The 57671-nt window shown below is 70.1% G+C and carries 47 protein-coding genes and 2 pseudogenes (2 of these 49 running past the window's edge); 18 read left to right on the top strand and 31 right to left on the bottom strand.

Annotated elements, in window-relative coordinates:
• A protein-coding gene (locus OG453_RS35850) for a LacI family DNA-binding transcriptional regulator (protein ID WP_266872718.1) crosses the window boundary here: on the top strand, nt 1–92 show its 3' portion. 925 nt of this gene lie to the left of the window's left edge; only the last 92 of its 1017 coding nucleotides appear in the window; its start codon lies beyond the left edge, outside the window; its stop codon occupies nt 90–92.
• A gap of 311 nt (nt 93–403) precedes the next feature.
• Here the strand turns inward: OG453_RS35850 and OG453_RS35845 are convergent, their stop codons facing one another.
• The gene (locus OG453_RS35845) at nt 404–2032 is read right to left on the bottom strand and encodes an alpha-L-fucosidase (RefSeq protein WP_266872717.1); all 1629 of its coding nucleotides are present in this window, start codon (nt 2030–2032) and stop codon (nt 404–406) included.
• A gap of 53 nt (nt 2033–2085) precedes the next feature.
• Nucleotides 2086–3990: a family 20 glycosylhydrolase gene (locus OG453_RS35840; RefSeq protein ID WP_266872716.1), complete on the bottom strand. Its 1905-nt coding sequence runs from the start codon at nt 3988–3990 to the stop codon at nt 2086–2088.
• 239 nt (nt 3991–4229) lie between these two features.
• Here OG453_RS35840 and OG453_RS35835 point away from each other — a divergent pair, with 239 nt between their 5' ends.
• On the top strand, nt 4230–5246 hold the full coding sequence (locus tag OG453_RS35835) for a matrixin family metalloprotease (RefSeq protein ID WP_266872715.1): 1017 nt from the start codon (nt 4230–4232) through the stop codon (nt 5244–5246).
• 121 nt (nt 5247–5367) lie between these two features.
• Here the strand turns inward: OG453_RS35835 and OG453_RS35830 are convergent, their stop codons facing one another.
• Nucleotides 5368–5820 carry a DUF6368 family protein gene (locus OG453_RS35830; protein WP_266872714.1) on the bottom strand — a complete coding sequence of 151 codons (453 nt, stop codon included), beginning with the start codon at nt 5818–5820 and terminating at the stop codon, nt 5368–5370.
• Nucleotides 5821–5871: 51 nt separating this feature from the next.
• Here OG453_RS35830 and OG453_RS45415 point away from each other — a divergent pair.
• Nucleotides 5872–6144 (top strand): annotated as a pseudogene (locus OG453_RS45415) (2-oxoglutarate and iron-dependent oxygenase domain-containing protein); the annotation flags it as partial.
• 217 nt (nt 6145–6361) lie between these two features.
• Here the strand turns inward: OG453_RS45415 and OG453_RS35825 are convergent.
• A complete protein-coding gene (locus OG453_RS35825) occupies nt 6362–6535 on the bottom strand; it encodes a hypothetical protein (RefSeq protein WP_167828876.1) in 174 nt (57 codons plus the stop codon).
• A gap of 329 nt (nt 6536–6864) precedes the next feature.
• Between OG453_RS35825 and OG453_RS35820 the strand changes: the two genes are divergently transcribed.
• Nucleotides 6865–7704, top strand: a complete 840-nt coding sequence (locus tag OG453_RS35820; protein WP_266872713.1) for an SDR family oxidoreductase — start codon at nt 6865–6867, stop codon at nt 7702–7704.
• 132 nt (nt 7705–7836) lie between these two features.
• Nucleotides 7837–8169, top strand: coding sequence for a hypothetical protein (locus OG453_RS45230; RefSeq protein WP_323178702.1), 333 nt, complete (start codon nt 7837–7839; stop codon nt 8167–8169).
• A gap of 38 nt (nt 8170–8207) precedes the next feature.
• Here the strand turns inward: OG453_RS45230 and OG453_RS35810 are convergent, their stop codons facing one another.
• From OG453_RS35810 to OG453_RS35790, 5 genes are all read right to left on the bottom strand, one after another.
• On the bottom strand, nt 8208–9713 hold the full coding sequence (locus OG453_RS35810) for an SDR family NAD(P)-dependent oxidoreductase (RefSeq protein WP_266872712.1): 1506 nt from the start codon (nt 9711–9713) through the stop codon (nt 8208–8210).
• Nucleotides 9714–9796: 83 nt separating this feature from the next.
• Entirely contained in the window at nt 9797–11173 is a 1377-nt protein-coding gene (locus tag OG453_RS35805) for a wax ester/triacylglycerol synthase family O-acyltransferase (protein ID WP_266872711.1), read from the bottom strand.
• 232 nt (nt 11174–11405) lie between these two features.
• Nucleotides 11406–13748, bottom strand: a complete 2343-nt coding sequence (locus OG453_RS35800; RefSeq protein WP_266872710.1) for a GH92 family glycosyl hydrolase — start codon at nt 13746–13748, stop codon at nt 11406–11408.
• A gap of 103 nt (nt 13749–13851) precedes the next feature.
• Nucleotides 13852–14580: a hypothetical protein gene (locus tag OG453_RS35795; RefSeq protein ID WP_266873253.1), complete on the bottom strand. Its 729-nt coding sequence runs from the start codon at nt 14578–14580 to the stop codon at nt 13852–13854.
• A gap of 129 nt (nt 14581–14709) precedes the next feature.
• The gene (locus OG453_RS35790) at nt 14710–17352 is read right to left on the bottom strand and encodes a PA14 domain-containing protein (RefSeq protein WP_266873252.1); all 2643 of its coding nucleotides are present in this window, start codon (nt 17350–17352) and stop codon (nt 14710–14712) included.
• A gap of 200 nt (nt 17353–17552) precedes the next feature.
• On the opposite strand from OG453_RS35790, the gene OG453_RS35785 reads away from it, so the two are divergent.
• From OG453_RS35785 to OG453_RS35765, 5 genes are all read left to right on the top strand, one after another.
• Nucleotides 17553–18566 (top strand): LacI family DNA-binding transcriptional regulator, encoded by a 1014-nt coding sequence (locus OG453_RS35785; RefSeq protein WP_266872709.1) that lies wholly within the window; start codon nt 17553–17555, stop codon nt 18564–18566.
• A gap of 156 nt (nt 18567–18722) precedes the next feature.
• On the top strand, nt 18723–19826 hold the full coding sequence (locus OG453_RS35780; RefSeq protein ID WP_266872708.1) for an ABC transporter substrate-binding protein: 1104 nt from the start codon (nt 18723–18725) through the stop codon (nt 19824–19826).
• A 1-nt stretch (nt 19827) separates the two neighbouring features.
• Nucleotides 19828–21372, top strand: coding sequence for a sugar ABC transporter ATP-binding protein (locus OG453_RS35775; protein WP_266872707.1), 1545 nt, complete (start codon nt 19828–19830; stop codon nt 21370–21372).
• Nucleotides 21373–21558: 186 nt separating this feature from the next.
• Complete coding sequence (locus OG453_RS35770; protein ID WP_266872706.1) at nt 21559–22524, top strand: ABC transporter permease; 966 nt, start codon at nt 21559–21561, stop codon at nt 22522–22524.
• 11 nt (nt 22525–22535) lie between these two features.
• Nucleotides 22536–23543 carry an ABC transporter permease gene (locus OG453_RS35765; RefSeq protein WP_266873251.1) on the top strand — a complete coding sequence of 336 codons (1008 nt, stop codon included), beginning with the start codon at nt 22536–22538 and terminating at the stop codon, nt 23541–23543.
• Between the two features lie 42 nt (nt 23544–23585).
• Here the strand turns inward: OG453_RS35765 and glgC are convergent, their stop codons facing one another.
• From glgC to OG453_RS35745, 4 genes and pseudogenes are all read right to left on the bottom strand, one after another.
• Nucleotides 23586–24806 (bottom strand): glucose-1-phosphate adenylyltransferase, encoded by a 1221-nt coding sequence (gene glgC, locus OG453_RS35760; protein WP_266872705.1) that lies wholly within the window; start codon nt 24804–24806, stop codon nt 23586–23588.
• Between the two features lie 22 nt (nt 24807–24828).
• Entirely contained in the window at nt 24829–26001 is a 1173-nt protein-coding gene (glgA, locus tag OG453_RS35755; RefSeq protein ID WP_266872704.1) for a glycogen synthase, read from the bottom strand.
• 52 nt (nt 26002–26053) lie between these two features.
• Complete coding sequence (locus OG453_RS35750) at nt 26054–26809, bottom strand: IucA/IucC family C-terminal-domain containing protein (RefSeq protein WP_266872703.1); 756 nt, start codon at nt 26807–26809, stop codon at nt 26054–26056.
• 11 nt (nt 26810–26820) lie between these two features.
• A pseudogene (locus OG453_RS35745) lies at nt 26821–27425 on the bottom strand (class I SAM-dependent methyltransferase).
• Nucleotides 27426–27844: 419 nt separating this feature from the next.
• Here OG453_RS35745 and OG453_RS35740 point away from each other — a divergent pair.
• Nucleotides 27845–28867: a DMT family transporter gene (locus OG453_RS35740; protein WP_266872702.1), complete on the top strand. Its 1023-nt coding sequence runs from the start codon at nt 27845–27847 to the stop codon at nt 28865–28867.
• 86 nt (nt 28868–28953) lie between these two features.
• Here the strand turns inward: OG453_RS35740 and OG453_RS35735 are convergent, their stop codons facing one another.
• Together OG453_RS35735 and OG453_RS35730 are read right to left on the bottom strand one after the other, a co-directional pair.
• On the bottom strand, nt 28954–30192 hold the full coding sequence (locus tag OG453_RS35735) for a transglycosylase family protein (protein WP_266872701.1): 1239 nt from the start codon (nt 30190–30192) through the stop codon (nt 28954–28956).
• Between the two features lie 141 nt (nt 30193–30333).
• Complete coding sequence (locus tag OG453_RS35730) at nt 30334–31305, bottom strand: acetylxylan esterase (RefSeq protein WP_266872700.1); 972 nt, start codon at nt 31303–31305, stop codon at nt 30334–30336.
• Between the two features lie 158 nt (nt 31306–31463).
• Between OG453_RS35730 and gndA the strand changes: the two genes are divergently transcribed.
• Nucleotides 31464–32906: an NADP-dependent phosphogluconate dehydrogenase gene (gene gndA, locus OG453_RS35725; protein WP_266872699.1), complete on the top strand. Its 1443-nt coding sequence runs from the start codon at nt 31464–31466 to the stop codon at nt 32904–32906.
• Nucleotides 32907–32922: 16 nt separating this feature from the next.
• On the opposite strand, the gene OG453_RS35720 is transcribed toward gndA, so the two are convergent.
• The 12 genes from OG453_RS35720 to OG453_RS35665 form a co-directional block, all read right to left on the bottom strand.
• Nucleotides 32923–33120, bottom strand: a complete 198-nt coding sequence (locus OG453_RS35720) for a hypothetical protein (protein WP_266872698.1) — start codon at nt 33118–33120, stop codon at nt 32923–32925.
• Between the two features lie 119 nt (nt 33121–33239).
• Nucleotides 33240–33686 carry a nitroreductase family deazaflavin-dependent oxidoreductase gene (locus tag OG453_RS35715; RefSeq protein ID WP_266872697.1) on the bottom strand — a complete coding sequence of 149 codons (447 nt, stop codon included), beginning with the start codon at nt 33684–33686 and terminating at the stop codon, nt 33240–33242.
• Nucleotides 33687–33773: 87 nt separating this feature from the next.
• A complete protein-coding gene (locus OG453_RS35710) occupies nt 33774–34436 on the bottom strand; it encodes an aspartate/glutamate racemase family protein (RefSeq protein ID WP_266872696.1) in 663 nt (220 codons plus the stop codon).
• Nucleotides 34430–34777, bottom strand: a complete 348-nt coding sequence (locus OG453_RS35705; protein WP_266872695.1) for a GNAT family N-acetyltransferase — start codon at nt 34775–34777, stop codon at nt 34430–34432. Before OG453_RS35705 ends, OG453_RS35710 begins: the two co-directional genes overlap by 7 nt.
• A 17-nt stretch (nt 34778–34794) precedes the next feature.
• Entirely contained in the window at nt 34795–35214 is a 420-nt protein-coding gene (gene panD / locus OG453_RS35700) for an aspartate 1-decarboxylase (RefSeq protein WP_266872694.1), read from the bottom strand.
• A 172-nt stretch (nt 35215–35386) separates the two neighbouring features.
• On the bottom strand, nt 35387–35806 hold the full coding sequence (locus OG453_RS35695) for a hypothetical protein (RefSeq protein WP_266872693.1): 420 nt from the start codon (nt 35804–35806) through the stop codon (nt 35387–35389).
• 31 nt (nt 35807–35837) lie between these two features.
• The gene (locus tag OG453_RS35690; RefSeq protein WP_266872692.1) at nt 35838–37091 is read right to left on the bottom strand and encodes an Hsp70 family protein; all 1254 of its coding nucleotides are present in this window, start codon (nt 37089–37091) and stop codon (nt 35838–35840) included.
• On the bottom strand, nt 37088–39250 hold the full coding sequence (locus OG453_RS35685; RefSeq protein ID WP_266872691.1) for a dynamin family protein: 2163 nt from the start codon (nt 39248–39250) through the stop codon (nt 37088–37090). Before OG453_RS35685 ends, OG453_RS35690 begins: the two co-directional genes overlap by 4 nt.
• A 6-nt stretch (nt 39251–39256) precedes the next feature.
• Entirely contained in the window at nt 39257–39826 is a 570-nt protein-coding gene (locus tag OG453_RS35680; protein WP_266872690.1) for a hypothetical protein, read from the bottom strand.
• The gene (locus tag OG453_RS35675) at nt 39807–40220 is read right to left on the bottom strand and encodes a hypothetical protein (protein WP_266872689.1); all 414 of its coding nucleotides are present in this window, start codon (nt 40218–40220) and stop codon (nt 39807–39809) included. The genes OG453_RS35680 and OG453_RS35675 overlap by 20 nt, the downstream gene beginning before the upstream one ends.
• Nucleotides 40217–40984: a C39 family peptidase gene (locus OG453_RS35670; RefSeq protein WP_266872688.1), complete on the bottom strand. Its 768-nt coding sequence runs from the start codon at nt 40982–40984 to the stop codon at nt 40217–40219. The genes OG453_RS35675 and OG453_RS35670 overlap by 4 nt, the downstream gene beginning before the upstream one ends.
• Complete coding sequence (locus OG453_RS35665) at nt 40981–42693, bottom strand: dynamin family protein (protein ID WP_266872687.1); 1713 nt, start codon at nt 42691–42693, stop codon at nt 40981–40983. Before OG453_RS35665 ends, OG453_RS35670 begins: the two co-directional genes overlap by 4 nt.
• 384 nt (nt 42694–43077) lie before the next feature.
• On the opposite strand from OG453_RS35665, the gene OG453_RS35660 reads away from it, so the two are divergent.
• The 6 genes from OG453_RS35660 (at nt 43078) to OG453_RS35635 (ending at nt 54143) form a co-directional block, all read left to right on the top strand.
• Nucleotides 43078–45741, top strand: a complete 2664-nt coding sequence (locus OG453_RS35660) for a CHAT domain-containing protein (protein WP_266872686.1) — start codon at nt 43078–43080, stop codon at nt 45739–45741.
• A 19-nt stretch (nt 45742–45760) separates the two neighbouring features.
• Nucleotides 45761–45964, top strand: a complete 204-nt coding sequence (locus OG453_RS35655) for a hypothetical protein (RefSeq protein WP_266872685.1) — start codon at nt 45761–45763, stop codon at nt 45962–45964.
• 7 nt (nt 45965–45971) lie between these two features.
• Nucleotides 45972–46616 (top strand): DUF6338 family protein, encoded by a 645-nt coding sequence (locus OG453_RS35650; protein WP_266872684.1) that lies wholly within the window; start codon nt 45972–45974, stop codon nt 46614–46616.
• A 193-nt stretch (nt 46617–46809) separates the two neighbouring features.
• On the top strand, nt 46810–49410 hold the full coding sequence (locus OG453_RS35645) for a dynamin family protein (protein WP_266872683.1): 2601 nt from the start codon (nt 46810–46812) through the stop codon (nt 49408–49410).
• Between the two features lie 15 nt (nt 49411–49425).
• On the top strand, nt 49426–52956 hold the full coding sequence (locus OG453_RS35640; RefSeq protein ID WP_266872682.1) for an Hsp70 family protein: 3531 nt from the start codon (nt 49426–49428) through the stop codon (nt 52954–52956).
• A 5-nt stretch (nt 52957–52961) separates the two neighbouring features.
• Nucleotides 52962–54143 (top strand): hypothetical protein, encoded by a 1182-nt coding sequence (locus OG453_RS35635; protein ID WP_266872681.1) that lies wholly within the window; start codon nt 52962–52964, stop codon nt 54141–54143.
• Between the two features lie 329 nt (nt 54144–54472).
• On the opposite strand, the gene OG453_RS35630 is transcribed toward OG453_RS35635, so the two are convergent.
• The 4 genes from OG453_RS35630 to OG453_RS35615 all read right to left on the bottom strand — a co-directional run.
• On the bottom strand, nt 54473–55306 hold the full coding sequence (locus OG453_RS35630) for an amino acid ABC transporter ATP-binding protein (RefSeq protein WP_266872680.1): 834 nt from the start codon (nt 55304–55306) through the stop codon (nt 54473–54475).
• Nucleotides 55307–55311: 5 nt separating this feature from the next.
• Nucleotides 55312–56097, bottom strand: coding sequence for an amino acid ABC transporter permease (locus OG453_RS35625; RefSeq protein WP_266872679.1), 786 nt, complete (start codon nt 56095–56097; stop codon nt 55312–55314).
• A gap of 41 nt (nt 56098–56138) precedes the next feature.
• On the bottom strand, nt 56139–56894 hold the full coding sequence (locus OG453_RS35620) for an ABC transporter substrate-binding protein (RefSeq protein WP_266873250.1): 756 nt from the start codon (nt 56892–56894) through the stop codon (nt 56139–56141).
• 370 nt (nt 56895–57264) lie between these two features.
• Nucleotides 57265–57671, bottom strand: partial view of a helix-turn-helix domain-containing protein gene (locus tag OG453_RS35615; protein WP_266872678.1) — the 3' portion only. It continues 412 nt past the right edge of the window; 407 of the gene's 819 nt are visible here — the last part of the coding sequence; its start codon lies beyond the right edge, outside the window; the stop codon is at nt 57265–57267.

Below are 57671 nucleotides of genomic sequence, written 5' to 3'. Positions count from 1 at the left end.
CGCTGATCGACGGTGAGCCTGCGGCCACTGTGCAGGTGCCGTTGCCTCGGCTGATCGAGCGGGAGAGTACGGGGGGTGTGGGCGGGGGCTGAGCGTCCACCGGGGTTCCGCTCAAGACCGCCGCTTCGCGGCGGATCTTTTCCCGCCCACCCACCCGATTGCCCCGCAGCGCATCCCGTCCGGGCGCCTTCGCCATCGTTGGCCGCGCGCCCGAACCACGCCGCCGCTTCGCGGCGGATTCTTTCCCGCCCACCCACCCGAATCTCCGCAGTTGCCCGCCCACCCCTCCAGCCTGTCCGGCGTTTGAGGACGAACTCGGCGGAGCCGGTGATCTACGGCCACCTCGCGGCCGGCGAAGCCGGAATTTTCGGGAAGGGGCGGGGTTGGGGAAAGAGAAGCCGCCCTACACCCGCGCCCCGTACAACCCGAACTCCGCCAACCGCACCGCCCCTCGCGACGCAGTCACCCGCAGCCGCCACTCCCGGGCCCTCACCGGTGAGGCCAGCGCGAGCACGCGACTCGCGCCCACCGTCGCAACCTCCGTCACGACAGACCACTCCCCACCGGACGACGCCCGTGCCTCGATCACCGCCCCCTCCAACTGCTGCCCCCGGCGAATGTCCTCCCCGAGCCGGATCCGGTCGACGCCCCGCTCCTGCCCGAGGTCGACGGTCAGCGTCCCCCGCGAAGGGGCCGGGCACTTCCACGCCGAGTCCGGGTCACCGTCCACCGCGTGCCCCGCACACGCCCCGTCCCCCCGAACCCGCGCGCCCCGCGCGAAGTCCTCCGGCAGCTCGCGCCCGAGTCGCTCGCGGAACTCCCGCAGTCGCGCCACATCGGCGTCCGGCAGCAGTCCCCGCTTGTCCGGCGGGATGTTCAGGAGCAGCACCGAGTTGCGGCCCACCGAGCGGAACCAGATGTCCGTCAACTGCTCTACGGACTTGGGCTGTTGGTCCTCGTGGTAGAACCATCCCGGCCGGATCGAGACATCGCACTCCGCCGGCCACCACTGCACGTACTGGGCGACCGCCCGCGCCTCGGCCAGCGCCTCCCTGCTGCCCTGGTCGGGCGCGTCGTACTTGAGCGCATAGTCGATGCTGCCGTTGCCGGAGTCCTTGACCGGCACGACGCTCCACTCGTTCTCCCGCGCGAGCCCGCCCTCGTTGCCGACCCACCGGACATCCGGCCCGCGCACGGCGACCGTCGCGTTCGGCGCCAGGGCGCGGACGACCGCGTACCAGCTGTCCCAGTCGTACGTTTCCACCTTCTCCGGCGGGATGCGGCCCTGCGCCCCGTCGAACCACACCTCGTCGACCGGGCCGTACTCGGTGAGCACTTCGTAGAGCTGGTTGAGCATGTGGGCGCCGTAGTCGGTGGCGTCGAGGGTGAAGGAGCGCAGGTCGTCGCCCGTCCGGTCGTCGTCGGCCGTGAGCGTGGGGATGGTGCGGGGCGAGCGCTTGCTTCCGTTGGCGTAGACGCCGTCGAGGTACTGGTTCTCGTCGGCGGGCGAGATGTAGACGCCCACCTTGATGTCGTGGCGCCGCAGCGAGTCGGCGAAGGAGCGCAGAACGTCGCCCTTGCCGCCCTGCCAACTGCTGCTCACCACACTGTGCTTGGTGTAGCGCGAGGGGTAGAGCACGAAGCCGTCGTGGTGTTTGACGGTGAGGATGGCGAGCTTGAACCCGCCGTCGCGCAGGGCCCTGGCCCACTGGTCGGTGTCGAGCCCGGACGGCTGGAAGACGTCGGGGTCCTCGTCGCCCGTGCCCCATTCGAGGCCGGTGAATGTGTTGACGCCGAAGTGCAGAAACGCGGTCTGCTCCAGGCGCTGCCAGGCGATCTGCCGTTCCGTGGGCCGCACTTGGGCGGCCTTGGCGATGACTTCGTCCGGGGTGTCCTCGGGGCTGATCGGGATGCGGTACGGCGGTTCGGCGCCACCGGGGCGGGTCGCGGCGGCCGACGCGAGCGAGGTGCTCGACGCGGTGACGGCCGTGGTGACGGCGGCGGCCATGAAGATGCGTCTGCTGACGGTCATGGGGGTGCGGGTCTCCCTCGGGGGTCGGATTGAGATCACGCGGGCCGGGTCGGTCAGCGGGTGGTCAATGTCCATGCGGCGGGCGGCTGTTGGTCGTCCGGGTACTGGAGGATCCGTCCGTCGTCGGTGACGTGCGCGCTCATGCGTGTGATGGCGTTGGTGAGCCGGTAACCACCGGCCCTCTCCGTGAGCTGCCAGCGCTGCAGGGTGTTCGCCGGGTCGCAGGTCTCCTCGGTAACGGCCGTGCCGGGCTGCAACGGCACGTTGAGCGTGAGCTTGCCGCTGCGGGTCTCCAGGCACGCGCCGCTCGACGCGGACTTGAGGGTCACATAGCCGTCGGCGGTGCGCTTGATCTCGTAACGGGCAGGCTTCGCATGGCCCTTGGTGTCCCGGAGGGTGTATGTCCCGTCGGCGACCGGGGTCCGTGTGAGGTCCCGCCAGCCGGGCGCGTGGCCCACCGTGTCGGCACGGGCGGTGAAGTCCGCGTACGTCGGGTCGGGGTGCGCCGCGCCCCACGTCACCTGGGCGATGTGGCTGAGCGGCATCGCCATGGCGGCCGCGACCTGGTTCTCGGTCTCACCGCGCCCGTTGTCGGGCCACAGGCTGATCTTCGCCCCGGTGATGCCGTCCCGTGAGGCCAGCTTCTCGCCCTCGAAGCTGCGCGGATCCCAGGCCTGGTCGTAGAGCGCCTTGGTGTTCGTGTGGAAGCCGCCGCGTACGAGATAGAGGGCGTACGCGGCGTTCTGCAACGGGTGGCCCTGCGCGATGAGTTGGCTCGGCTTGGTCTGCACGTCCAGCCAGTGCTCGACGCTCGTCCCGGCGGCGACGGGCACGGTGTTGGCACCGGTCAGGCCGTCGTTCCAGATGCGCAGTTGCTTGCCCTGCCGCGTCGCGTAGGCGTGCACGCGGTTGATGAAGTCGACGAATGCGTCCTGCGGGGTCGCGTTCGCGCCGTACTTCTTGCGCGCGTACTCCAGGATGTGCGGGTACTTGGCGAAGTCAGAGCCGAGCATGTATTCGTCGGCGCCCATGTGCCAGGACTTGGCGGGGAACACCTCGGCGTACTCGTCGATGAGGCTCGTGTAGTAGGCGAAGGCCTCGTCCTTGGTGATGTCGAGGCGGGACGGCTGCGGCTTTCCGTCGGAGTCGGTGAGCTGCAGGTCGGTGCGGTTTTCCAGCCAAGGGTCCATGTGGCCCGGCGAGTTGATCTCGGGAACGATCGTGACGTGGTACTTCTCGCCGAGCGCGACGAGGCGGCGGATCTCGCTCTTGGTGTAGTAGCCCCAGCTGTTGGCCTCGGGGTGCTTGTCGCTCTTCACCTTCAGTTCGAGCAGCAGTTGGTTCTGTTTGTTGTACGCCATGTCGCGTACGAGGTTCTCCAGCCAGGGCGTGGAGACGTGGATGTAGCAGGCGCAGACGCCGACGCCCCGCTCCTTGTACTGGGGCACGTCGACGGTGCGGCCGGCGGGCACGCGGTCGCCCTGGGCGAGGAGTTGGAGGAGCGTGCGGGTGCCGTAGAAGGCACCGGCCTCGGTCGCCCCGGTGATCTCAAGGCGTTCGCCGGCGCGGAGTTCGTACCCCTCGCGGCCGAGCCGCTCGCGCGCCGGGTCGACGTCGATCACGATGTCGCCGTCGCGCGGGGTGACGTCGGCGACCGGCACGCGGCCCTCGCCCGCCGCGCGCAGATCGTCGGCGAGGGTGCGGGCGACCTGGCGCGCCGCCTTCCCGCGGGCGACGAGGCGGGTGTCCGGGCCGTAGGAGTAACTCCCCTCCCCCGGCGTCCAGTCGGTGAGCGCGGGGACGGTGCGGGGCGGCTCCGCGGCTGCCGACGGGGTCGCCTGGGCGGTGGCCGGGACCGGGGCGGCGAGCAGCAGCAGGGCGGCCACGGTGCCCCGCAGCCGTCTCCGGTGCGGGCGGGAGCGGGGGCGGGGCGCGAAGATCGAGCGCAGGACGGTCATGACGTCCGATGATTCAAGCGCCTCATGAGGGTGTCAATGCATAGCGCGCAGCGCGGACTTGGACATTTGCGCGGACCCATCGGATGAATCAGGCGAGCCCGTTGCCGTCATGCACCCGGATCCAGACATTCCGCGTCATGACCTGCTTTATGGCTCGACGACCGATCACGGGGAATGCTTTCCTGACATGACCACGTCATGACTACGTCAAGTACGTGACCGACACACCAGGGGGATACATGCGCAGCAAAGCCAGGCATCTGGCCGTTACCACGGTCGCGCTCGCCGGGCTGTTCGGTGGCCTGTCCACCGGATCATCACAGGCCGCACAGAACCCGTCGGATACGGAGAAGTCGCCACTGGCGGCGTACTGCGACAGCGACCGCGCCGTCCCGGCAGACGTCATCGGCAGAACGGTCTCGCTCGCGGACTGCGATCTGCGCGGCCGGCTCATCAAGGTGGGGGACCTCGGCGTCCGCGTGCCGACGCAGGAGAACAAGGGCGTCACGTACTCGGTACAGCTGAGCGAGGACGCCGCGCCGGACCAGCCGTTGAGCATCAACGTCCGGCGTCACGACGGCAAGGTGACGACCACGGTGCGCCGAGCCGGCGACCCGGCGGTCGGCACCAAGTCGGCACCGGCCAAGTGCGACGACGGCGAGTACGCCTTCAGCAAGGACGGCGACAGCTGGGACGACGACCCCATGGAGTGGCGCTTCAACCAAGGCTCCGTGCCCGGCTATCTCGACGGCGAGACCATCAAGAACGAGGTCACGGAGTCGGCCGACAACATCGACTTCGGCCGCAACAACTGCGGTCTCGCCGAAGATCTCGACTCCGACGACGCGACGTACGAAGGCACCACGGACAGCGGGACCAACATCGGCCTCGAGTCCTGCGACGACGAAGACGGCGACAGCGTCGTCGCCTTCGGGGACCGGCGCGCCGGAGTCCTGGCGACCACCTGCGCGTACGAGTCCTGGTGGTTCGGCTGGTACATCGACGAGGCCGACATCGAGATCAACGACAACCAGAGCGAGGCACCGTTCCTGCGCGCCGGGAACACCTGCTTCAGCGAGTTCTACCTCGAGTCCACGATGACCCACGAGTTCGGCCACGCCTTCGGCCTCGGCCACGTGCCGAGCGGCCACGAGAACCTCACGATGACACCGTCCGCGGACCGCTGCAGCAACGACAAGAGCTACCTGGGCAAGGGCGACTACAACGGCCTGCACGAGCTCGAAGTGACGGACTGAGGTCCGGTCACAACGGTCCGGTTCATCCGCGTGTCCCCGTCATTCACATGGCGGGGACACACCTGAGAGGTGCCTTCGGCCGTGACCGAGCCCGCCGCGGCGCTCGTAGGATGAGTTCCGGCTACTTCAGGAGACGGAAGCCGGGCTGTCGGGCCCAGGCTCTGAGGAATTCCGCTGAGCCGTATGCGGCGGGCCACGGATCGGTCGGCGCAGCGACGATGCCCGGAAGGCCGGCCACGATGGGCTGGCTGTTGCAGAACGCGATGACGTCGACGGCGTGGGTCGGTGCGAAGCCGATGAGAGATTCCTGGTCGACCTCGTCGGCGTGTTCGGCCTCGAAGACAGCCTCGTTGCCGATGCCTGGTCCCATCAGAGAGACCAGGACGGGCCGACGCCCGTCAACGTCCCCGGTGTCCATGATGCCGAGGCTCTCCGCGTGAATGCTCACGTCATACTCGCCGACCCGCTTCTCCTCAAACCGCGCCGCGGAGCGAACCAGAAACTCGCGGACTCGCTGGATCGACGCGCGGGGGACGACCTCCGCCAACTCGATCACCAATACAGGTCCGCTCATGGCTCGGAGCGTAGCCAGCCGGGATCGTCATCTACCGGAGGTGACACGGGCGTGGAATCGACACACGGCACGGAAGCAGCCATCCCCTCGGTGGACTTGGACCCGGGCGAAGGCGTCGCCGTGCTCGGTGAGGCGTGCCGTCGCCCGGGGTTCTTCTTCGCCCGCCGTCACGGAGTACCAGAAGCGTTGACGGGCCCCGCGTTCGACGAGACACGGCGCTTCTACGCCCGGCCCGACCACGAGAAGCAGACATACGCCGCCAGTGCCCGCTCGCGGTTCCTGGGCCACCGAGGGGTGGGGCAGGAGAAAGGACCACCCACGCCCTTGCCGTGGAGCCGTCGTCCGGCTTCTTCCGTGCACCAGCGCGGGCACAACGGCCCGCTACGCGCCGTTCGACACGGGCACCCAGTACGCGTCGCTGCTGCAGTCCCTTCTGGACCGGTAGGAGCCCGGCCTGCCGCTCCAGGTGGCCGATACCCCGAGCTCCACAACGCCGTGCGCCCCCGCCGGGTCGGCGGGGGCACGCGGCGAAGCGGTCGGATCAGTCGATACCGGGGAGGATGTGCGGCTCCGCGAGGTCGTCCTCGTATCCGGCGAGCCGGATCGGGGCGGCCTTGGCCCACGAGTCGAGATTGCTCAGCTTGCGAGGCCGTCCGGCCCGCTCGCCGCCGCGCTCCGCCGGTCGCTTTTCCTGCTTCGTCAGATCTGGTGTCACCGCGCACTCCTTTGTGTCGCGTAACGGAAGGACAAGGGCAGTTCGGTCGCGGTGGCGCCGGTTGTCGGGCGGGACCGCGGCCATGGTTGCGAGCCTGTCCCGGGGCGGCTTGGGGGAGCTTGTAGATCCCTTGCGGCCGTCCGTTCGCCCCAGGTTAACCAAATGAGCGCGCCCGCGCTCGATGGGGGCAGGCGAAGGAGTGGATTTCAGACACTTGGTGACGGTGTGGGGGTCAACACGGGGTGGACCCGGGGTCGGCATCGGACCCCGAACTCCCCATCGGGACCGCGCCCATGGGCCTTTCGGGGACTTCGTGGGACCGTACGCGGATGACTTCTCGGCCGGCACAGGAGACCCCGGTGGCTCTGACGACCGGTGCCTCGCGGGGAATCGGGCTCGCGGTCGCGCACGCCCTCGCGGAGTCCGGGCACCGCCTCGTCGTCACCGCCCGCGACGCGGACGCGCTGCGGACCGCGGTCTCTGAGCTCCGGGCCCGGGGCGCCGATGCGGTCGGCCTCGCCGGTGACGTGGCCGACCCCGGCCACGCCGAGGCCTGTGTGGCCCTGGCGGCAAGGGAGTTCGGGCGGCTCGACGTGCTGGTGAACAACGCCGCGACGAACGCCCCCTACGGCGCGCTGATGGACGTCGACCTCACCCGGTGGCGCGACGCCTTCGCCCTGAACGTCGAGGCCGCGCTGCGCCTGACCCAACTGGCCTGGCGGGCCTGGATGGGCGAGCACGGCGGCCGCGTGGTGAACGTCTGCTCGGAGGGCGCCACCCACGTGGGACCCAACGTGGGCGCGTACGGCACGAGCAAGGCCGCGCTCCTGCACCTGACCGCCCAACTCGCGGGCGAGCTGGCCCCGTTGGTGCGGGTCAACTCGGTCTCCCCCGGCCTGGTCCGCACCGAACTCGCCCGCTTCGTCTGGGAGGGCGCGCAGGAGCGGCTCGCCGCGGGCCTGCCGCTCGGCCGCATCGGGGAACCGCAGGACGTCGCGGGGGCCGTGGCATGGCTCGTGTCCGACGCGGCCGAATGGGTGACGGGGGCGGATCTCCTGGTCGACGGCGGGACGAGGGTGCGTGCCGCCTCCGGCGCGGCCGCGTCGTACGCCGTGCATGAGCGGCTGCGTGCGGCGTCAAGCGAGGGCGACGGCGACGGCAAGGTCTGAGGCGACGGCCGGACGAAGACGACCAGGCGCAGCACCAGGAACCTGCCGATGCCCGCGACACCGGAAGCCCCGAGGTAGACGGCCTGCTCGCACAGGGCGCCGGGCTCGGGGCGCAGGCAGTGCAGCACCCCCATGGCGAGGGTGGTCACGGCGTACGCGGCCACCGCCGTCCCGGCGCTCTGCAGGTGCATGCGCAGCCGGCTGCCGCCCCGCACCCCGAAGGTGAAGCGACTGTGCAGTTCGGTGGCGAGCACCGTCGACGCGACGGTGACCAGGGCGTTGGCCACGGCCCACGGCAGCCAGGACGCCACCGCGACCACCGCGCCGCTGGAGGCGACGCCCACCCCGCCGCCGCAGAGCACGAAGCGCGCGAAGGCGGCTGAAGGGCCGGGCTGTGCGGGAAGTCGGCGTGCCGCTGTCTGCGTCATGACGGAAACCATACGGCCGTCTATGACGCTTGTATAGGTCGCCCGTATAAGACGGCCGTTTATCGGGAGTGCGTCCTACCACTTGCCCGGTGCGTAGTCCTTCAGGAAGACGCCGTACAGGTCCTCGCCCGCCTCGCCGCGCACGATCGGGTCGTAGACCCGGGCCGCGCCGTCGATCAGGTCGAGCGGGGCGTGGAAGCCCTCCTCGGCGAGGCGCAGCTTGTCGTAGTGCGGGCGCTCGTCGGTGATCCAGCCGGTGTCGATCGAGGTCATGAGGATGCCGTCGGTCTGGAACATCTCCTGGGCGCTGGTCCGCGTCACCATGTTCATCGCGGCCTTCGCGGCGTTCGTGTTCGGGTGGCCCGCGCCCTTGTAGCCACGGCCGAAGACGCCCTCCATCGCCGAGACGTTGACGACGTAGGCGCGGCCGCTCGACGCCTGCTTCGCGGCGCCGGCCATCGCCGAGCGCAGGGCGCTGATCAGGATGAACGGCGAGGTGTAGTTGCACAGCTGGGTCTCGAGGAGCTCCACCGGGGAGATCTGCTCGATGGTCTGCACCCAGGTGTTGCTGTCGACGACGTCCGGGACCAGGCCGCCCGCGTCGATGGCGGTGCCGTCGAGGTGCCGGGCGACGCTGGCGTTGCCCGCGACGAGGGCGAGGTCGGCGACCTTCTGCGCGTCGATGCCGCTGGTGCCGACGGGCAGCGCGGCCAGGCCGTCCACCGCGCCGGAGTTGAAGGCGCCGATGACGGAGTGGGCGGGCAGCTCCCCGGCGGGCAGCGGCGCGCTCTCGCCGTCGACCAGGGCGGCGTACGCGGAGGGCAGCCGGCGCACGGTCTGCGTCGCGTTGTTGATCAGGATGTCGAGCGGTCCCGCCGCGGCGAGGCGCTCGGCGAGGGCCACGGACTGGGCCGGGTCGCGCAGGTCGATGCCGACGACCTCAAGGCGGTGCAGCCAGTCCGCCGAGTCGTCCATCGCCTTGAAGCGGCGGATGGCGTCCTTGGGGAACCGCGTCGTGATGGTGGTGTGGGCGCCGTCGCGCAGGAGACGCAGCGCGATGTACATGCCGATCTTGGCGCGGCCGCCGGTGAGCAGCGCGCGCTTGCCGGTGAGGTCGGTGCGGGCGTCGCGCCGGGACCGGTTCAGACGGGCGCAGTCCGGACAGAGCTGGTGGTAGAAGTAGTCGACTTCCACGTACCGGGTCTTGCAGGTGTAGCAGGAGCGCGGGCGCTGGAGTATCCCCGCGAGCCGGCCTTCCTCGGTCTGCGAGGAGGGCAGCAGGCCCTCGGTCTCGTCGTCGATCCGCTCGGCGGAGCCGGTCGCCGTGGCTTCCGTGACCGCCTTGTCGTGCGCGGTCTTGGCGGCCCTGCGCTCCTGACGGCGGCGCTGCTTCACCGTCCGGTAGATGCCGGCCGTGGCGCGGCGCACCGCGATGGCGTCGGGGTGGTCGACGTCCAGCTTGTCCAGCTCGTCGAGCACGCCGAGGCAGACGGCGAGACGGTCGGGGTCGATACCGGGGCCGTACGTCACGGCCTCATCGGCCGAACCGGCAGCCTCCAGGCTGTCTTCTGTCACCGTCATCGCCGCTGTCCTCGCGTCACTCATGCCGCGGCCGTCCGGGTGACCGCGCATGTTCCAAAGAGAATGTTCCAAAGAAGGGAACTTTACGTAGCGACGGGTCCCTTTACCAAACTCGAGCCTTCGGCGCACGCCGCGACAAGCCCCGCGAGCTCCTCCCGCACGCTCCGGGCGAGAACGTCCAGGTCGGGCACGGCGGCCGCGTCCGCGACCAGACCGAAGTGCACCCGCCCCCGGTACGTCGACACGGCGACGGCAAGCGCCTGCCCCTGGGCCAGCGGCGCGAAGGGGTACACCTCGGTGAGCGGGCAGCCGTCGAGCCGCAGGCCGAGGCTGGGCAGCGGGACGCTGGTGACCAGGATGTCGAAGAGCAGCCGTGCGGCCTGGGCGACGACGGGGCCGCCGATCCAGTGGCCGAGCGGCGGCACATGATCGGCAAGGAGGGCGACCGCGCCCGCCCCGCGGTTCGGGCCCGCGTCCTTGTTGCGGTCCATGGCGGTGCGCACGGACCGCAGCCGCGCCAGCGGGTCCGGGTCGCCCACGGGCAGCCGGACCAGATACCCGGAGAGCCGGTTGCCCGGCGGCTGTGCGCCGCGCGGCCTGCGCCGGGAGACGGGAACCAGGGCGCGCGGCTCCACGCCCTCGCTGCCGTCGCCCCGCTCGTCGAGCCAGCGGCGCAGGGCTCCGGCGACGACCGCGATCAGTACGTCGTTGACGGTGCCGCCCACGGTCTTGCGTACGCGGTGCACGTCGTCCAGATCGAGCGCCACCCCCGCGGTGCGCCGGGTGCCGGTCGCGTCCGAAGTGAGCGCGTCCGAGGAACGTACGCCCAGGGTGGCGCGGGCGACGGAGCTGCCGATGTCCAGGGCCCGCCCCACGTCGGCGACGGTGTCGCGGACCAGGCCCGGCAGCTTGCGCGGGTCGGGCAGCCAGTCCCACCGGGAGGCGGCGGGCCCCACGGGCACGGGGCGCGCGGCGGGCAGGTCGGTGGGGTCCATCACCGCCGCCGCGAGCATCAGGGCCCGCAGCCCGTCGGCGAGGGCGTGGTGGAACTTGAAGAGCACGGCGAAGCGGGAGCCGTCCCGCGCGGGCAGCACATGGGCCTCCCACGGCGGCTTGCCGCGTTCCAGGGGGCGCTGCATCAGGGCGCCGGCGGCGGCGTGGAAGTCCTCCATGGGCTCGGCGAGCGTGACGTGGTCAAGGGGGTCGAAGCCGGTGGCGGTGGTCCGGACGGCCCCGCCGATCGGCAGCCAGACGGACCGTATGCGCAGCCGAAGCCCCGGCACGGCGGCCGCGCGGGAGGCGAGGAGCTGGGCGGCACGCTCGGCCGCGCCGGGCGTCTCGGCCTCGAAGACGCCGAGGGCTCCCAGGTGCATGGGGTGTTCGGCGGTCTCTATGTTCCAGAAGGCGAGGTCGAGGGGTGCGAGCAGGTCGGAGGGATCAGCGGTCCGAGTCGTCGTCACGTGTCTGCTCTCGCGTCGAGGGCGGTGCGGGGGGTGGGGGTGGAACGAGCAGTCAATCGCCGTTGCGCGACTACGGTCAAGTACGATCAAGCTACGCACAGTTAACAACAGATTAAGGCCCGCCTCCCTGAGGAAGGCGGGCCTCGTGGGGCTGATGTGGCGTATCGATTACGTCACTCCAGCGGATTTCGGCGGCATCCGGCTTACGCCATGTGGCGCGGGCGGCGCCGTCTCACTTCAGGGCCGGCGGCGCGGCGTCCGCCGAGGTGCCCCACGCGGAGGGCTTGTCGCCCACCGTGAAGGAGAGCTCGCGGGTGTCACGGATGTCGTCGCTGGTCAGATACGTCTTTCCGTAGTCGGCGCCGTCCGTGCTCGCCGACTGGATGTACCGGTTGGTGTTCGAGGTGCCCGGCGCCTTCACCGTGAGGCGCCCCTTCGGGTAGTAGCGGCGGTCGAGCGTGAGGTCGACCCGCTCGAAGACGGGCGTCGAAAGGCCCCAGGTGTCCGTGCCGGGCTGCACCGGGAAGACGCCGATCGAGGACAGCACGTTCCAGGCCGACATGGTGCCGAGGTCGTCGTTCCCGGTCATGCCGGTCGGGGTGTCCGTGAACAGGGTCAGCGCGGCGTGCACCACGTCGGTGGTCTTCCACGGCTGGCCCGTCGAGAGGTAGGTGTACGGAGCGATCAGGTCCGGCTCGTTCTGCGGGTTGTACTTGTCCGCGTTGTAGTAGTCGTAAGGACCGTTCACCCACACCTCGCGCGCGGTCTTCGCCGGGTCCTTCAGGAGCTGCTCGTACGCGAAGAAGGAGTCGAGGCGGTCGTTGGTGGCCTGCTTGCCGCCGATCAGGCCGACCATGCCGGGCAGGTCCTGCGGGACGAGCCACTGGTACTGCCAGGACGTGCCCTCGTGGAAGCCCTCGCTCTTGGCCGGGTCGGCGGGGCCGGTGAAGGCACCGGACGCGTCCCGCGCACGGAAGAAGCCGGTCGAACCGTCAAAGATCTTGCGGTAGTTCTGCGCACGGTCGGCATAGCGCTTCGCGTCGTCCTCGTGGCCCAGGTCGCGGGCCATCTGGCCGAGCATCGCGTCGGATAGGGCGTACTCCAGGGTCGCGGACGCGCCGTGGTCGTAGTCGGAGTCGCCGGGCTTGGCGTGCGGGCGGCCCTTGATGAATGGCGCGAAACCGTCGCTCAGGTATTCCTTGTTGGCCTCACGTCCGACGGGCGCGGAGTCGGCGGGCGGCACGCCGTCCGCGTTCTTCTTCAGCGCGCGGTACGCCTCCTCCTCGTGCCCCTTGAGGAGACCCTGCTGGTAGGCGTTGGTGAGGAACGGGGTGACCGGGTCGCCGGTCATGATGTTCGTCTCGACCGTGCCGTAGCCCCACTTGGGCAGCCAGCCGCTCTCCTCGTCGATTTTCAGGACGGAGAGCGCCATGTCGCGCGACTCGTGCGGCGCGAGGAGCGCGAGCAGCTGCGCCTGGGTGCGGTAGGTGTCCCACAGGGACCAGTTCTGGTAGTAGGTGAAGCCCTTGGCGCGGTGGGTCTTCTGGTCCCAGCCGGTGTAGCGGCCGTCGACGTCGCTGCCGATGTTCGGCGCGAGGAACGAGCGGTAGAGGGACGAGTAGAAGGTCCGGCGGACGGTCTCGCTGCCGCCCTTGGCCTGGACGTCGTCGAGCCGGTCCTCCCACGCCGCTTGGGCCGCCTGCGCGACACGGTCGTACGAACGCCCGCCCTCCGCGCGGAGGTTGAGCGCGGCACCCTTGGCATCGACGTACGAGAGCGCGGTGGTCGCCTCGACCGTGCGGTCCTTGGAGGTGTCGAACCGGACGAAGGCGCCGTTGCGCTCGTCGCCCGCCGACGACTCCTTGGAGCCCTCGGTGACGGTGCCGCCCTTCCAGGTGCCGGACGCGGTGAAGGGCCGGTCGAAGCGGGTGATCGTGTAGACCGTGTACGGCTTGGTGTCCTGGCAGAAGCCGCTGCCGGTGATCGCCGTGCGGACCGTACGGCTGTCGAGGAGCTCGACCTTGGTGGAGCCCGTCTTGTGCAGCGACTGGCCCGCGTTGAGCAGGACGTTGGCCTTGTCGGTGGCGGGGAACGTGTAGCGCTGGACGCCAGTGCGCTTCGTCGCGGTCAGCTCGGCGTCGATGCCGGATTTCAAGCCCACCTTGTACGCGCCGGGGCTCGCCTGCTCGCCGTCGTGGCTGAACTCCGCCGCGTACTTGGCGTAGTCCGTCTCCTTGACGTCACCTGTGGTGGGCAGGACCGGCAGATCGCCGCCCAACCCGCAGCCGACACCGGAGAGATGCACGGTGGAGAAGCCACGGATGTGGGTGTCGGAGTGGTCGTAGCCGGTGTTGTGGCCGGTGTCCGGGGAGAACTGGACCATGCCGAAGGGCACGGCGGCGCCGGGGTAGGTGTTCCCCTCGTTCTCGGTGCCGATGAACGGGTTGACCAGATCGGTCAGTTGACCGTCCGCCGCCGGGGCGGCCTGCGCCGACGGAAGGGTCAGGGCTCCCCCGAGAAGCGCGGCCGCAGCCACCGCCACCCCGGTACCGCGTAGCCGTTGGGTCCATCTCATGGGTGGGAACGCCTCCTTGGACAACGTTGTCAGAGCGCCGAACGCGATCATTCTTCGGGGGTGGCGTCGCGTGCGTCAAGGGGTGGGAGACGGCCGCGGCGCCTCAGTCGGACCGCAGCCACACCCGCAGCGGTCCGATCGGGGTGAACCCCGCGCGCACGGCCGCGTCCAGGCTTTCGCCGCTCTCGTATCCGACGACGGGCAGGCCGGGCCAGCACCGGGCGACTTCGGCGAGGACACCGGCCCAGGCGGACTCCTCGCCGCCCGGGACATCCCCACGGGCGAACAGGTTGGAGACGCCGACCACCGATCCGCCGCGGCTGACGACGGCGCCCGCGACGATCTCCCCCGCGGCGGACGTCCCGGCCAGGAACATCGTGTCGTGGGACAGCAGCTCCGCGCGGAACAGACCGCTGCCCTCCTCACCGTCGCCCCAGGCCGTCTCCCACGCGGGCAGGGCGTCGGCGTCCGCGAGGGGCCTCCAACTCACGTATGGCGAAGGGGACATGACCGACTTGTCCGCCGGGCGGTGGATCCACTGCGCCTCGAACAGCACGTCGAAGCCCAGCGGTGCCAGGTCCAGGCAGGCGTAGCTGTCCTTCACCGAGCAGCCGGGCGAGCCGGTGTCGACGCGGGACACCACGTCGGCCGGCGACGCGTCGGGGGTGAGCGTCACGGCGTCGGGATAGAGCGGCGGGGTGCGCCGCGCGCTCGTCCATGCCTCTCCCCCGAACTCGCCCGGCACGGCGTGCGCGCGGCAGACCGCGTCGCACCATTCGGCGTTGTTGCGGACAGCGGCCCGCACCGCACGCTCGCGGCTCTCCTCATCCATGATCACGGGGTGATGGTGCCAAGCGTGCGGGCGCTCGTCCACGGGATAAACGCTCCGGGCCACGGGACAGGCGCTCCGGCCCGCGCGGACCGGAGCGCCACACCGTCTGAAGAACCTCTCAGGAACCTCTCAGGAGCCGGGGCACCCCGCCGGATCCGGCCGCGACACGTCACCGATCAAGGACGTGTGCGCCGCCTTGAGCCGCTTCACATCGGGCTTGACCACCCTGCGGTCATAGGTGAGCAGACCGTTCAACTCGCCCTCCACATCGGAGATCTGGGTGTAGACGGCGCCGTTGCCGCCCTTGCAGGCGAGCGCCCGCACCTCGTCGAGCTTCGTGAGGTAGTCGTCCGTGTACGTCGCCGGGTCCACGTCCACGTAACTCTGCTGGACCGACCAGGCGTGGCCCGGCACCGCGAGGCCCAGACCGCCGTACTCGCCGTTGACCAGGGCCCGTTCGCCGTCGGGGTGCGGCGGAAGGGCCGGGCTCGGATAGCCGTGCTCGTCCATGATGTCGCCGGTGCCGCCATCGGCACCGAGGTTGAGGCCCGACATGCCGTTGACGAGGCGGGTCGGGTCCCACGACTTGGCCTGGGTAGCGATGCGGCCCTGGTCGTACTGGCCCCAGCCCTCGTTGAACGTGACCCACATGACGATCGAGGGACTGCTCGCGTGCTCGTCGATCATCTGCTTCATCTCACGCTCGTACTGGGCGCGGGCCTCCGTGCTCGGATTGCGGTCGGACCGCATCGACGGCATGTCCTGCCAGACCATCAGGCCCAGTTTGTCCGCCCAGTAGAACCAGCGGTCCGGCTCCACCTTGATGTGCTTGCGGACCGAGTTGAAGCCCATCTCCTTGTGCATTTTCAGGTCGTACGCGAGGGCCTCGTCAGTCGGCGCGGTGTGCAGGCCGTCCGGCCAGAAGCCCTGGTCGAGCGTGGCCATCAGGAAGGTGGGTTTGCCGTTGAGGACCGTGCGCGGGGTGCCGTTCACCTTCTCCACGGCGATGGAACGCATCCCGAAGTAGCTCGCGACGCGGTCGCTGCCGACCGTCACCTTCAGGTCGTAGAGGAAGGGGTCGTCGGGCGACCAGAGGCGCGGCTTCGCGATCTTCAGCTTCAGTGGCTGTCCCGTGCGTCCGCTCGCCTCCGCGACCTTGGTCTTTCCTTCGTACGCGACCGCCTTGACCGGCACGCCGTCGCGCACGCCCCTCGGCTCGACGGTGAGCTCCTTGGCGGCCACGTCGGGGGTGAGCTTGAGCGAGTCGACGTGGTCGGCCGCCACCGGCTCCATCCACACCGTCTGCCAGATGCCGGACGACGGGGTGTACCAGATGCCGCTGGGGTCCAGGCGCTGCTTGCCGACGGGCGGGTTCTCGCCGTCCTTGGAGTCGGTCGGGTCGTAGACGCCGACGATCAGTTCCTGGGTGCGGCCCGGCTTGAGGGCCTTGGTGATGTCGGCGCTGAACTTGTCGTAGCCGCCCTTGTGTTCGGCGACCTTGGTGCCGTTGACGTACACATCGGACTGCCAGTCGACGGCGCCGAAGTTGAGCTTGAGGCGCTTGCCGTCGCCGACCTTCCAGCCCTCGGGGACGGTGAACGTCCTGCGGTACCACATGCGGTCCTCGTGCCGTTCCACGCCGGAGAGCTGGGACTCCACGGGGTAGGGGACGAGGATCTTCTCGCCGAGCTGCTTGCCGAACGGGGGCTGCTCGCCCGCCTTCGCCGGGGCGAACTGCCAGGAGCCGTTGAGGTTGCGCCAGGCGTCACGGGTCAGCTGGGGGCGCGGGTACTCGGGCAGCGCGTTGTCGGGGCCCACCTCGTCGGCCCACTCGGTGCGCAGTTGGTGCTCGGAGCGGTTGGGGCCGCTGGTCCAGAACGCGGCGACCGCCTTGCCGTCGTCGCCGGCCAGACCGCCCTTGCCGTCGTAGCGCAGGTCGGCGGTGCCCTTCGCCGTGCCGCCCTTGTTGCCGACGACGGGTTCCTTCAGGCCGACGAGGAGCGCGCGCGGGTCGTCGGGGTCGGGCTTGACCGTGCCCAGCGGCCACTTCGCGCCGCCGATGACCGCCTGGATGTGGTCCGCGAGGCCGGCGGGCGGCGCGCCGAGCTGCTGTGCGAAGTCGAGCTTGAGGGTGCGGCCGTCCTTGAGGACCGTGGCGGCGATCGCCCCGTCGTACTCGAACCCGTCGGGGAGGCGGAAGGCCGACTGCGGCACGGCCTCCTTGGTGCCGCCGGGCTCGGTCCAGCGCAGATGGAGGTTGGAGCCGCCGTAGTGCTCGAAGTACTCGACCTTGATGTCGTAGGCCTGACCGGCCGTCAACTCCACTGGCTTGGCGGTCTGTTCCTTGTCCCAGTCGTCGACCCAGTGGTCGATGGCGAGCTTGCCGTCGACCCAGAGCCGGAAGCCGTTGTCGCCGATCATGGAGAAGGTGTGGGGTCCGGTCTTCTCCGGTACGACCTTGCCGGTCCAGCGGACGGTGGCGTCGTCGGCCTTGCCGGTGGCGAAGGAAAGCCGCGGGTCGAGGTTGTCGAAGTCGATGCGCGGGTCGAATCCGGTGGCCTTGAGCTCGTGGAAGTCGAAGGCTCCGGGGGCGGACTGGGTGTAGTACTCGCCCTTCAGGCCGTGGACTTCGGGCGGGTCGTCTTCGGCGGCGGCGGTCGCGGCCGGTACTGCGGTAAGACCGGCGAAGGCGAGTGCGACGGCGAGCAGCAGAATCAGTCGGCTGCTGAGCCTGCTGGGCTTTCTGGGCCTGTTGGGTCTTCTGGTTCGGATGGGGCGCACGGATCCTCCTTGCTTGAAGCGGTGCTTGAAGGCTGAGGAAGGGTGGCGGCTCGTCGCTCCAGTCGGTACAACGAGTCTGTACAACGTTGGAAGGAACGGCAGTTGGCATGACAGCACGCCTCCCGGCGAGCTGTCCAGGGTCATGACAAACGCCCCCGGTCGGGGGTGCATCTAGACGCAGGGAGCTGCACGTGCGGGTTAGCCTCAAGGACGTCGCGGAGCGCGCGGGCGTCTCCATCAAGACCGTTTCCAACGTGGTGAACAAGTATCAGCACGTCACCCCGGCGATGCGGGCCCGTGTGCAGGAGGCCATCGACGAGCTGGGCTACCGGCCGAACTTGACGGCCCGTCATCTCCGGAAAGGGCGTACGGGAATCATCGCGCTCGCTCTGCCCGAGCTGGGCAACCCGTACTTCGCCGAGCTCGCGGGCGCGGTCATCGACGCGGCGGCCGAGCACGACTTCACCGTGCTGCTCGACCACACGCGCGGCGAGCGCGAGCAGGAGGTCCTGGTCAGCCAGGGCTTCCGGGCCCGGGTCATCGACGGTCTCATCCTCAGCCCGCTGGAGTTGGAGGCGGAGGACCTGCAGGGCAGGGAGGACGACGTGCCGCTCGTGCTGCTCGGCGAGCGCCAGTACGACCTGCCCTACGACCACATCGCGATCGACAACGTGGCGGCCGCGCGCACCGCCGTACGCCATCTCATCGGGCGCGGCCGCACCCGCATCGCCTATCTCGGCGCCCGCACCGACTCCGCGAACCGCCCGGCGCATCTGCGACTCCAGGGCTGGCGCGAGGAGTTGACGCAGGCCGGGATAGCGACGCCGGACTCCCTGGTGGGCCCGGTCGGCGGCTGGGACCGCTGGGACGGGGCGAAGGCGATGGCGCGGATGCTGGACGCGGGGGTGCGGCCCGACGCGGTCTTCGCGTACAACGACCTGGTGGCCATCGGCGCGATGCGGGTGCTGCACGAGCGGGGTCTTCGGGTGCCGTGGGACGTGGCGGTGGTCGGCTTCGACGACCTCGCGGAGGGCCAGTTCGGGGCGGTCACGCTCACCACCGTCTCGCCGGACAAGCAGGCCATCGCACGGCTCGCGGTGGCCTCGCTGCTGCGGAGTCTGGAGGGCGGCAAAGAGCCCGCCGGGCGTGAACTCACCGCGGAATTCCGCCTGGTGGAGCGCGAGAGCACCCTTGGGCGACGGTGAGGGGCGGGCGCACGGAAGCGAGGCCGGTGCTTGCGCGGAGGGTTTACAGCCCTCTTCCAACGATGTAAAAAGCTCCCCGTACCGCCGAGTTGACCGCAAGTGCCGATCTTCCCGTGAGCGCTCTCAGCGCCGGGGCCGTGCCGTTTTGGGGACTCCATGAAGCCGACCACACTCCTCAGCCGTACCTCAGCCAGGACCCTCCTCGCCGCCGGTCTCGCCGCGAGCCTCGCGCTCGCCGCGGGGTGCGCCAAGTCCGAGGACGACAACGCCGGTGACAAGAGCTCCACGTCGCAGGACCAGGGCGACTCGGGCCAGGTCGTCTCGGAGCCGGGCGCGGGCAGCGGCGAGACCTGCGCGATCGACGCGTACGGCGGCAAGAAGCTGGACCTGAAGACCGCCACCGTGGGCTTCTCCCAGTCGGAGAAGGAGGCCAACCCCTTCCGGATCGCGGAGACGGCGTCCATCAAGGCCGAGGCCGAGAAGCGCGGCCTCAAGCTGCTCACCGCCAACACCCAGTCGCAGTTCTCCAAACAGATCAGCGACGTCCAGGACCTCATCGCCAAGGGCGCCGACCTGCTGGTCATCGCACCCCTGAACTCCGACGGCTGGGAGCCGGTGCTTCGCGCGGCCTCCGCCAAGCACATCCCGATCGTCACCATCGACCGCAAGATCAACGCCAAGGCCTGCAAGGACTATGTGAGCTTCATCGGCTCGGACTTCGTCGAGCAGGGCAGGCGCGCCGCCGACCAGATGATCAAGGCGACGGGCGGCAAGGGCAAGATCGCCATCCTGCTCGGCGCGGCCGGCAACAACGTGACCACCGAGCGCACCAAGGGCTTCGAGGACCGCGTCAAGGAGAAGGCCCCCGGACTGAAGATCGTCTTCAAGCAGACCGGCGAGTTCGCCCGCGAGAAGGGCCAGCAGGTCACCGAGCAGCTCATCCAGTCCAAGCCCGACATCACCGGGATCTACGCCGAGAACGACGAGATGGGCCTCGGCGCGGTGGGCGCGCTCAAGGGCGCGGGCAAGAAGGCCGGTGACGTCAAGATCGTGACGGTCGACGGCACCCGCAACGCCGTGCAGGGCATCGTCGACGGCTGGATCTACGGTGTCATCGAGTCGAACCCGCGCTTCGGCCCGCTGGCCTTCCAGACGCTCGACACCTTCACCAAGGGCTCGAAGGTGTCGCAGGACATCGTCATCAAGGACAGCGCGTACACGAAGAGCAATGCCAAGTCGGACCTCGGCAAGGCGTACTGAGATGTCGTCAGATTCTTCCGACGTCCTCTCGGCCAGCCGCCTCACGAAGAGATTCCCGGGCGTACGGGCCCTGGACGCGGTCGACTTCACCGCGCGCGCCGGTGAAGTGCACGCCCTGATCGGCGAGAACGGCGCCGGCAAGTCCACGCTCATCAAGGTCCTGACGGGCGTGTACGCACCGGACGCGGGCGAGCTGACGTACAACGGCCGGCAGCTCAGCTTCTCCACCCCTCTGGAGGCCCAGCACGCGGGGATCTCCACCATCTACCAGGAGGTCAACCTCGTCCCCCTGATGAGCGTGGCCCGCAACCTCTTCCTCGGTCGCGAGCCGCGCGGGCGCCTCGGGCTCATCGACTTCCGCCGGATGCACCGCGAGGCGGCCGAGGCCCTGCGGCGCCTCGGCATACGCGTCGACGTACGCCGCCCGCTGCGCGAACTGGGCGTAGGAACCCAGCAGATGGTGGCCCTGGCCCGAGCGGTCTCGGTCGACGCGCGGGTCGTCATCATGGACGAGCCGACGTCGTCCCTCGAACCCCGCGAGGTCCAGACCCTGTTCGGCGTGATCCGCATGCTGCGAGACCGCGGCATCGCGGTGATCTACGTCAGTCACCGCCTCGAAGAGCTCTACGAGGTGTGCGACACGGTCACGGTGCTGCGGGACGGCAAGCGGGTGCATACGGGGCCGATCGCGGAGCTCGACCGGCTCCGCCTGGTGTCCCTGATGCTGGGCCGCGAGGTCGGGGACGTACGCGAAGAGGGCGTCACCAAGTTCACCGGCAGCCATGACACTTCCGGCCAACCCGTCCTTGCCGCAAGGGAGTTGACGGTCCGCCACCAGCTGCACGGCGTCTCCCTCGACATCAGGCCCGGTGAGGTGGTGGGCCTGGGCGGCCTGCTCGGCTCGGGCCGCAGCGAGACGGCGAAGGCCATCGCGGGAGCGCTGCCGCCGGACTCGGGCCGCGTGCTGATCGCCGGGGCGCCGGTCCGCACCGGCTCCACCCCCGCCGCGATCCGCGCCGGCATCAGCCTCCTCCCCGAGGACCGCAAGGCCGAGGGAATCGTCCCCGGCCTCTCGGTCCGCGAGAACATCGCGCTCGCCGCGCTCCCCCGCCTCTCCCGCTTCGGCCTGGTGGACGAGCGCCGCATGGACGCGCTGGTCGACACCTTCATCAAGCGCCTGCGCATCAAGGCGTCGAGCCCCCACCAGAAGGTGGGCGAACTGTCCGGCGGCAACCAGCAGAAGGTCCTCCTGGCCCGCTGGCTGGCGATGAACCCGAAGGTCCTGCTCCTCGACGAGCCGACGCGCGGCATCGACGTCGGCGCGAAGGCCGAGGTCCAGAAGCTGATCGACGAACTGGCGGAGGAGGGTCTTGCGGTCCTCCTCATCTCCTCCGACATGGAGGAACTGGTCGAGGGCTCGGACCGGGTGATCGTCCTCAAGGACGGCGCGGTGGTCCAGGAGCTGTCCGGCGCCGACGTCACAGAGGACGCGCTGCTGCGAGCCATCGCCGCGGGGCCGGTTGCTGCCGGGGGGTCCCGTGCGTAGCCCTTGGCGGGGTGCGGGCGGGCGCTTGTCACCCCGCAGTCCCGCCTGCACGAACAAGCTTTCCTGCCCACCCGCCCGAAACTCCGCAACGGGTGGGCAGGTGGGGGCAGGCCCCGCACTTGCCCACGTGCCCGGACAGTCGGGCGTCGGCCATCACGCACCCGCAGTGCGACCCCGGAGTTCACCATGACCGACCTCGCCCTCGGCGGCAAAGCCTCCGCCGACCGTGAGCGCCTGCTCCGCCTCCTGCAGAGTTACGGCGTCTACCTCGGCGTCGCCGTCCTCCTCCTCGTCAACATCTTCCTCACCCCGCACTTCCTCTCCGCCGAGAACTTCCGCACCCAGGCCGTCCAGGTGGCCCCCGTCCTCATCGTCGCCCTCGGCATGGCCCTGGCCATCGGCAGCGAGGGGGTGGACCTCTCCGTCGGGTCGGTGATGGCGCTGTCCACGTCGCTCCTCTCCCTCTACCTCGGCTACGGGATGTGGATCGCGCTCGTCGTCGCGATCATCGGCGGCGCCGTCATAGGCGTCGCCAATGGCTCGCTCATCGCCTTCATCGGCGTCCAGCCCATCGTCGCGACGCTGGCCCTGATGGTCGCGGGCCGCGGGCTCGCCCTCGTGCTGCTGCCCCAGCTCAAGGACGTACGCGACCCGAACATGGCCTCGCTCGGCTCCGGCGACGTCCTCGGCATCCCCTACCTCGTCCTGATCGCGGCGGCGCTCGCACTGCTCGTCGCCTTCGTCGTCCGGCGCACCACGTTCGGCCGCCAGTTGCTCGCCATCGGAGACAGCCGACCGGCCGCCCGCCTCGCCGGACTGCCCGTACGACGCGTCCTGATCCTGGTGTACGTCTGCTCCGGCGCCCTCGCCGCCGTCGCGGGCGTCCTGGCGACGGCCCGTCTCACCGCGAGCGACCCCACCTCGCTCGGCAATCTGATGGAGCTGTCCGCGATCACGGCGGTCGTGGTCGGCGGCACACCGCTCAGCGGCGGGCGGGTGCGGATCGGCGGCACCGTCGCGGGCGCCGTACTGATCCAGCTGCTCACCGCCACGCTCATCAAGCACGATCTGCCGCCGTCCTGGACGCAGATCGCCCAGGCCGTGGTGATCATTCTCGCCGTCTACGCGGCACGGGAGAGGGGCAAGCGGTGACCGGCACCGTGATATCCGAGGCACAGCCGAACAAGACCAGCGACGACGAACCGACCGCCGCGAACCGCTCGGAGCGGCTCAGCGCCCTGGCCCAACAGCACGGCGCCCTGGTCACGTTGGTGATCGCCGTCATCGCTGCGTCCCTCAGCTTCGACACCTTCCTCACCGGTGACAACCTCGAGAACATGGCGGTCTCCTCCGCCTTCCTCGCCGTCGTCGCGCTCGGCATGACGTTCGTGATCGTCACCGGCGGAATCGACCTCTCCGTGGGCTCCCTGTTCGCCCTGGGCGGGGTGCTCGCGGCCTGGGGTTCGCAGTACGGGACGGCGGTGGCGCTGCTCCTGCCGCTGGCCGTGTGCGGGCTCATCGGCCTCGTCAACGGCCTCCTGATCGCCCGCTCCCGGCTCGCCCCGTTCATCGTGACGCTCGCCGCGATGCTGGGCGCGCGCGGCATCCTCCTCTCCGTCACCGACGAGGGCTCCACGACCTATCTGGTCGACAAGGACTCGTTCTTCGCGACACTGGGCCAGGGAAAGGTCCTGGGTGTCGGGGCCCCGGTCTGGATCACCCTCGTCCTCTTCGTGGCCGGTGCGGTCGTCCTGCGCCGCAGCCGCTTCGGCCAGTACGTGTACGCGGTCGGCGGCAACGAGGACGCGGCGGCGCTGATGGGCGCCCCCGTGGCCCGCACGAAGATCGCCGTGTACACCCTGTCCGGGCTCTGCGCGGGCCTGGCGGGCGCGCTCAACGCGGCCTGGCTGGTCTCGGGCGTCACCATTCTCGGCTCGGGCATGGAGCTGGAGGCGATCTCCGCGGTCGTCATCGGAGGCACGCTGCTGACCGGCGGCTTCGGTTTCATCAGCGGTTCGCTCGTCGGCGTACTGCTCCTGAAGGTGATCCAGAACGTCATCAACCAGATCGGCTCGCTGGACTCCGCGTACCAACAGGTCGTCAGCGGCGCCTTCCTGGCGGTCGTGGTGATCGCGCAGACCTGGCTTGGCCGCAGGCGCCGGGTCCTATAAAGGCTCCTAGAAGGGCTCTTAGAAGGGCTCCAACAAGGACTCCTATAAGGGCACGGCCTGCCCCTTGCCCAGCGCGATCACGCCCGCCTTCGACACCGTGTAGAGCTCCTGGTCCCGCTCGGGGTTGACGCCGATCGTCGCGCCGGGCGGGACGTCCACGTTCTTGTCGAGGACGGCGCCGCGGACCACGGCACCACGCCCGACGCGTACGTTGTCGTGCAGCACAGAGCCCTGCACGACCGCCCCCTGCTCGACGGTCACCCCGGGCGAGAGCACGGAGCGGGTGACCTGGCCGCGGATGACGCAGCCGGGGCTGACGATGGACTCGCTCGCGATGCCGCCCGCGCAGAACTTGGCGGGCGGCAAACCGCCGGAGTGGGTGTAGATCGGCCAGCGCCGGTTGTCCAAGTTGAACACCGGCTGGTCCGAGATCAGGTCCATGTGCGCTTCGTAGTACGCGTCGAGGGTGCCGACGTCGCGCCAGTAGCCGTGGTCGCGCGCGGTCTCGCCGGGGACGTGGTTGTCGTCGAAGTCGTACAGCTGGGCCAGGCCTCGTTCGGTGAGCATCGGCAAGATCGAACCGCCCATGTCGTGCACGGAGTTGTCGTCCTCGGCGTCCTGCTGAAGCGCGTCGACGAGGGTCTTCGTGGTGAAGACGTAGTTGCCCATGGAGGCGAACACCTGGTGCGGGGAGCCCGGCAGGCCCGGCGGGTCGGCGGGCTTCTCCAGGAAGCGGTCGACCCGCGTGCCGTCCCGTGCGGGGGTGATGATGCCGAAGGACGACGCGTCGGCGCGCGGCACCCGGATCCCCGCGACCGTCACTCCTGCGCCGCTCTCGAAGTGCTGGCCCAGCATCTGCCGTGGGTCCATCCGGTAGACGTGGTCGGCGCCGAACACCGCGATGTAGTCCGGCTGTTCGTCGTGGACGAGGTTGAGGGACTGCAGGATCGCGTCCGCGCTGCCCGAGTACCAGCGCGGGCCGAGGCGCTGCTGGGCCGGGACCGGGGTGACGTAGTTGCCGAGCAGGCTCGACATCCGCCAGGTCGTGGTCACATGCCGGTCCAGGGAGTGCGACTTGTACTGGGTCAGTACGCAGATCCGCAGGACGTCGCCGTTGACGAGGTTGGAGAGCACGAAGTCGACGAGGCGGTACGTGCCGCCGAACGTGACCGCTGGTTTGGCCCGGTCGGCGGTGAGGGGCAGCAGGCGTTTGCCCTCCCCGCCGGCCAGGACGATTCCGAGCACCGAAGGTCCACCGCGCATCGCGCCGCCCCCTGACTTGGGATCACTTGGACTCGAGCAACTCCTCGTACACGTGGGCCGTGCGCCGGGCGACCGCGTCCCAGCCGAACTCCCGTACCGCGCGCTCGCGTCCGGCGACGCCCATCCGCGTCGCGGTGCGCGGATCGGCGATCAGATGGTTCAGGGCGTGGGCGAGCCGCGCCTCGAAGGCCGCGGGCTCCTCGTCTTCCTCGTACGGGACGAGGAGTCCCGTCTCGCCGTCGGCGACGACCTCCGGGATGCCACCGACGGCCGATGCCACCACTGGTGTGCCGCAAGCCATCGCCTCCAGATTGACGATGCCGAGCGGCTCGTACACCGAAGGGCAGGCGAACACCCGGGCGTGGCTGAGGAGTTGGACGATCTGCGGGCGCGGAAGCATCTGCGGGATCCAGTGGACTCCCCCGCGGGTGCGGCTCAACTCCTCGAAGAGGGTGCGGAATTCGGCGTCGATCTCCGGGGTGTCGGGGGCGCCCGCACAGAGCACGAGCTGGACGGCGGGATCCAACTTCGCGGCTGCGCGCAGCAGATGGGGCACGCCCTTCTGCCGGGTGATGCGGCCGACGAACAGGACGTAGGGCCGCCCGGGGTCGATGCCGTGGCTCTCCAGGGCGTCCACGCCGGGGACGGGGCGGTACAGGTCGGTGTCGATGCCGTTGTGGACGACGTGTACGCGGGCCGGGTCGACCGCCGGGTAGCAGGCGAGGATGTCGGCGCGCATCCCGTGCGACACGGCGATCACGGCGTCCGCCGACTCGATGGCGGTGCGCTCGGCCCAGCTGGACAGGGCGTAGCCGCCGCCCAGTTGCTCGGCCTTCCAGGGGCGCAGGGGTTCCAGGGAGTGCGAGGTCATGACGTGCGGGACACCGTGCAGAAGTCTGCCGATGTGGCCCGCGAGATTGGCGTACCAGGTGTGGGAGTGGACGAGGTCGCAGCCGGTGAGCGCGGCCGCCATGGAGAGGTCCACGGAGAGGGTGCGCAGGGCGTCGTTGGCGCCTTCGAGCGCCTCCCAGGCCTGGTGCCGCGTGAGTCCGTCGACGGCGGTGTCCGGCTCTCCCCAGCAGTGCACGTCGACGTCGATCAGGGAGCGTAACTCCCGTGCTAGGAACTCGACATGGACTCCGGCGCCTCCATAGACGTCCGGTGGATACTCCCGGGTGAGCAGTCCCACTCGCACGCAGAACCCTCCGTCCGTCCGCCCATTCCGTCGGCCGTTCGCCTCCTCATGGTCACCCAGAAGCGCCCGGCGGGGAAGAGTCCCGCACGGACCTGTGGGGCGGCCGCTCGAAGCAGCAGTCGCCGCACAGTCCGCCGCCGGGGCACCGGTAGTAGAGGCAACAGCTGCGGCGCCGGAAGGCCGTGCCGTCCAGGGTTCCGGTGCCGCGCAGGTCGGGGTGGGCGAAGAGTTCGGCGGCCAGGTCCAGGGCGCGCTCCCCTACTTCGGTACGTCCTGTGCGCCGCGCCCAGGTGTGCAGTTCGCGGGCGGCGCCGGCGAGCGCGGAGCCCGCGTTGCCCCACAGCAGGCGGGCGGAGATGCGGTAGCGGGCGCGCAGGGCGTCGGCCAGGGGCGCCAGATGGCTCTCCTGGACGGCGTCGCGGACGGCGGCGGCGTCGGCGCTCCTGCCCCGTACGTCGGTGAGCCACAGGTCGTCGGGCGAGCTGCCGTCGGCGTCCCAGTGCAGCAGCTCCGGGTCGAGGTCCGGCACTTCGCCGTGCAGCGCGGCCGACCCGAGCGCCACCGACCACAGCCGTGCCGCGAGCCCCAGCTGCGCCACGGACACGGCCACCCGCTCGTCGGGGGCGCCGAGCCGCGCGCCGACCTTGGCCACGCGGAACGCGAGGGGGTCGCTCTCCCCGGCGTACACCCGTGCCAGGGGCGTCACTTGGGCGCCGCCCGGCGGTGTCCCCGTGCGCAGGACGAAGAAGCCGCCGACGGAAGCGACTTCGGCCAGGTCGATGTGGTGGTTGCCGGTGTGGTGTTTCACGACAGCAGAGCCTAGGCGGCTCTGCGGAACAGCGCCGTCCACAGGAAGGGCTCACCGAAGTGCGCGGACTCGGGCGGCTCGTCGCGCATGCGGCGCAGTTCGACCTCCGTCAGGTCGGAGAAGATCCAGCGCAGGGACTCCGGTGTGTAGGCGAGACCGCCCTGGAGGCCGGAGGCGCGGTAGAAGTCCGCGTCGGGCAGCTCGGAGCCCATCTCCCCGGCGGCGAAGCAGCTGAGGGCGAGATGGCCGCCGGGCGCGAGGGCGCGGTCGAGCAGGGCGAGGTAGCTGATGCGGCGGTGCGGCGGCAGGTGGTGGAAGCAGCCCGAGTCGTAGATCAGGTGTCCACCCGGAAGTCCTCGGCGGCCAGGTGCAGGGCGTTGCGGCCCGGCCCGCAGCCCAGATCCAGGGCGCGGCCCGGCGCGATCAGGCCCCGGTCCAGGTACGCGACCAAGTTCTCGTCCGGTTTCGCGACGAAGAAGGGCACCTGCCGGGAGCGGTCGTCGTAGAAGCCGTCCCACCAGTCCGCGGCGTCGGCGGTCCAGCGGTCCGCTTCCGGCACGAACAGGCCGTCCAGGAGCTTCAGGACGTCGTCGACACTGCGTATGTTCCGGTGCATCCGGACCCCTTTCCACGAGCGGAAATCGTATCGGCGATCTACGCGAAAGCCCAGGTCAGACACTGTTTCGCGAGGGTGCGAGCGGACGCCTGGGGAGGTCTGGAGACGCGCCGAAGGCTGCACCCCGGACCCCCCGGGCACGGTCGCCCGAGCCGCGGCGAGGCGCCCGCACGGGGCCGTTCCCGGCTCCGCTCGCGGAAGAATTTTCGAGATTCTGGATGATCCACCGAACTACTGCGTAACCCACCCGTGGGAGGACATCTGGCGGGTCGTACTCCATCGGCAGTAGGACCCAATGCGTGCTGAGGTACGACGACGTGGAGCCGAATCCGCGAGATCGTAGAGGGTATGGAAGCCGACCGTTCGCCGCGCCGGACGCCCCGGGCCCACAGGGCTTATCGCACACCGTGGAGCACCTCATGAGTGCCCTCACGGTGGCCGTGCTGCTCTCCCTCGTATCCGCCGTCGCCTATGCGGGCGGGGCAATCCTTCAGGAGCGCGTCGCGGTGACCACGCCGGAGCGGCGGTACGCACCGCTGCGCCGCGGCATGTGGTGGGTCGCGATCGCGCTGAACAGCCTCGGTGCGCTGCTGCACGTGGTGGCGCTCGCCTACGGGCCGCTGAGTGTGGTGCAGCCGCTGGGCGCCCTGACCATCGTCTTCGCCCTGCCGATGGCCGCCCTCTTCGTACGCCGCAAGGCAGGAGCCACCGCCTGGCGCGGCGCGATCATGGCGACCGTCGGTCTCGCGGGCCTGTTGTCGCTGACCCAGGCCGCGGACGCGCAGTCCCTCGACGACGCCGAGCGGGTCATGGTGGCGCTCGCCACCGGCGGCGCCGTCCTGGCCCTGATGGTGCTCGCACACGCCGTGCACCGGCATCCGGTGGTGCGCAGTGTGCTGCTGGCCGGCGCGGCGGGCGTGGCCTTCGGCATCGCATCGGTGTTCACCAAGACCGTCGCGGTGGACTGGTCGGAACACGAGCCGCTGACGCAGCAGCTGCCGAGCCTTGGTGTTATCGCCGTCCTCGCGGGCGCAGGGGTGCTCATCTCGCAGGCCTCGTACCGCGGTGCGGGCCTCGCGGCGCCGCTGTCCACGGTGACGGTGGTGAATCCGGTCGTGGCGGCCGCGGTGGGGCTCACGCTCTTCGGCGAATCGTTCCGCTACGGCACCGCGGGTATGGCTGTCGCGCTGGGCTTCGGCGTCGTCGCCGCGGGCGGTCTGATCCTGCTGACCACGGAGCGGATCGCCACGGAGGGCCAGCCGGCGCCCGGGGCGAGCGTGCCGGTGGCCAAGGGCGGGCCCGTGCCCGCGGAGCCCGTCGCGGACGCCGGGGATGTGCGGGCGCACGAGCTGCCTGCCGTGCCCGCACAGCCCACGCCCGGTCCGCACCGGCGGGTACTGTTCCGCCACACCCGCCATCACCGGGAACGCATCGGCTCCTGAAGCCTCGTCGGAGCATCATTCGATGCCCGTTGTGAAGCCCCCTGAGTCTCGGACTCAGGGGGCTTCCGGCGTTTCGGGAGCGTCGCTCAGATCCGTACGCCGCCCGCGCGCAGATAGGCCAGCGGATCGACGTCCGAGCCGAAGCCGGGCCCCGTCCGGATCTCGAAGTGCAGATGCGGGCCCGTGCTGTTGCCCGTGGACCCCGAGCGCGCTATCCGCTGCCCGGCGCCGACCTTCTGCCCCGCCTTCACCGTGAGCGCCGAGAGATGGCCGTACTGGGAGTACTTGCCGTCGGCGTGCCGGATCACCACTTCGTAGCCGTACGAGCCGCCCCAGCCGGACGACACGACCGTGCCCCCGGCGACGGCCTTCACGGAGGTGCCGGTGGCCACGGGGAAGTCGACTCCCGTGTGGTAGCCCTTCGACCAGGAACCGCCCGCCGCGCGGTAGGGCGTGCTGGGCGACGCGGCCACCGGGGCGGAGAAGCCCTGGGCGGCCTGGGCCGGCTTCGCCTTGCGGGGCTCGGCCTTGGGCTTCGGCTTCGGTTCGGCCCGCTGCTTCGGCTCGGCCCTGGGCTTCGGCTTGGGCTCGGCCTTCGGCTTGGGCTCGGCCCGCTGCTTCGGCTCGGTGCGGTGGCCCGCCTCCGGCTGGCCGCTCTTCTTCTGCTTCTGCGCGGCGTGCAGCGAGAGCCGCTGGCCCGGTGTGATCAGGTCGGGGTCGGAGCCGATGACCTCGCGGTTGGTGTCGTACAACTGCCGCCAGCCGCCGCCCACTCGGCGTTCGTCGGCGATACCGGAGAGCGTGTCGCCGCGTACGACGGTGTACATCCGGGCGGTTCCGGCGGTGGACTGCGGTGTCACCTCCGGCTTGACGTCCTTGACCTCGCGCTGGGGCGCCTTCGCAGCCTTCTTGGGCGCGCCCATCGGCGTGACGTCCGGCGCGTCGCCGCCCCGGGTCAGGCCCGCCCGCTCGGAGCAGACCGGCCAGGCCCGCGGCCCCTGCGCCTCAAGGACCTTCTCGGCGACGGCGATCTGCTGGTCCTTGGTGGCGCGGTCGGCGCGCGGGGCGTAGGCGGTGCCGCCGTACGCCTCCCAGGTGGACTGCTTGAACTGGAGGCCGCCGTAGTAGCCGTTGCCGGTGTTGATGCTCCAGTTGCTGGTGGACTCGCACGCCGCGACCTTGTTCCAGGTGTCGACGTCGGCGGCGTTCGCCGTCCCGGTGCCGATCAGCGGAAGCGCCATCCCCGCGCCGCCCGCCGTGACGGTCAGCGACGCTCGGTTGATCCGGTTCGGCTGATACCGGCGGTGCCGGCCGCGTACGGCCATGAGAGCCCCCTCGGTCACACACATCACGTCAGGTCGGAACGGTCGGGCCGGACTGGTCACATCAGACACACGACAAAGCGGCAAGTTAGCCGCTCCGACCGATCCATGACAAGGGTGCGAGGCCGAAGGGACTCCGGCCGGTCATGCCGTCAAGTGCTCGGCGAGCCAGCGGAGTTGGACACCTTGCTGGTGGGGGCCGCCGCCCTCGTGGTCGTTGAAGGCGTACACCTCCATCGACCGCTCTGCCCCCGCATACGCGTTGTGGGCGGCGAACACCGTGGACGGCGGGCACGTGAGGTCCTCCAGGCCCGCCGAGAAGAGCGCGGGTGCCCGGCCCCGCGCCGCGAAGTGCACGCCGTCGAAGTAGGAGAGCGTCCCGAAGACGCTCTCTTCGGAGCCGCGCCTCGCCTTCATATAGAGAGCGATCTCTCTATATGGCGGCCGGTCGGTGAGGGTCGTCGCGCGCGGGAAGTCGCACAGGAACGGCACGTCGCACGCGATCGCCGCCAGGTCAGGGACGAGCCCGCCGACGGCGAGCGTGATGCCGCCGCCCTGGCTGCCGCCGATCGCGGCCACCCGCGAGCCGTCGACCAGCGGATGGGCGCGGGCCGCCTCGACGGCACGTACACCGTCGGTGAAGACGCGGCGGTAGTAGTACTCGTGCGGGTCCTCGATGCCGCGCGTCATATAGCCCGGATACGCCGGTCCGCTGCCGACCGGATCCGGGGTGTCGCCCACCGAACCGCCGCTGCCCTGGCCCCGGGTGTCCATCACGAAGTGCGCGAAGCCCGCCGCCGACCACAGCAGACGCTCGTGGGGAAGTCCGCGTCCGCCGCCGTAGCCGATGTACTGGACGACGGCGGGCAGCGGCTCGCTCGTCCCCGCGGGCAGAATCAGCCAGCCTTTGACGGGGTGGCCGCCGAACCCGGCGTACGTCACGTCGAAGACGTCGACCGTGCTCAGCGGAACGTCCACGGGGTCGAAGCGCGCTTCCAGGTCGTGCTCGCGTGCCGCCGAAAGGGTCTTCTCCCAGAACGCGTCGAAGTCGTCCGGCTCCGTCAGATCGGGCCGGTAGCGGCGGAGTTCGTCCAGCGGCATGTCGAAATGGGGCACGGGCGGCTCCTTCGTCGGAGACAGTGTCGGAATGTCACGCTACGCCGCGGGGCAATACTGGCGAACACCATCGGCGCTTCCACTTCCAGGAACACTCCAGAAGCACCTACAGCAGTACCTCCAGAAGCACTTCCAGCAGCACTTCCAGGAGCCACGGCATGAGCAGTACGTCAGCCCAGATCGGTGTCACGGGCCTCGCGGTCATGGGACGCAACCTCGCCCGGAACTTCGCACGCAACGGCTATACGGTCGCCCTCCACAACCGCACGGCGGCCAGGACCCGGGCCCTGGTCGAAGAGTTCGGCGACGAGGGCGACTTCATCCCCACGGAGACCGCCAAGGAGTTCGTCGCCGCGCTCGAACGCCCGCGCCGTCTGGTCGTCATGGTGAAGGCGGGCGAGCCCACGGACGCGGTGATCCGGGAGTTCGCGCCGCTCCTCGAACCGGGCGACATGCTCGTCGACGGCGGCAACGCGCACTTCGCGGACACCCGGCGCCGCGAGCGCGAACTGCGGGAGCAGGGACTCCACTTCGTCGGCACGGGTGTCTCCGGCGGCGAGGAGGGCGCGCTGCTCGGCCCGAGCATCATGCCGGGCGGCTCCGAGGAGTCGTACGCGGCGCTCGGCCCGATGCTGGAGAAGATCTCGGCGAAGGCCGAGGACGGCGCCCCCTGTGTCACGCACGTCGGCCCGGACGGCGCGGGGCACTTCGTGAAGATGGTGCACAACGGCATCGAGTACGCGGACATGCAGCTGATCGCCGAGGCGTACCAGCTCCTGCGCGATGTGGGGGGCTACTCCCCCGCCCGGATCGCGGACATCTTCCGCACCTGGAACACCGGCCGCCTCGACTCGTATCTGATCGAGATCACGGCGGAGGTCCTCAGCCACGTCGACGCCGAGACGGGCAAGCCGTTCGTGGACGTCGTGCAGGACCAGGCCGAGCAGAAGGGCACGGGCCGCTGGACCGTGCAGATCGCCCTGGATCTGGGCGTTCCGGTGTCGGGCATCGCCGAGGCGGTGTTCGCCCGCTCGCTCTCGGGGCACACCGAACTGCGGGCTGCGTCACGGGAGTTGCCGGGTCCCACGGCGAAGCCGCTGGGCGAGGCGGAGGCGCGCGCGTTCGCCGACCAGGTCGAGCAGGCGCTGTACGCCTCGAAGATCGTGTCGTACACGCAGGGCTTCCACGAGATCGCGGCGGGCAGCGCGGAGTACGGCTGGGACATCGACCTGGGCGCGGTCGCCGCCATCTGGCGCGGCGGCTGCATCATCCGGGCCGCCTTCCTGGACCGCATCCGCGCCGCCTACGACGCCCGCCCCGACCTGCCGAGTCTGCTGTCGGACGCGACGTTCGCGCAGGAGATCGGCGCGGCCCAGGACGACTGGCGCGCGGTCGTCGTCGCCGCCACCCGGCAGGGCGTCCCCACGCCGGGCTTCTCGGCGGCCCTCGCCTACTACGACGCGCTGCGCGCGGACCGGCTGCCGGCCGCGCTCACGCAGGGGCAGCGGGACTTCTTCGGGGCGCACACCTATCGGCGTACGGATCGGGAGGGGTCGTTCCACACGCTGTGGGGCGGTGACCGCTCGGAGGTGCGGTCCTAGCACCTGGCCCCAGGCCTCACATCGGCTTCGGCTCCGTGTCCGGTCCCGGCGGCTGCGGGACCGGGGACGGGGGCGGCTGCGGCACGGGCGCAGGCTCGGGGCGCGGCACCGGGTCCGGGACGGGGATGGGCCGATTGGGGTCAGGGACAGGGATCGGCCCGTTCGGGTCCGGGAACGGCGGGGGCGGCGCGGGGTCGGGGTAGGGATGGGTCATGGGGTCCTCCAGCGGGGTTCGGAGGTCGGTCTGCGGGGTCCGGAGGTCGGACGCGTCCACTGTCTCCCGCCTCGCGTGCCCACGCCCGCCGAGTCCACGCGTCCCCGCGCCGCCCGATGTCAGCCTTCGGTGCGGCTGAGCCGTACGACGGGGATGTCCCGATCGGTCTTGCGCTGGTACTCCGCATAGGGGGCGAACAGCTCGACGAGGCCCGGCCAGACCCTGGTCTTGTCCGCGGCCGAGAGGGTCGTGGCGCGGGCGGTGAACCGCTCCTCGGTGCCCACGCGCAGCCGTACGTCGGGCTCGTCCACCAGGTTGCGGTACCACAGGGGGTGCTCGGCGGCGCCGCCGTTGGACGCCACGATCAGATAGTCGTCGCCGTCACGGCCGTAGATGAGCACGGTGCGGCGCCACTGTCCGGTGCGGCGGCCGCGGTAGTCGAGCAGCAGGCAGGGCACGCCCATGACCTCGGCGCCCTCGGTGCCGCCGGACTCCTCGTAGACCTTGGCCTGCTTGGCCACCCAGCCCGTCGGACTGATCACGGCTTCTTCGCCCCGCTGAGCCATATCCACTCCCTGTCGACGCCGGGTACGCGGTCGGGTCCTCGGTCGAGTACGCGGGAGGTGAGTGATCGCTCACCTCCCGCGTTCACCCTACGACGCGGCACCCGCCCGGCACCGGAGAACGGCCGCACTCAGGCCCGTACGCGGACTGGCCAGGACCGGGACGGCGAGTGCGGCCCTGTCTGCCACGTCCGCGATGGATGCCTGGGCGAGCACGACGGCGTCGACACCGTCCAAGGCGTCGACGGCGGCGGCGACGAGCTCCAGACATCCGTCCCGGTCCCCGGCGGCGAACCGGTCCCAGGCGTCCGCCACCAGAACGGTGGTGACCTCGACGGGGCGCCCGGCCCGTGCCGCCTCCTCCTCGACGAGGGCGAGGGTCGGCTCCAGGGTGCTCTCCACCGTGGCGACGACCGCGACGGACCGCCCCGCGGCCACGGCGGCGGCCGCCATGGGCCGGTCGACCCGCAGGACCGGCACGCCGAGCGCGGCGGCGGCCGCTTCGGCGACGCCGCCGAGGGTCGAGCAGGTGCAGAGCACGGCGTCCGCCCCGTCGGCGACGGCCTGCTCAAGGAGTTCCCTGACGTCCCCGGCCACCGCCCGCGGCCCTTCCACGCGGGCGCGCGCGAGCAGGTCCTCGTGGACGAGGTGCCGCAGCGCGGTCCCCGGGTGGTCCTCGTCCCGCAGCCCCTCGAAGACGGGCACGTGCACGGGAGAGGTGTGCAGCAGGGCGAGGGTCGCGGCGCTCACCATGCGGCCGGGTCCGACCGCACCTTGTCCAGGGCGGCCTTGACCAGCTCACCGGAGGGGACCGGCGCCTCGTCCGGGTGCCGCTCGGCCCACTTCACGACGTACGGACACAGGGGTGCGACGGTGATGCCCTCACGAGCGGCCATCACATACAGCTCCCTGGCCAGCGATCCCGCGATGCCCTCGCCCTCGTGCGCGGGCTCGACCTCGGTGTGCACGGGCACCAGGGCGCGCTCGGGCTCCTCCAGCGTGAAGTACACGATCTGGCCGACGACTTCGCCGCCCGCGTGGGCCTCCAGGACGCCGCGCGCCCGGTCGTCACGGATCTCGATCGCACTGCTCATCGGCTCTCCTGGAGGTCTCACACCGCCTGCGGACTGCGCTCCATGTCGTCGGCGCCCGGAACCGGAGCGGCCGCGTCGTCACCGAGGGCCACGACGCGGTTGTCCGCGCCGTCCACATGCACGACCTTGGGCCGCAGCGTGCGTGCTTCGGCGTCGTCGACCTGGGCGTAGCTGATGATGATCACCCTATCGCCGGGGTGCACGAGGTGCGCCGCCGCACCGTTGATCCCGATGACGCCGCTGCCGCGCTCGCCCTCGATGGTGTACGTCTCCAGGCGGGCGCCGTTGGTGATGTCGACGATGTGCACGAGCTCGCCGGGCAGCAGGTCAGCGGCGTCGAGGAGGTCGGCGTCGATGGTGACGGATCCCACGTAGTGCAGGTCGGCCTGGGTCACCGTGGCGCGGTGGATCTTGGACTTGAACATGGTACGGAACATGATCAACTAGCCATTCATGCAGGTAGGACGCATGGCAGTCCTAGCGGGCGTCAGCAAAACGTCAGCAAGAGTCCCCGGGTCAGCCTCGGGGCTCGTACAGAAAGAGTCGCATGGCAGGCACGACTCTCGCACGCGGTATGGGCAGCTTCTTCAATAGACGTCGGCATCCGGGTCACAGGCGGCAACTTCGGTGGCACCACGTGAAGAGGCCACGGGATGCGTGGAGCCACTGGTCGGCCATGGTCCTGAACGAGCTCCGGGTCGCCCAGCAGGCGAGCGGGAGGGTTTGGATTCCCATGAGGTAAGGCGGCTGCTCGGAGCTGTCGAGATTGCAGACGGACAGCATGGGAGCAAGCTGCTCGATGTTCCAGGCGTTGGCCGCCGCGGCGGCCAGGGCCAGTTGGTCCTCCGTGAGGTAGCGGTCGTCGGTGACCATCACCAGCAGCATGTCGTTGCTGGTGACGGTGAACACGAGCCGGATCTTCCGCTCGGCCTCGGGATGCTCGAGCTCAAGGCTGACCGAGGACGCGTCGACCTCGTAGGGGCGGCGCTGCCGGGTCACCCAGTCGTTGACCAGCTGCCGCCAGTGCACAGCCAGCTCGAGTGGTTTCTCTGGAACCCGGTCACCTGGCATGGCGCATCGCCTCCCGCACCATCCGGCCGGTGAGACCGGCGTCCAGCAACGCCGTGACCTTGGGCGGCAGTTGGTGTCTCTTCGGGGCGTCGTCCGGAGACGGTGGCGCGCCGGCCACCCGTACCGGAGCGGTGCCCCAGGCAAGCCAGGCGGCACCCGTGGCCACGGCAAGCTCGGGCTCGGAGACGGTGAGCACCGGTTGCCCCGAGCGCTCGGCCAGCAGGTCGCCGACCATGGGAAGCCGGGAGCTACCGCCCACGGGGACGATCAAGTCGAGGTCCCCCCATTCCAGACCGTGCATCCGCAGTACTCGTTCACACTCCTCGACCGTGTCGGACAGCAGAGGGCGGATGGCCTCTCTCAAGTCGTTCTGCGTCAAGGTGACCTCGACCGGAGGATCCAGCATCGTCAGGAGATCGGAGTGCTCAGAGGAGACGGACAGCTGATGCTTGAAGGTGGTGCATGCCTCCGCCAGCAGGATCGCGCGTCGCAGTGTCCCGGATTCGTTGGAGCCTGCGGCGGCCTGCCGCAGCTCAGCCACCGCCTCGGGACAGCGCTCCTGGACCATGGCCAGCACGGCTCGGTCGATGGCAAGGCCTCCCACGTCGGCAAGGCCGCCGGGCGAACCGAGCACGGTGAAGCCCTCCGTGCTGCCCTGGGCCACGGCCAGATCGAACGTGCCGCCGCCCAGGTCGTAGACGAGGACCGTGCGATCACGGTCCATACCGTGGTCGTGCAGGGCATACACCGTGGCGGCCACCGGCTCGGTGTGCACTTCGACGATCTCCGGGGGCAGCCCTGCCGCCTCAGCGGCCGTCAGCATGAGCTCGCGCCGGTTGCCCTCCCAGGTGGCCGGCACGGTGATCACCACGCGGGAGGGTGCGGAATTGACGGCGGCCCTGGCCTGCTCCACCAGGAAACCGAGTACGTACGTCGTCAGCTGCACCGTGGTGAACAGGCGCTCGCCCAGCCGGTGCGGGAACGCCTCGCCGAACTCCCTCTTGAACTCCGCCCGAAACCGCTCGGGACGTTGCAGGCGTGAGTTCTGGGCGGCCTGGCCCACCACGGTCGAACCGTCGGGGAGCAGGCACACGGCGCTGCGTACCGAAGTGGCACCGTACGGGCTCACGGGATCGCGCACCGGCAGCGGCGGATGTCCCCGGCGCAGGATCACCAGGGCAGAGGTCCAGGTGCCGAAATCGATGCCGTAGACCGGCCCGGTCCCGGCATCGTCGCTGGTCATGGTGCGTCGAACTGGTCGGGGTCGAAGGAAGCGTCCAGCTCGAGTGCTGTCCCGCCCTCGGCATCGGTGTCGTGGGCCGCAGCCGTGGTCAACCCGGTGGTGGCCGAGTCCTGCGGGGTGATGTCCGCGGCCGGGGCGTCGGCGGTCGCCGTGTCCTTGGCCATGTCGAGGGTGGGGTGGGTCAAGGCGGCGCCCAGGGCGACTTCGGTCACGGCCCCGATGGCCAGGTCCGCGGCGATGTCCTTCGCCGGGGCCACTCCGGGCCTGACGGGTGGCTCCGGCCGGGGGGCGGGCCGGGGCGTCAGCGTGGCCAGTCGCTCCACGCGGGCGCGCAGCCGGTCGAGCTCGCCCTGTAAGCGGCGGTACCTCTGCTGTCGGGCCTGCAGCTCGCCGCGACGCCTGGCCAAGTCTGCTTTGGTCTGCCCGGTCACCGCCTGGAGCCGGCGGCCGGATTCCGTCAGCGACTCCTGCTGGGCCGAGAGCTGGGCGTTCAGCTCCGCGATCAGGGACTGGGTGAAGTCCGCGTAGGTCTGGTTGAAGGACTCCGTGGCGTGCCGGCGACTCGCGGCGAACTCTTGGCTCACCAACTGGATCAGCCGCGCCGCGCGTTCCCGGCCGGCGCGCTCGCGCAGATCCTGCCGATGGTTGCGGACACCGTGCACGAACCCCATCGTTCCCAGCCCCAGGAGCAACGCGATGCCGCTGAAGGGTTCCACGAGTGCGACGACACCGCCCGCGCCCATGCCGGCCATCCCGGTGGACCAGCTGGCCCGGAACTGGTCGAAGAACCGGGCTGGGCGGACATTGAGCGGGACGGTGGGCACCGCGATGGCAGGTGTGAAGGGCGGCTTGGACACTTCGGGTGAGGTGAGTTGCAGGCTGGTGCGCTCGGCGAATTCCCTCATGATTTCCACCGCTGTCGCGGCCAGCTGGTCGTGGGCGGTGGTAAGGGCCTTGAGCATGTCGGACGCCACCTCGCCGACCAGTTCGTCGGCCCCGGGGTCGGCCCCCGCGGTCACCTTCTCCTGGTACTGGCGCAACGCCGTGTCGAAGGCGCCCTGCAGCGCGCTCCGGGTGGGCCGGGTGCCGAGGTCGAAGCGCCGGCGCAATTCGTTGCGCCACTCGGCGCCGCTCGCGGACAGCTCTCCGAGCCTGGCGGTGGTTTCCGCCACCTCACGACGGATGCGCTCCAGGGACTCATCCGTCTCCAGCGCCGCCAATTCGTTGACCAGCGGAGAGCCCGCCGTTGCCACGGCGTCGCACAGCCCGTCCAGGGCCCGTCGCAGCTGGACCGCGCCGCTGGTGGTGGCCAGCCCTTCCCAGAGCGCGTGGTCGAGCTCCGGGAAGCCGGAATCGGCGAGGAGTTGATCTTCGGTGCGGTCCCTCAGCCACTTGAGCTTGCGAAAGGCGGAGACAGGGACGATCACCAGGCTGTCGGCGGGGCGGCCGGTGCGCCCGGAGATCTTCTCGCGGGCACCGGCGACCACGGGGTAGGCGTCCCTGACCTTGTCGGTCTTGGTGACCGTGGTGATCACCACCTCGCACTTCTCCAATGCCCGCCCCAGGAAGTCCAGTTCGTAGGTGGCCAGGGGTTCGATGGCGTCGCAGACGAAGACCAGGCCGTCGGCCCGATCCAGGAAGGAATGGGTGGCTGCGGTGTGTTCGGGGTTGACGCTGCCGACGCCCGGCGTATCGATCAGCACGAGTCCGGTCTCCAGCTCCGGCACCGGGGCATGGATCTCCACCAGTTGGACCCGCTTGTGGTTACGGGGGTTGCCTTGCTCGGTGACGAACTCCGGCAGGCGGTCCAGGCCGACCTCCAGCTGCTGGGTCGCTCCCCGTCCGGTGTCCGGGGAGCTGAGGTGAACCACGGCTCGCTCGTCGGGGCCCCAGGCGAGGGTGGACACCACACAGGTGGCCACGTCCACATCCACGGGGAACAGACCGGGCCGTTCCACCAGGGCGTTGAGCAGCGTGGACTTGCCACGCTTGTACTCACCGGCGACGACGACATGACACGTGCCTTGCTCCAGACGGGCCTTGGACTGGTCCAGGAGCTCTCGCTGCCGGGGCCCCAGCTCACCGGAAAGCTCCTCGGTGAGCTGCGGGAAGGTGGCCAGAACGTCTGAACGCAGGCGGCTGAAGGCGTTGTCCTGCATGGTGGTTCACCCTTCGTCGGGCAAATGCCGGCGCAGAAATTTGGGGGCAAGCTGCCGGTAGTAGGGCAGCAGTGATGGTTCCATCAGCAGGTTCAGCAGGTTGCTGAACTGCCCGGACCACTCGCTGCCGGGCAGGCGCCCGCGCGCGAGCCCATCGAACAGCTCGTCGTAGAGGTGGAACAGACGTGAGCGAAGGTCCCGGTAGGCCTCGGTGGTCAGCCCTGCGACCGCGGGATGAGGGAAGCGGCCGATCGGGCGGGCCCACTCCGCCCGCGGCCGGTGCGGCTCCTTGAAGCGCAGATCGGAGTACTCGACCAGGCGCTGCGTGGACCAGTTGAGCGCCGCGGTGGCGAACGGCGGGAAGATGTCGGCGCCACCGGCCGGATCGGAGCGCAGGGCGAACAGCGGCAGGCGGGCATAGACCTGGGGCACGCCGTCCTGGACGACCGGCACGGGCAGCGGCCAGCCGATGCCCGCTTCCATGGGGACGAGCTGGCGGAAGGCCCGAGAGCGGCGGAACTCCCGGCACAGCGCTTCGGAGCGCGGGGATTCGAGATCATCTGTTGCATGGGTCATCTGGCGTGCCGCCTTCCTCACTCGCCTCTGACGTGCCGGGCCGTACGTAGGCGACGACTTCCTGGGGGCGCAGCAGCGCCTCGCCCCAGAGGTAGCCGGGCCGCACCGTCTCGGCGATGGCATCGCACCGCAGTTGCGTGGGGTCGTCACGGGTGGCCACCACGCGGTGCCGGGCGGGGTCCACGGGGCCGCAGTCCTCGACGGGGACGACGCCGGACGCGGCCAGCGCGTCCAGGACGCTGCGCCGTACCCAGTCCAACACCGGGCCGTCGGGCGGATCGGGTGCCGTGGTCAGATCGGCAAGCCGGTCCAACAGTGTGATGAGCGGTGCCGCGGACGCCGGGACCGGCGGTGGCGAGGCCGGTCGCTGTGTCTTCCCGTCTGTCCCCGTCATGCGCGCACCCCCTGTGAGGAGCCCGCGGCGACGAGGAGGTTGCCGGAATCCTGCCAGGCGCCCATGAACTCCTCCAACGGCACCTGCAGGCCTTGGCCCTCGGGGTGGCCCGAGTCGTTGAGGACCACCATCGGGTGTTCCGGGTCGCTGTGGTCGATGCCGGTGACCCACACGGCGTGATTGGCGCCCTGCCCCGGAATCCCCGGCAAGTCGCCCACCGTGTCGTCACCCGCATCGTGTCCAGGCGCCCAGATCTCGTCCGCGTCCAGACCGACGATGGCGGCCTCGCCCTCCGCAAGCACCCCTTCCAACTGCTCCAGGGACGCGTCTTCCACCTGCTGCACCGGGACCCCGTGCCGCTCCAGCAGGTTCCCCAGGTCGTCCGGTGCGGTACCCGTTCCGTCGAAGCCGTCTTCGGCCGCGGCCTCGGCCGTGAGTTCCTCCTCGCTGATCCGCTGGCCCGTCAGGTACTCCAGGACCATGCCCTGGGCGCCGATGGCACAGGCGCCCTCGCCTTGGTGCTGCTGCCACACCCCCATCGCCTCGCCCGGGTTGCCGAGGACGGCGTTGGGATCACTCTGGGCGGGGTCGAAGTTCGGTAGGCCGGAGTCGGCGTCGGGAGAGGGACCGGCGTCCACGGCCGCCGCCGGGGCGTCGAAGGGGTGGGCCGGATCAGCCAGGTCCGTCGGCTCGTCGCCAGGCAGCGGATCCACCCCTGGGTCGATGCCGGGCTCAGCGCCTGGGTCGTACGGATCCCAGCTCATGGGTTACTCCCTCCACCATCCCGCCCGATCGAAGCGTCGTCCCCGTACAGCAGCGCCTGTGCGCGGCCGACGAGGTCCGCTACACGTTCGTAGGAGCGCAGCACCACCCTCGCCACACTGAGCGTGGGCCGGTCGAGCAACGGATCGCCGGCGCGCGCGGCCCAGTGGCCTGCGTAGCGGCGGGCCGTCGCAAGGAGCACGTCCACGGGGGTGCCGGGCGCCAGGCCGAGCCGGGCGGCGCAGCTGGTTCCCAGCTCCCCGGTGACCGCGAGCAGCTGGGACTCCTCCTGCGCCGTCAGGCTCAGCCGACCGCGGTAATGCGAACCCAGCGCGGCGAGTTCGGAGGGCCCGCGGTCGGTCACTCGCATGCTCTCCAGCAGGTCCGCGACCTGGTCCGCCACCGCGGGCGGCCGCCGCCCGTCGCGCTGGGCGGCGGCCCGCAGCCGGGCCACCTCGTCGGCGATCTCCCGCTGGCCGTGGTCCAGCTTGATCAGCGCTGCCCGGTTGCCGAAATGCCGCAGGACCAGCCCTCTCAGCTCGGGCACCCCGCTGTGCTCCAGCAGCTTCTGGCGTACCGCGTCCTCGCCAAGACCGTCCCGAAGGAATGCGCAAGCCAGGAACACTCCCCAGGCCCCCAGCCGGTCCACCAGCGTGGCGCGGACCTGGGCGGGGACGGGCAGGTCCGGATACTCGCGTCCGCAGAAGAGATTGACGTCTTCCATACGGTCCGCCAGCCTGCGCGGCGCCACCTTCGCCAGGTCGGCAAGGGGGCCGAAGCCGTTGGACGGCATGCACTGCGCCCCGGCCCCGAGCAGGCCCGCGACCGGGACGACGGTGCGGAACACCCGCTGGACGGAGGGCCGTTCCAGGTAGGAGTCGGCGATGCGGCGGGCGGTTGCCATCGGGTCGTAGCCGTACGGATCGAGGGGCATGCCGTCAGGACCCGTCTCGCCCACGGGGGGCCAGTACTGATCGCTGCGCGAGAGCACGCCGAACGCCTTCAGCGGGCTGACCACCTCGCCGTAGGACCCGGCGAAGGAGTCCACCGCCTGCTGGTCGGCGCGGCCAAGGCCCCGGCTGAAGACGAAGACGACGGCGTCGGCCCGGTCCATCTCGGCGGCGCTCTCGGCGTGCACCGAACGGGCGTCCTGGCCCAGTTCTTTGAGTACCTGGGCGGCGTCGTCGCGCTCCGAGGGATCGTCGATGCCAAGAAAGGCGAGGGTGTTCTCGGCGTCGGTTCCATGCACGCTGCCCAGGCCGGGGGTGTCCACGAGCCGGAAGCGGCGCAGCAGCGCGCTGGGCCGACCCACCTCCACCTTCCGCACGGAGCGCAACAGGCGAAGGCCACCCGGGTCGCGCACGGTCAACCGGGAAAGCGCTTCGGGAGCCCACTCCTCCGGCGTCCGGCCGTCCTTGAAGTGGACGAGCAGTGAACGGCGTTCGGCATGGTGGAACTCGCAGACGTTGAACGTCAGCTCCAACTGCCCGGTGTCGGAGACTTCCTCGCCGAGCAGAGCGTTCACCAGCGTCGACTTGCCGCGCTTGATCTGTCCGGCCACCGCCACCCGCATCGGCTGCGCCAAGCGGGCCCGCGCGGCGCGCACCACGGACGGCAGGTCCCCGGCCGCCGGATCGGCGGGGCCCACGGCCCGGGCGATCCGGTCGAATACCTCGCCATGGGGCGACGCGGGGTCCGGCAGGTCCGACATGCCCTCACCTCCCCGCGGAGATCAGGATGCGCAGGACGAGCCATACGAACGCGGCGATCACCACCGGCTTGGCCCAGGCCGTCGGGCCCCCATGGAAAGGCGACACTGGCATGAGCACGGTGAATGCTCGGCTTGGCTGGGCCATGTGATCCCCCGATGCCGTCTCGGGGTTGAGACTCGCCCCGTGTGCCGGCCCGTCCAGGATGGCAGCCCATCGGATTGCCGGGGAGGGGTTGTCGGGAATTGCTCGCACGCCGGGAGCGCACCGCGCAGAGAGGGAGTGCATAGCCGAAGGTCATATGCCCGGGCGGCGCCCCCTACGTATTCCCTCCCCACCCCACTCAGCCGTACGGTGGTTGCTCTGGGTGATCGGGGGGATACCGGGTGGACGTCCACGACTCGGCAGCGCGCTGCCGGGAACTGTCGATGCGGTACTGGCAGGCAGCGGGCGCCGGGCTGCCGACCGGGGAGCTTTTCCAGCAGCTGGTCGGGCACGGGCGGCGGGCCCTGACGGCCCGGCGCGAGTCCGACCCCTCCGCCGCCATCCCCTGCACGGAGGCCGACATCGCCGGTGTGCTGCTCGACGCGTACGGCCGTGAGTTGACCACCCATCAAGCCGGGGGCTGGACGTACAGGCAGGTCAAGGCCCACTGGGCCACCGCCGAGGAGTTCACCCCCTTTGTCGGAGCGGACAAGCTCCGCCATTACCTGTCAGGCAAGGCACAGTACGAGCTGGGCGAGGGCCGGGCCAGCGAGGCGCTGGCCCTGGTGGACGAGGCCCGTCAGCTGCCGCGGGAACCGGCCTCCGGCACCATGGCGGACTACGCGCACGGCGATCTGCGCGCGCTGAGGGCGGCAGCCCTGCACCAGCTGTACGACTCCGACACTGCCCTGGACGTCCTGGCTCCGCTCGAAGCCGAGCTCAGCGCCCACCTCCCGGACGGGCCCCTGCTCGCCACTGATGACGAGGCGGTGCGCCGTCTGGAGGAGGAGTTCGTGCGGGGCAGGGGCGGCGCGGTGCCCCTCGCCCGGCTGTTGGAGGCCTCTGCCGTCTATCACCAGATCCTGGACACCAAGGCGGGCGCGCTCCGTGACGTCGGCCGCCCGGCGGAGGCCGAGAAGGCGTACCTGATGCTGATGCCGCACTACACGGCGTCCGGACTGCCGGAGGTCGGCCACATCCAACTGGCCCGCGTCGCGCTGGACCAGGGAGCGACGCAGCGGGCTAACCAGTGGCTGGACCTGGCTGCGCCGCTGTTCGAGACCCCCGTCGAGAGCGACAGGACGTCGATGCGCGCACACCTGCGGCTGGTCCGCGGCGCAGCGTACTGCCGTATGCGTGCCGAGGCGGCCCGGCAGTTCGGACACCACCGCTCAGCCCTCACCTGGTGCGACCGGGGCGAGACTTTCTTGGCGGCCCGCCGCGACGACTCCCTCAACGCGACGTTGCAGACCGAAAGGGCCCGAGCCCATCGTGCCCTGGGCAACCCGGCCCGCGCGGCGAACGCCTACCAGCAGGCGGCCTTCGCCCTCGACCGGGTACTGCGGGTGCCCCTCGGCCATCGCTTCGACACGCTTCATCTGCGCTTCCGTAGGCCGGTGTTCGAGGAGGCGCTGGCTGCAGCCGAGGAGACGGGTCACGCGCGGCTCGCCGCTGTGGTCACCGATCTGCTCAAGGCCCGGGCCTTCTCTGCCCGGCTGTCGCTGGCACGCTCGGCCGAACCTGATCAGCCGGACGACCCGGACAGGACGCGCTTCGCCGAACTGACCGAAGCGATTGCGCGAACCGACCGCCAGGGCCGCCCGCACGAGGCACACCGACTGTACGAGCAGCGGGCCGCGCTGCTCATCAAGATCCGCGCGGTGGACCCGCGCTGGCATCTGATCAGGGACGATCCGCCCTTCGATCCCGCCACGCTCACCGGCTACCTGGCGGCGTACGGAGATGACGCACCGGGCAGCGGGGGCCGCTGCGTTGCCCTGAGCCTGTACGAACGTCCCGGAGGCGTCCTCGCCCTCCTCGCCACCCCCGACGGCTGCCTGCGGATGGGGACGAGAGGACTGGCCAAAGGAACCCGTCGGGCCCTCGACGCGTATGAGCGCATGCTCGGCGAACCGGAACAGGCGGCCGAGGAGTTGGACTTCTGGAGCTGCAACAGGATTGGCCTCGCCGACCTCGTCCCCGAGGCCTTCGCCGACGAGGTCGCGGCCAGCGGCACCTGCCTGCTGTCGCCGCACGGCCGCCTGCACGCCCTTCCCTGGACGGTGGTACGTCACCGTGGCCGCCACCTGGTCCGGGGCACCGCTCTCGGCATCGTCCCCAATCTGTCCTGCATACCGGCGCTGGACCACCGTCCCCAGGCGCCGCTCCAGGTGGCCCTGCTGGGAGTCCCCGAGCCGCCCGACGGCAGTCCGCCGCTCCCGCAGATCCGCCAGTTGGTGAGGCTCCTGTCCGACCTCCTGGGCCCTGACCGGCTGTTCGGCGAGCCCCTCGTCGGCCGCGACGCCGACGCCGCCGCACTGCGGGCCCTCCTCGACTCGGGGCCGCCGCTCCCCGACCGGACAGCCGTGCTGCAGATCGCCACGCACGGCATCCGCAACCCGGGATCGCCCTTCCGCGCCAGTGTGCAGATGACCGACGGCGAAGTGGAGACGGGCGAAATCCTCATGGGACGCATGTGCTTCGAAGAAGTCGTCCTCACCGCGTGCAGCACCAGTTTCCGCGCGGCGGCCGACCTCAGCGGCGGACACGGGGCGCTCGCCGGTCCCGGACCGCGGGTGGCAAAGCCCCTGGAACTCGCCGGAGATGTGGCCAACGCGCTGGTCCATGCCTTCCATGAGGCGGGCGCCGCCTTTGTGCTGGCCAGCCCGGTTCCGGTGCGGTTGAGGCTCGCCAGCCACCATTCCCTGACGTGGTTCGCCCACCGGGCCGGGGGCTGCGACCCGCTGGAGGCTGCCCGGCGGGCCGCCGTGGGGTTGTTGGACGTAGACGATTCACCGCGACAGGTCGGAAACTGGGCCGGAATCACGGCCTACGGAGCACGATGACTCCTGGAGGACGACGGCGATGACAGATACGACACCGACGCCGGAGGAATGGGCGCAGATACTGCGCGACCAGTTCGACGAGCAGACCGCGTCCGACCCGGACGCCTCCGACCCGGCGCTTGGCATCGTCAAGAGCCAATGGACCTCTGCGGACCGTCAGCCCCCGCCGGTCGGTCCGCCACCACCGGCCGGTCCGTCGCCGTCCCCGCCGCAGTCCGAGTGACCACCCCGTGCCATCGGGGCTGCTCGGACTGGTGGCACTGCTGTTCGTGGCAGTGCCCGGCCATCTCTACCTGGTGCGTTACGAACGCCGCAGCCTGCGCGAACGACCCGGCGCCGCCCGGGAGATCACCGAACTGTTCGCGGTGGGCGCCTTCGTGACGCTGGCTTCGGCAGCGGGCGTCTTCGTCCTCGCCGAGGCGGTCCCCGGCCTCGCCACGCTTGACGGCACAGCGTCCGGCGCGGCGTACTTGCGCTCGCACCCATGGCATCTGGCACGTTCCGGCATCCTGATCCTCGCCGTCAGCGCGCTCGTCTGTGCCGCGCTGGGGGAGCTCCGCGGTCGCCGGAACGGTGGCACCTGGTCCAACGCCCCGGGGACGGTGTGGTCCGAACTCCTCAAGCCGTCCCGTGGAGAGGCCGACCCCGAAGTGCGGGTACTGCTGGACGATGGGACGCGGGTCCACGGGAGCGGCCATATGGTCTCCGACGAGCGGGACACCTATTACCGCGATGTGGCCCTGCACCATCCCATCTCGATCTACACGGCGGGCGAGGACCGGCCGCAGCCGTCGGACGCGGATTACGTGATCATCCCTGGCGGGCATATCCGGCTCATCCAGATCACCACGGTGCGGAGGCACGACGGCACTTGAGGGCCCCCAGGGCGCTGTGCGGCGCAGGGCTCCGGTCGGCGGGCGATTGAATTCAGCGAATCTGACACGGACGGTTGCCGGGTGACTGCGGGCGCGACACATTGCCTTCAGCGCCGAGTGCCAGGGATTGATGCGGTACCTACCGTGACCGGACGATCCTTGCCGGGGGTGGCGCAGGGGGAGGCCCAGAACGATGGGCAGCGACATGGACGACTATGCCCAGTGGGCGGTCAAGATGCTTGAGGCCCTGGACCGGGCTCCGTCGGACGGCTCCACGGTGGATCGTGAACTGCACGCGGGGCGTGAGGAGTTACGGGCCGCTGCGGCCAAGCTCTTGAGCGAGGCGCGAGGACCGCTCTCGATCGGTGTGGTGGGTGAGTTCAGCGCGGGGAAGTCCCTTCTGATCGAGGCACTGTTGGGCCTGCCCGGACTGCTGTCGGTGAGCGACGTGGCGACCACGGGAAACGTCACCGCCATCCACGTCGGCCAGTCCAAGGACGACGACCGCGGATCGAGTCTCAAGCGGCGGGCCGTGGTGTACTGCACCGCAGCCGAGGTTGCCGAGCTCATGGCTCATCTGTACGGCAAGCTCGAGGAGCTCGCCCCGCTTGAAGGGCTGCCCGGCCAGCGGTTGGAGGCACTGCGCGCGGCCCGGCCGGGCCCCAGCGGCTGGGAGCCGTTGGTCGAGTGGTGCGGACGGTTCGGCTCTGGTCTCCACGGTGCGCGGATGCGCTCGGTCGCGGCCGAAGTGGAGTTGCTGCACACGGCGCATGAGATCGGTGCGCCGATGCTGGGACGGCGCTATGACCTCTCGGACGCCCAGGCCAAGCGCGCCATGTCGCTCCCGGGGGTGAAACTGGAGGAGGGCGGCAGCAGCCGTGCCCTGCCCACGACCGACGTGGAGGGGCACCGGATCCCGGACGATGTCCTCGCCGCCTGTGTACCGCTGATCCGGAGGGTTGAGCTGCGGGTGGGGGTGCCACCCGGCATCTGGGACCTGGAGGGCGTGGGCGCCCTCACGCTGATGGACTTCCCCGGCCTCAACAGCCCTGAGTCCGGGGAACGCGACAGGTTCCTGAGCCGTCGTGAGCTCCGTGACATCCACACGGTCCTCGTCCTCATGAACGGCCAGCGGGGGCCGGTCGCCAATGAGCAGGACTTCTTCGACATGCTCCGCGAACCCACGGCGGACGGCCGGGAGCGCAGGCCGGACAAGGAGCTGCGGGAGAGTCTTCTCGTCGCGGGCGGACGCTTCGACCAGATGCCCGTGGACCAATCCGCCCTCAAGGCCGCGCTCCTGGACTCGGCTGAGCCACTCAAGGAGCAGCGGCTGCGTGGACTGCCGGACACAGCGGTGCTGGACAAGATAGTCGAGGCCGCGCAGCGTCTGCTGCCGGTCGGCCAACGGAAGCAACTCGTGCTGCTCTCCGCCATGGTGGGGCTCGACCGGCTGGCCCGGTCGCCAGGCGTACGCGTCGACGAGGACCTGCGGGCACGACTGCTTCCAGGGGTCGAGGAACGGACCCAGATCACGGAGCTGTGGGCGAAGGTGGGCGCCCGCCTGGAAGCTGACGATCCCGGCTCGTCGTTGAGCACGGCCCTGCGGGAGTTCGCCCACGACGGCGGGATCGATCTGCTGCGCCGGCAGTTCACCCGGCACGCCAAGAAGTATGGCGGTGCCATCCGGGACGGTGCGGTGAAGCGGCGGGCCGTGGTCGTGGACCGGCTGCGGGTGGCCCTGGCCGGCGCGGAACAGGCGGCGCGACCTGAGGCGGCGTATCCGCCGGAGTACGGCGAGATCCAGCGGACGTTGGACGAGACACGACGGCTGCTCGAAGATCTGCGGAACGGCCTGGTGCTTGGCATCGGGCCGGATTCCTCTCGTTCCGATGACGCACTGCGACAGCGCATCGCCGACGAGGCCGCCACGCTGGTCTCCGGCTGGCCGCAGTGGAAGGAGCTGTTCACCCTGGTCGACCGGGAGAAGCTCGTGGTCAAGGCGAGGCATGCCGACCGCCCGGAGGACGACCAGCCCGTCGACGAGGATCTGCGGGTGGTGCTGGCCGAGCTGGGGCTGCTGTCCGATGACGCCGATCCGGCCGCTGACCCGGCTTCGAGCGCGCCCCATGCCCCCGCGGACCTCCTGCCCCAGTTCCGCACGTCGTACAGCGCGTTGCTGAGCCGTGTGCATGACGAGGTACGGGCCAGTTACGAGGAGCGGCTCGACCAGCACGTCGACTCCATGGACGAGTTGTTCGACCGCTGGGTCGGTATTGCCCGGGAACAGACGCGAGGCCCCCGGCCCAAAGCGCACCAGGACCGCCTCACCGCATTGATCAAGATCACCCATGCGCAGGCGCTGCGAACGCGCCTGCGGCAGGCGGCGGCTGCTCAGCTGGACCCCGGAGCCGTGGATCGGGCCTACCCCCTGCGCCTCGACCGCTGCTTCCCGTGGCACCCGGACGCGCCTGACCGACGAGACCAGGCGGATCGACACGTCGTGCATTCCGTACGGATGCGCCGCGAGCTGATCATGGCTCTGTTGCATCTTGTATATGGGCAGTTGGCGAAGGAACAGGCCCACCTCGCCGCCACGGCCGGGAGATTCATCACCGACCTGGAAAGGATCATCAACACCTCCGACACCTTCGACCTCCTCGTCTCCTCCATCCGAGCCGACGAGGAGGCGCGTCGGACAGGCCCTCTGGAGCTCGCAGCCCGTCTGGAAGGCATGTCCGCTCCTGGCTCCAGGCGCGGCGCCCCGAGCACCGAGACCACGCGCCCCCAGCCCTGACCCAGGGAGACCACCATGGGACTGCACACCCACTTCGTCTCGTCGGGGCCGTCTTGTGTGGCCGATCCCGGCGGGGACGGCTTCACCCTGACCGGGGAGACGACTGCCCTGGAACCGCCCGCACTGCGGCTGGTGCCGTCGTCCGGAAGCGCCGCACTGATTCGTCTCATCGAGGTCGTCGCACCTCCCGAACTGCCCAAGGCACAGCTCAACGCCTTGCGCGAACTGTGGAGCGAGGCAAACGGCAGGGTCATCGACAAACCCGTGGCCTTGCGCGGCTCCGGCCCCGTCTCGCTGTCCGTCCCGCCGGGCCGGACCGACCTGCCCGTCCTGCTGCGGATCACGTACCACGAGATGAACACGGCCGGCGGAGATCCGGTGGGCGACAGTCATCGCACCATCGAGCTCTCCACCACACTCCATCTCCCCCAAGCCATGCTCCCCGACGAGCCGTTGACGAAACGGCCTCCGGAGACCGGGACCGGCACGGAAACCGAGGACCCCACCGTCCACTCCGCTCCCGAGACCGTCACCGCGCGGCGGGGTGAACGCATGGACCGAGTCGCAACCGGCGTGGTGCGTCACCTCGGCTTCGCGGCCGTTGATTTCGGGACCACCAACTCCACGGTCACCGTCCACGACATGCAGCAACTCGCCGTACGCGCCATGTCCCGGAACCAGGAGACGAGGCTGCGCGCGGAACTCGTCTCGCTGCTGTCCGACCCGGCCGTCCCCGGACCCGAGCGTGCCCAGTGGCGAGAGCTGCTCGGCGATGTCGTCCGCCAGCTGCTGCAGGCCGACAGCACGGCATTCGGCACCTCGTACCTGAGTGGATACGGCACCGGCGGCCCGTCCGAGGGCGACGGCCCAGGGCACACCCTGGCCGACGCGCTGGAGAGCGGGTACGGCGGCGAGAACTGGCTGCACGCGCTGTACACCGCCCTCGAACTACGGCTCGCAGCCCGGGACGAGCGGCTGCGCCGCGAGGTCGCCCCAAAGCTGCACGCTTGCTACGACCGGGCCTTCAGCGAGGTGCCGCTGGACGTGCTGCGGCTCTTTCCCGCCGACCTGGACCAGTCCGGCGGCAACGAACTCGCCAGCCGGATCGAGGTGGTCGACACCTTCCCCGAACTGCGCGTGCGGATGGGCGAGGAGCGGATCGCGGTGGGTACGCGGCAGGAGAGCACGCCGCGTGCGTACCGGGGCCTCAAGCAGTACCTCGCCCGCGACCACGAGCTGCCGGAACTGCCGACCCGCCAGGACGGCTCTCCCACCACCGCCGACGACCTCATCCGTGAAGGGCTCCGCTACCTGCTTGACCAGAGCGACGAGTACATCGGAGCCAACCCCAAGGAGCTCCATCAGGGAAAGATCGACCACGTCGTCATGACGTACCCGACCGTCGCCCCGCCCGCGGTACGCCGCCGGCTGCGCGAACTGGTCGGGTCCGGCACCGAGGAGGTCGACGGGCTGGGTGTCACGATCGTGGACACCCGGTTCGACGAGGCGGTGGCGGCGGCCCTCTTCTTCATCATGCGCGACTTCGGCGGGGACTTCGCGGCCGGCGTCGAGGCGTTCCGGGCCCGCTGTCGGCCGACGCCCGGCAGGGAGCACTTCTGGCGGCAGAACATCCTGGTGGTGGACGTCGGCGGCGGCACCACCGACCTCGCCGTCATCAACCTGCAGCTGCGAGACGGAACCCCGGACCCGGCGCCCGGCCAGGACACCAGGTTCACCGGGCGCCTCTACGTCCTCACTCCGACGCTGCTCGGCTCGACCGGCAACCTCCAGCTGGGCGGCGACCTCATGACGCTGCGCCTCTTCCGCTGGTACAAGGCGGCCTTCGCGGATCACCTGCTGACCCGGTGGCCTGACCGCTACGAGCTGGTCCTCGCCGCACGGAAGGAGAAGGACTACGTCGTGGACGGGCGGTATCTGGAGGGGGCGCTGCTCAGCCGGAGCCCCGACGAGGACAAATACCCGCACGACCTCGTGGAACAAGTCGTCCCGACTCGCTGGGCCGGGGACCGCGTCCTGGGCGGGCCCCGGGAGGAGTCGGAGCAGACGTTCTGGCTGCTGTGGCGGATGGCGGAGGAGGCCAAGATCCGCCTGGGCGCGGGAGACGCCGTCCACCAGCCGCTTCCCGAAACCCTTGACGCGGTCCTGGGACGACTCCACGCGCCCGAGCCGGCGGAGGACGCGGAGGGCGCAGAGGACATGGAGTGGGCGCCACGGATGGACACGGAGACGTTCGAGGGCTTGATGAAGCCAGTCCTGAAGGAGATCACGGACCTCGTCGCCTCCCTAGCGAAGAACGCCCTGAAGGAGAACCAGGAGCTCGACCGGATCTTCCTCACCGGCAAGAGCAGCCGGATGCCCCTGGTCCGCCGTTCTCTGGAACGACGGCTGCGCCAGGAGACCGAGGTGCGATGGAACCCGGCAGGGATCGAGGTGGAGGAGGAGTACGGCAAACTCGCCACCTCGATCGGGGCATGCTGGGGTTACCACATTCGTCGATTCGCCCACGCCGAGCAGGCTGCGCACGGCGTTCTGGGCCGGGGCCGTTACGTCCTGCGCATCGAGGTGGACAACCTCAGCTACTACCTGCCCTGCGACTTCGGTCCCACCTTCCAGCTGGAGGCGGGCGAGCCGACGGACACGCTCCTGACGATGAGCACGGAGCTGAGCCCGATCGGACCCGACGGCGCCTGGGCGGTGCGCAGCAAGTGGACGAACCTGACCGAGAGTCTGCGCATCCACCGCAACACCGGCCCCAAATGGCAGGCGTGGGGCGCCTTCGACCCCGACGCCTGGGTGCGCCGTGAGGAGCCGGGCTTCGTCCTGAACATGGACGAGTGGGTGAACCAGGTGAAGTTCCAGTTGGAGGTCGACGCCGACCTGAACCTGGACATCCACCTGGCGCGCGGCGAGGAACACTATGAGGTGGGGGGCGAGACGTCGGTCCGGGTGGATCTCGACGGTGGAGCGGACACGCCGTGGACGCCCGTCGAGATCGTCGCCGACAACCGGGTGGCCGGGGACCGGCCGGACGCGGGAACCGTCGTCTTCAGGCTCACCGAGAACCCGTGGCTCCCGGCAACCGATCAGCCGCCGCTCTCGGACGGCCCTCCTCTTGAGCCTCCCGGTGACCGGTTCGACAAGTGGCTCCGGGGAAGCGGTGCGCCCGGAGCAGCCGCCGTGCGGGGCATGCAGAGCAAGCCCCTTGAGCCTCCGGGGCACGACGGCTGGATCTTCTATCTGCGCAGGCCCGGCGAACCGGACCGGGAGATGGAACTCATCGACATCGTCCCCGCTCCGGGCCGTGAGGGATGGCACGGACAAGACGCGACGCATGGAGGGAGCAAGTACGTGGCCACACTCGACGAGCACTGGGGCCTGCGGGTGCACCGGTTGCCGGTGCCGTACTGGGAGGCGGGTTCCGTCGCCGAGATGTGGACCAACCCGGGGGCGGTGTTCCGGGTGACCATGGAGGACGCGACGTCCGAGCACATCGCCGAGCGCGATCCGTTCAACGGCAGGCATTGAACGCCGTGGACGCGCTGCGCGCGCTGTGCCTGACCCCCGGTTCACGGCTCGGCACCGTGGCCCGGTCCCAGCTCTCCGGGCTGCACACCGCCCTGAGCGAGCTCATCGACGTCTGGCCCGACGACGCGGGTGCGGATCAGTGCCGGGCCGCCCTGCGGGAGTTGGACACACTGCTCGCGTCGGGGACGGGTTTGCCCGGGGCGGCGAGGAACACTGGGCCGGTCCGTGTCCCGGCAGCGCAGCCCGTGTCCGCAGCTCCTGCGGCAGATGGCGAACTCCTCGCCCTGGCGGGCGAATTGACGAAGAGCCCGGAAGCCGCCGATTACCTCGGACCGCTCCGGCTCCCCGGCTCCCCTGACGCCGGCGCCGACACCCCGGCCCTCTGGCTCTGGTTCCATACGACGTTGCTTCGACTGCCCGCCGCGTACGCGGCGACGTGGCGGGACCGGACCCGGTCGCTCGCGGTGGTGGCGGCCGGCCCCGCCGATGAGCAGTGGATCGAGTGGTGGGCGCGCGACCGTGAGCAGGTGTTGGTTCCTCCGATGCCTGCCTTCGGCGTACCCGGAGTGCGACTGAACGCCCATGGCAACAAGGCTGGTTGGGCGCTGGCCGCCGCCGAGGTCGAGGGCGCTCGACGCATGCCGGGCGCGGACAGCTGCTCGACGATGGACGTGTGGGTCGAGCTCGCCGGCTGGGTGGCCGGAATGGCCGGCCTGGACGATCGGTTGAACCACTGCCTGGAGAACCTCACCCACCGAGGCGTGCTTCCCCTGCACGCTCAGGAACACCGCAGTGCCTACCGGCAAGAGACCTCCCACCGGATCACGCGGCTCGCCCGCGCGCCCCAGGACTCCCCGGCAGAGCTGCGGGCCGCCCTGGCGATGGATGAGGCCTTGTGCTCCGTGATCCACCTGCCGCCGGCGGCCCCGGGCAGCTGGTGGGCCGAGGTCGCCGAGGCATCACAGAGGGCCGTGCTGGGGCTGCGCCGCAGAGTGCAGGGCAGCGGAGTCGAGGCCGCCGTGGAGGTCCTCGCCCCTTCTTCCTACCGCGACGCCCGGCAGCGCACCGGTGGCAACGACATTCCGCTGGACGCCGGCGGACGCAAGGGCCAGGTGCTCGCCGGACTGCGGTTGTGGGCGCGCATCGACGGCCGGGAGCTGCCGGGGCGGGTGGTGTACCGGGGTTGAGCGGTGCCCAGCGTGGCGAACGCTGTGCCGTCTGCTGAAAATCCGATCCACCCCCCCTCTGTCTGGGAAGAGCCCCCGCGCAAACCCTTGCGACTTCAACATGGCCGGTTCGCCGACGCAGCGCGTCTTGGCGTGGGTGGCGTTGTGTCGTCGTTGCCATCGCTTGAGCCGGCGTCCCTTGAACGGGACGCGGACGTTCCGGTCCGCGCCCTGATACGCCTTGTCGGCGTAACCCTTGAGGCCGGTGTCGATGAGGGGTTCCCGAGAACGCGGGGAAATGTGTCTGGCAGCCCCGCCGATCCTCTTATCCGTGCAGGTCCGAGGTGCGCTCAGCGGTCCACGCGCTTCTCGTGCGGTCCTGTGTCCGGGACTTCGCCCATCTCCGCCGCCGCAGGATCGAGTACGCGCGCCAGGAACGTCCGGGTCCGCTCGTGCTGCGGGTCGCCCACCACACGTTCGGGCGTGCCCTCCTCGACGATCACTCCGTCGTCCATGAAGACCACCCGGTCAGCGACCTCGCGCGCGAAGCTCATCTCGTGGGTGACGACCAGCATCGTCATCCCCTCCTGGGCGAGCGAGCGCATCACCGCGAGTACGTCCCCGACCAGTTCGGGGTCGAGCGCGGAGGTCGGCTCGTCGAAGAGCATCAACTCGGGGTCCATGGACAGCGCCCGAGCGATCGCGACCCGCTGCTGCTGGCCGCCGGAGAGCTGCGCCGGATAGGACTGCTCCTTGTCGACGAGGCCCACCCGCGCGAGGTTGGCCCGCGCGATGCGCTCCGCCTCCTCCTTGCCGCGCCGGAGCACACGGCGCTGCGCGATGGTCAGGTTCTCCAGCGCCGTGAGGTGCGGGAAGAGGTTGAAGGACTGGAAGACCATGCCGATCCGACGGCGTACGCGATCGATGTCCACATCGGGGTCGGTGACCTCCGTGCCGGCCACCGTCACCGTGCCCGACGTGGGCTCTTCCAGAAGATTGACGCAGCGCAGCAGGGTCGATTTGCCGGAGCCCGAAGGGCCGATGACACAGACCACGTCACCGCGCCCGACCGTCAGGTCGATGCCCTTGAGCACCTCCAGATCACCGAACGACTTGCGCAGCTCGCGCACCTCGATCGCCTGGCCCGAAGGTGCGGGCGCGTCGGGTGCCTTGTCGAACTTCATGGTGCTCACCTGGCTTTCGCCGTACGGGCCTCGAGCCGCCGCACCAGATGGCCGAGCGGGAGGGTGATGACGAGATACAGCAGTCCGGCGATCAGGATCGGGGTCAGGCTCTTGTGCTCGTTCAGCGCGTCCCGGCCGAAGTTGGCCAGCTCGAACTGGCCGAGCGAGAGGCCGAGCAGATACACCAGTGAGGAGTCCTTGGTGAGCAGGATCAGCTCGTTGGTCAGCGGCGGCAGCACGATCCGGAACGCCTGCGGCATCACGATCGACACCATCGCACGCCCCGGTGACATGCCCAGCGAACGGGCCGCCTCCGTCTGCCCCTTGGGCACCGCCAGAATGCCCGCGCGGATCGTCTCGGCCATATAGGCGGCGCCCACCAGGCCCAGAGACAGCATCACCGTGATGTGCATGTCGAGCGCGACCTCGAAGGCCAGCGGCACACCGAAGCCGAGCGCGATGAACACCAGCAGGGAGGGAACGCCGCGGAAGAACTCGATATAGGCGATCGCGATCCAGCGGTACGGAGGCACCGTGGACAGCCGCATCAGCGCCAGCACGATGCCGAGCCCCAGGCCGAAGCCGAAGCCGAGCAGTGTGTAGTAGGCGGTGTTGACCAGCGCGGTGGTGATCACCTCGGGGAACAGCGCCTTGGCGATCTCCACGTCGAAGAACGCCTGGCGCAGTGTCCCCCAGTCGGCCACCAGCGCGAACACGGCTATGGCGATGAGCAGCACGGCGTACTGGACGCCGCGGAACAGCCGTGCCCGCCGCCGTCGGGACATGGACATACGTGCAGAACTCCTCTGGTCAGCCGTTTGAATGCTCGAGGTCAGCTCTGCGGAGTGGTGCCGAACCACTTCTTGTAGATCTTGTCGTAACTGCCGTCGGTCCGGGCCTCCTTGAGGACCTCGTTGACCTTCGTGCGCAGTGAGTCGTTGCCCGTGCGGAAGCCGATTCCGTACTTCTCACCGGTGTCGAACTCCGCGGTCACCTCGGTGTCCGGGTTGTCCTTGATGTATTCGAAGAGCACGCCGTTGTCGTTGATGCCCGCGTCGACTTTGCCGGCCTTGACCGCCGTGAGCAGCAAGCCGACGTCCTCGTACTCCACGAGCTCCATGTCGAGGCCCTTGCTCTCCTTCTTGGCGTAGATGCCGCCGGTGGTGGCCTTCTGGTAGCCGAGCTTCTTTCCCTTGAGATCCTCGAAGGTCTTGTAGGGCTGCCCCTTCTTGGTGATCAGCGCCTGGGTGGCGTTGAAGTAGGGGTCCGAGAAGTCCATGACCTTGTCGCGCTCGTCGGTGATCGTCATGCCTGCGGCGGCCAGGTCGCACTTGCGGATGTTGAAGTCCTGGCCGGTTTCGATGCCCTCGAAGGGTGTGTTGACGATCTCCTGCTCGACCCCCAGCTCCTTGGCGACCAGGTCGACCAGATCTACGTCGAAGCCGACGATCTTGCCGTCCTTCTTCGACTGGAACGGCGGATAGGGCAGATGCGTGCAGGTCTTGATCTTGCCGGACGAGACGAGCTTGATCCCCGAGCCGCCCTTGTCGCCGTCGCTGTCGGACTTGGTGCTGGTGCAGCCCGTCATCAGCAGGCCGGCGACTGCGGTCAGGGCTATGGCAGCCACCGGGGAACGAACGGATTTCGGGGGACGAGCGGACACAGGACCTCCAGGGCAGGCTCGAACCAGGGCGCAAGCGAGATCAACAGCGCTGTGTGCTGCGCAAGCTGCGGTGCATCCTGCCACCGGCCAGGGCTCTTGTCCTGCCCTCGGGATTGCGTATGGGTAACACACTCGATCTCCAGTGCTGCAACTCCCCTACGTGAGCGGTCACTTGCTCTGCGTCAGCTTCCGAATCGACGCCGAGGGGCGGGGTCTTCACCGTCTCCTCAGTGACATGCGGCCGGCCGGCGATCTCCGGGTTGGAGAGCCCTCGGCGATCAGCGGCGGGTAACCGTCAGAGCGAGGAGCGGCGAGTACTGCAATGGGCTTCTTCCAGGAGTCCTGCCGCATGCGCGGTCCGCTGGTACAACACGTAGCGCCCGTCTCTGACCTTGGTGACGAGGCGTGCGCGGTGCAGGGCGCTGAGGTGGTAGGAGACGGTGCCCGGGGTGTATCCGGATCGGGCGGCGAGTTCCGCGGTGGACCGGGCGGTTTCGAGGTCCGCCAGCAAGGCCGCTCGGGCGTTGCCGACCACTTGCGCGATCTTTCCGGACCTGCGATCCCGGTCGGCTCCGATCCGCTGGGCGGGGTAGTAGAAGACGAACTGCCCGGGGGTGTCGACCTGGATGATGACGGCGGGCCGGCTGAGCACGCTGGGGGTGAGGACCAAGTCCCGGCCGGCGGCATCGATTTCGGCATCCC

It is taken from the genome of Streptomyces sp. NBC_01381, assembly GCF_026340305.1.
Classification (GTDB): domain Bacteria; phylum Actinomycetota; class Actinomycetes; order Streptomycetales; family Streptomycetaceae; genus Streptomyces.
The sequence above is the reverse complement of the archived record's forward strand: the minus strand, read 5'-3'. Positions and strand labels throughout refer to the sequence as shown.

What these genes read in the sequence shown, in the direction of transcription:
- OG453_RS35800 (WP_266872710.1), bottom strand. Translation starts at nt 13,748, where the DNA reads ATGAGATGGACCCAACGGCTACGCGGTACCGGGGTGGCGGTGGCTGCG.
- OG453_RS35710 (WP_266872696.1), bottom strand. Translation starts at nt 34,436, where the DNA reads ATGGTGAGCGCCGCGACCCTCGCCCTGCTGCACACCTCTCCCGTGCAC.
- OG453_RS35665 (WP_266872687.1), bottom strand. Translation starts at nt 42,693, where the DNA reads ATGTCGGACCTGCCGGACCCCGCGTCGCCCCATGGCGAGGTATTCGAC.
- gndA (WP_266872699.1), top strand. Translation starts at nt 31,464, where the DNA reads ATGAGCAGTACGTCAGCCCAGATCGGTGTCACGGGCCTCGCGGTCATG.
- OG453_RS35690 (WP_266872692.1), bottom strand. Translation starts at nt 37,091, where the DNA reads ATGACCAGCGACGATGCCGGGACCGGGCCGGTCTACGGCATCGATTTC.
- OG453_RS35795 (WP_266873253.1), bottom strand. Translation starts at nt 14,580, where the DNA reads ATGGATGAGGAGAGCCGCGAGCGTGCGGTGCGGGCCGCTGTCCGCAAC.
- OG453_RS35835 (WP_266872715.1), top strand. Translation starts at nt 4,230, where the DNA reads ATGCGCAGCAAAGCCAGGCATCTGGCCGTTACCACGGTCGCGCTCGCC.
- OG453_RS35820 (WP_266872713.1), top strand. Translation starts at nt 6,865, where the DNA reads ATGACTTCTCGGCCGGCACAGGAGACCCCGGTGGCTCTGACGACCGGT.
- OG453_RS35640 (WP_266872682.1), top strand. Translation starts at nt 49,426, where the DNA reads ATGGGACTGCACACCCACTTCGTCTCGTCGGGGCCGTCTTGTGTGGCC.
- OG453_RS35720 (WP_266872698.1), bottom strand. Translation starts at nt 33,120, where the DNA reads ATGACCCATCCCTACCCCGACCCCGCGCCGCCCCCGCCGTTCCCGGAC.
- OG453_RS45230 (WP_323178702.1), top strand. Translation starts at nt 7,837, where the DNA reads ATGGCGAGGGTGGTCACGGCGTACGCGGCCACCGCCGTCCCGGCGCTC.
- OG453_RS35740 (WP_266872702.1), top strand. Translation starts at nt 27,845, where the DNA reads ATGAGTGCCCTCACGGTGGCCGTGCTGCTCTCCCTCGTATCCGCCGTC.
- OG453_RS35685 (WP_266872691.1), bottom strand. Translation starts at nt 39,250, where the DNA reads ATGCAGGACAACGCCTTCAGCCGCCTGCGTTCAGACGTTCTGGCCACC.
- OG453_RS35675 (WP_266872689.1), bottom strand. Translation starts at nt 40,220, where the DNA reads ATGACGGGGACAGACGGGAAGACACAGCGACCGGCCTCGCCACCGCCG.
- OG453_RS35715 (WP_266872697.1), bottom strand. Translation starts at nt 33,686, where the DNA reads ATGGCTCAGCGGGGCGAAGAAGCCGTGATCAGTCCGACGGGCTGGGTG.
- OG453_RS35670 (WP_266872688.1), bottom strand. Translation starts at nt 40,984, where the DNA reads ATGAGCTGGGATCCGTACGACCCAGGCGCTGAGCCCGGCATCGACCCA.
- OG453_RS35830 (WP_266872714.1), bottom strand. Translation starts at nt 5,820, where the DNA reads ATGAGCGGACCTGTATTGGTGATCGAGTTGGCGGAGGTCGTCCCCCGC.
- OG453_RS35625 (WP_266872679.1), bottom strand. Translation starts at nt 56,097, where the DNA reads ATGTCCATGTCCCGACGGCGGCGGGCACGGCTGTTCCGCGGCGTCCAG.
- glgC (WP_266872705.1), bottom strand. Translation starts at nt 24,806, where the DNA reads ATGCGCGGTGGACCTTCGGTGCTCGGAATCGTCCTGGCCGGCGGGGAG.
- OG453_RS35735 (WP_266872701.1), bottom strand. Translation starts at nt 30,192, where the DNA reads ATGGCCGTACGCGGCCGGCACCGCCGGTATCAGCCGAACCGGATCAAC.
- OG453_RS35630 (WP_266872680.1), bottom strand. Translation starts at nt 55,306, where the DNA reads ATGAAGTTCGACAAGGCACCCGACGCGCCCGCACCTTCGGGCCAGGCG.
- OG453_RS35770 (WP_266872706.1), top strand. Translation starts at nt 21,559, where the DNA reads ATGACCGACCTCGCCCTCGGCGGCAAAGCCTCCGCCGACCGTGAGCGC.
- OG453_RS35810 (WP_266872712.1), bottom strand. Translation starts at nt 9,713, where the DNA reads ATGACGGTGACAGAAGACAGCCTGGAGGCTGCCGGTTCGGCCGATGAG.
- OG453_RS35840 (WP_266872716.1), bottom strand. Translation starts at nt 3,990, where the DNA reads ATGACCGTCCTGCGCTCGATCTTCGCGCCCCGCCCCCGCTCCCGCCCG.
- OG453_RS35845 (WP_266872717.1), bottom strand. Translation starts at nt 2,032, where the DNA reads ATGACCGTCAGCAGACGCATCTTCATGGCCGCCGCCGTCACCACGGCC.
- panD (WP_266872694.1), bottom strand. Translation starts at nt 35,214, where the DNA reads ATGTTCCGTACCATGTTCAAGTCCAAGATCCACCGCGCCACGGTGACC.
- OG453_RS35705 (WP_266872695.1), bottom strand. Translation starts at nt 34,777, where the DNA reads ATGAGCAGTGCGATCGAGATCCGTGACGACCGGGCGCGCGGCGTCCTG.
- OG453_RS35680 (WP_266872690.1), bottom strand. Translation starts at nt 39,826, where the DNA reads ATGACCCATGCAACAGATGATCTCGAATCCCCGCGCTCCGAAGCGCTG.
- OG453_RS35775 (WP_266872707.1), top strand. Translation starts at nt 19,828, where the DNA reads ATGTCGTCAGATTCTTCCGACGTCCTCTCGGCCAGCCGCCTCACGAAG.
- OG453_RS35655 (WP_266872685.1), top strand. Translation starts at nt 45,761, where the DNA reads ATGACAGATACGACACCGACGCCGGAGGAATGGGCGCAGATACTGCGC.
- OG453_RS35645 (WP_266872683.1), top strand. Translation starts at nt 46,810, where the DNA reads ATGGGCAGCGACATGGACGACTATGCCCAGTGGGCGGTCAAGATGCTT.
- OG453_RS35780 (WP_266872708.1), top strand. Translation starts at nt 18,723, where the DNA reads ATGAAGCCGACCACACTCCTCAGCCGTACCTCAGCCAGGACCCTCCTC.
- OG453_RS35620 (WP_266873250.1), bottom strand. Translation starts at nt 56,894, where the DNA reads ATGACGGGCTGCACCAGCACCAAGTCCGACAGCGACGGCGACAAGGGC.